Annotated in this window: 42 protein-coding genes, 1 pseudogene and 1 riboswitch (2 of these 44 running past the window's edge); of the genes and pseudogenes, 31 read left to right on the forward strand and 12 right to left on the reverse strand. The window is 39.1% G+C overall.

The window, feature by feature from the left end:
- The 12 genes from IPL24_05405 to IPL24_05460 all read left to right on the forward strand — a co-directional run.
- A protein-coding gene (locus tag IPL24_05405; protein ID MBK8363126.1) for a lamin tail domain-containing protein crosses the window boundary here: on the forward strand, positions 1-6113 show its 3' portion. It extends 3472 nt beyond the left edge of the window; only the last 6113 of its 9585 coding nucleotides appear in the window; its start codon lies off the left edge, out of view; the stop codon is at positions 6111-6113.
- Positions 6077-6610: a hypothetical protein gene (locus IPL24_05410; GenBank protein MBK8363127.1), complete on the forward strand. Its 534-nt coding sequence runs from the start codon at positions 6077-6079 to the stop codon at positions 6608-6610. Before IPL24_05405 ends, IPL24_05410 begins: the two co-directional genes overlap by 37 nt.
- The gene (locus tag IPL24_05415; GenBank protein MBK8363128.1) at positions 6537-6875 is read left to right on the forward strand and encodes a hypothetical protein; all 339 of its coding nucleotides are present in this window, start codon (positions 6537-6539) and stop codon (positions 6873-6875) included. Before IPL24_05410 ends, IPL24_05415 begins: the two co-directional genes overlap by 74 nt.
- Positions 6830-7234, forward strand: coding sequence for a hypothetical protein (locus IPL24_05420; protein ID MBK8363129.1), 405 nt, complete (start codon positions 6830-6832; stop codon positions 7232-7234). Before IPL24_05415 ends, IPL24_05420 begins: the two co-directional genes overlap by 46 nt.
- A gap of 306 nt (positions 7235-7540) precedes the next feature.
- The gene (locus tag IPL24_05425; GenBank protein MBK8363130.1) at positions 7541-9400 is read left to right on the forward strand and encodes a hypothetical protein; all 1860 of its coding nucleotides are present in this window, start codon (positions 7541-7543) and stop codon (positions 9398-9400) included.
- Between the two features lie 91 nt (positions 9401-9491).
- Positions 9492-11894 (forward strand): hypothetical protein, encoded by a 2403-nt coding sequence (locus tag IPL24_05430; protein ID MBK8363131.1) that lies wholly within the window; start codon positions 9492-9494, stop codon positions 11892-11894.
- Positions 11825-13630, forward strand: a complete 1806-nt coding sequence (locus tag IPL24_05435; GenBank protein ID MBK8363132.1) for a hypothetical protein — start codon at positions 11825-11827, stop codon at positions 13628-13630. The genes IPL24_05430 and IPL24_05435 overlap by 70 nt, the downstream gene beginning before the upstream one ends.
- A 62-nt stretch (positions 13631-13692) precedes the next feature.
- A complete protein-coding gene (locus IPL24_05440) occupies positions 13693-14331 on the forward strand; it encodes a hypothetical protein (protein ID MBK8363133.1) in 639 nt (212 codons plus the stop codon).
- Between the two features lie 4 nt (positions 14332-14335).
- Positions 14336-15580 carry a T9SS type A sorting domain-containing protein gene (locus IPL24_05445; GenBank protein ID MBK8363134.1) on the forward strand — a complete coding sequence of 415 codons (1245 nt, stop codon included), beginning with the start codon at positions 14336-14338 and terminating at the stop codon, positions 15578-15580.
- A gap of 327 nt (positions 15581-15907) precedes the next feature.
- Positions 15908-17143 carry a hypothetical protein gene (locus IPL24_05450; protein ID MBK8363135.1) on the forward strand — a complete coding sequence of 412 codons (1236 nt, stop codon included), beginning with the start codon at positions 15908-15910 and terminating at the stop codon, positions 17141-17143.
- Between the two features lie 187 nt (positions 17144-17330).
- Positions 17331-17996, forward strand: a complete 666-nt coding sequence (locus tag IPL24_05455; protein ID MBK8363136.1) for a hypothetical protein — start codon at positions 17331-17333, stop codon at positions 17994-17996.
- Positions 17997-18105: 109 nt separating this feature from the next.
- Positions 18106-18603: a tryptophan-rich sensory protein gene (locus IPL24_05460; GenBank protein ID MBK8363137.1), complete on the forward strand. Its 498-nt coding sequence runs from the start codon at positions 18106-18108 to the stop codon at positions 18601-18603.
- Here IPL24_05460 and IPL24_05465 read toward each other — a convergent pair.
- A complete protein-coding gene (locus IPL24_05465) occupies positions 18581-18769 on the reverse strand; it encodes a hypothetical protein (GenBank protein ID MBK8363138.1) in 189 nt (62 codons plus the stop codon). The two genes, IPL24_05460 and IPL24_05465, sit on opposite strands and share 23 nt — an antisense overlap.
- On the opposite strand from IPL24_05465, the gene IPL24_05470 reads away from it, so the two are divergent.
- Genes IPL24_05470 through IPL24_05490 form a run of 5 tightly spaced genes read left to right on the forward strand, consistent with a single transcriptional unit; the run spans position 18760 to position 22496 of the window.
- Positions 18760-19554: a UbiA prenyltransferase family protein gene (locus tag IPL24_05470; protein ID MBK8363139.1), complete on the forward strand. Its 795-nt coding sequence runs from the start codon at positions 18760-18762 to the stop codon at positions 19552-19554. The genes IPL24_05465 and IPL24_05470 overlap by 10 nt on opposite strands.
- Positions 19555-20709, forward strand: a complete 1155-nt coding sequence (locus IPL24_05475; protein MBK8363140.1) for a type III polyketide synthase — start codon at positions 19555-19557, stop codon at positions 20707-20709.
- On the forward strand, positions 20684-21385 hold the full coding sequence (locus IPL24_05480; GenBank protein MBK8363141.1) for a methyltransferase domain-containing protein: 702 nt from the start codon (positions 20684-20686) through the stop codon (positions 21383-21385). Before IPL24_05475 ends, IPL24_05480 begins: the two co-directional genes overlap by 26 nt.
- A complete protein-coding gene (locus IPL24_05485) occupies positions 21382-21546 on the forward strand; it encodes an FAD-binding protein (GenBank protein MBK8363142.1) in 165 nt (54 codons plus the stop codon). The genes IPL24_05480 and IPL24_05485 overlap by 4 nt, the downstream gene beginning before the upstream one ends.
- Before the next feature lie 35 nt (positions 21547-21581).
- A complete protein-coding gene (locus tag IPL24_05490; GenBank protein MBK8363143.1) occupies positions 21582-22496 on the forward strand; it encodes a hypothetical protein in 915 nt (304 codons plus the stop codon).
- On the opposite strand, the pseudogene IPL24_05495 reads toward IPL24_05490, so the two are convergent.
- From IPL24_05495 to smc, 6 genes and pseudogenes are all read right to left on the reverse strand, one after another.
- Positions 22489-23408: pseudogene (locus IPL24_05495) on the reverse strand (YihY/virulence factor BrkB family protein). The gene IPL24_05490 and the pseudogene IPL24_05495 overlap by 8 nt on opposite strands.
- A gap of 78 nt (positions 23409-23486) precedes the next feature.
- A complete protein-coding gene (locus IPL24_05500; GenBank protein ID MBK8363144.1) occupies positions 23487-24314 on the reverse strand; it encodes an alpha/beta fold hydrolase in 828 nt (275 codons plus the stop codon).
- Positions 24315-24527: 213 nt separating this feature from the next.
- Positions 24528-25271 carry an MCE family protein gene (locus IPL24_05505; GenBank protein ID MBK8363145.1) on the reverse strand — a complete coding sequence of 248 codons (744 nt, stop codon included), beginning with the start codon at positions 25269-25271 and terminating at the stop codon, positions 24528-24530.
- Between the two features lie 27 nt (positions 25272-25298).
- Positions 25299-26078: an ATP-binding cassette domain-containing protein gene (locus tag IPL24_05510; GenBank protein MBK8363146.1), complete on the reverse strand. Its 780-nt coding sequence runs from the start codon at positions 26076-26078 to the stop codon at positions 25299-25301.
- The gene (locus IPL24_05515; GenBank protein ID MBK8363147.1) at positions 26075-26782 is read right to left on the reverse strand and encodes an ABC transporter permease; all 708 of its coding nucleotides are present in this window, start codon (positions 26780-26782) and stop codon (positions 26075-26077) included. The genes IPL24_05510 and IPL24_05515 overlap by 4 nt, the downstream gene beginning before the upstream one ends.
- Positions 26783-27215: 433 nt before the next feature.
- A complete protein-coding gene (gene smc / locus IPL24_05520) occupies positions 27216-30770 on the reverse strand; it encodes a chromosome segregation protein SMC (protein ID MBK8363148.1) in 3555 nt (1184 codons plus the stop codon).
- Positions 30771-31201: 431 nt separating this feature from the next.
- Here smc and IPL24_05525 point away from each other — a divergent pair, with 431 nt between their 5' ends.
- The 7 genes from IPL24_05525 (at position 31202) to IPL24_05555 (ending at position 41332) form a co-directional block, all read left to right on the forward strand.
- Positions 31202-33232 carry a TonB-dependent receptor gene (locus IPL24_05525; protein MBK8363149.1) on the forward strand — a complete coding sequence of 677 codons (2031 nt, stop codon included), beginning with the start codon at positions 31202-31204 and terminating at the stop codon, positions 33230-33232.
- Between the two features lie 23 nt (positions 33233-33255).
- A complete protein-coding gene (locus tag IPL24_05530; GenBank protein ID MBK8363150.1) occupies positions 33256-34914 on the forward strand; it encodes a hypothetical protein in 1659 nt (552 codons plus the stop codon).
- A 22-nt stretch (positions 34915-34936) separates the two neighbouring features.
- Positions 34937-39154 carry a hypothetical protein gene (locus tag IPL24_05535; GenBank protein ID MBK8363151.1) on the forward strand — a complete coding sequence of 1406 codons (4218 nt, stop codon included), beginning with the start codon at positions 34937-34939 and terminating at the stop codon, positions 39152-39154.
- 37 nt (positions 39155-39191) lie between these two features.
- Complete coding sequence (locus IPL24_05540; protein ID MBK8363152.1) at positions 39192-39470, forward strand: hypothetical protein; 279 nt, start codon at positions 39192-39194, stop codon at positions 39468-39470.
- On the forward strand, positions 39452-40261 hold the full coding sequence (locus IPL24_05545) for a PorV/PorQ family protein (protein ID MBK8363153.1): 810 nt from the start codon (positions 39452-39454) through the stop codon (positions 40259-40261). The genes IPL24_05540 and IPL24_05545 overlap by 19 nt, the downstream gene beginning before the upstream one ends.
- Before the next feature lie 98 nt (positions 40262-40359).
- Positions 40360-40830 carry a transcription elongation factor GreA gene (gene greA, locus IPL24_05550; protein ID MBK8363154.1) on the forward strand — a complete coding sequence of 157 codons (471 nt, stop codon included), beginning with the start codon at positions 40360-40362 and terminating at the stop codon, positions 40828-40830.
- A 106-nt stretch (positions 40831-40936) separates the two neighbouring features.
- A complete protein-coding gene (locus tag IPL24_05555) occupies positions 40937-41332 on the forward strand; it encodes an HIT family protein (GenBank protein ID MBK8363155.1) in 396 nt (131 codons plus the stop codon).
- Between the two features lie 70 nt (positions 41333-41402).
- Here the strand turns inward: IPL24_05555 and ruvC are convergent, their stop codons facing one another.
- The gene (gene ruvC / locus IPL24_05560) at positions 41403-41972 is read right to left on the reverse strand and encodes a crossover junction endodeoxyribonuclease RuvC (protein ID MBK8363156.1); all 570 of its coding nucleotides are present in this window, start codon (positions 41970-41972) and stop codon (positions 41403-41405) included.
- 67 nt (positions 41973-42039) lie between these two features.
- On the opposite strand from ruvC, the gene IPL24_05565 reads away from it, so the two are divergent.
- Together IPL24_05565 and IPL24_05570 are read left to right on the forward strand one after the other, a co-directional pair.
- The gene (locus IPL24_05565) at positions 42040-43026 is read left to right on the forward strand and encodes a flippase-like domain-containing protein (protein ID MBK8363157.1); all 987 of its coding nucleotides are present in this window, start codon (positions 42040-42042) and stop codon (positions 43024-43026) included.
- Positions 43023-43973, forward strand: coding sequence for a glycosyltransferase (locus IPL24_05570; GenBank protein MBK8363158.1), 951 nt, complete (start codon positions 43023-43025; stop codon positions 43971-43973). The genes IPL24_05565 and IPL24_05570 overlap by 4 nt, the downstream gene beginning before the upstream one ends.
- A 492-nt stretch (positions 43974-44465) precedes the next feature.
- Here the strand turns inward: IPL24_05570 and IPL24_05575 are convergent, their stop codons facing one another.
- Complete coding sequence (locus tag IPL24_05575; GenBank protein ID MBK8363159.1) at positions 44466-45962, reverse strand: T9SS type A sorting domain-containing protein; 1497 nt, start codon at positions 45960-45962, stop codon at positions 44466-44468.
- A gap of 148 nt (positions 45963-46110) precedes the next feature.
- Here IPL24_05575 and dnaE point away from each other — a divergent pair, with 148 nt between their 5' ends.
- The 3 genes from dnaE to IPL24_05590 all read left to right on the forward strand — a co-directional run bounded on the left by dnaE (position 46111) and on the right by IPL24_05590 (position 51287).
- Positions 46111-49692, forward strand: coding sequence for a DNA polymerase III subunit alpha (gene dnaE / locus IPL24_05580; protein MBK8363160.1), 3582 nt, complete (start codon positions 46111-46113; stop codon positions 49690-49692).
- A 141-nt stretch (positions 49693-49833) separates the two neighbouring features.
- On the forward strand, positions 49834-50154 hold the full coding sequence (gene trxA / locus IPL24_05585; protein ID MBK8363161.1) for a thioredoxin: 321 nt from the start codon (positions 49834-49836) through the stop codon (positions 50152-50154).
- A gap of 215 nt (positions 50155-50369) precedes the next feature.
- On the forward strand, positions 50370-51287 hold the full coding sequence (locus IPL24_05590; GenBank protein ID MBK8363162.1) for a DUF58 domain-containing protein: 918 nt from the start codon (positions 50370-50372) through the stop codon (positions 51285-51287).
- 114 nt (positions 51288-51401) lie between these two features.
- On the opposite strand, the gene IPL24_05595 is transcribed toward IPL24_05590, so the two are convergent.
- Both IPL24_05595 and IPL24_05600 read right to left on the reverse strand, forming a co-directional pair.
- Positions 51402-52442, reverse strand: a complete 1041-nt coding sequence (locus IPL24_05595; protein MBK8363163.1) for a hypothetical protein — start codon at positions 52440-52442, stop codon at positions 51402-51404.
- Positions 52443-52449: 7 nt separating this feature from the next.
- Positions 52450-54360, reverse strand: a complete 1911-nt coding sequence (locus tag IPL24_05600; GenBank protein ID MBK8363164.1) for a TonB-dependent receptor — start codon at positions 54358-54360, stop codon at positions 52450-52452.
- A 93-nt stretch (positions 54361-54453) separates the two neighbouring features.
- Positions 54454-54642: riboswitch (cobalamin riboswitch) on the reverse strand.
- 173 nt (positions 54643-54815) lie between these two features.
- Between IPL24_05600 and mscL the strand changes: the two genes are divergently transcribed.
- A complete protein-coding gene (gene mscL, locus IPL24_05605) occupies positions 54816-55247 on the forward strand; it encodes a large-conductance mechanosensitive channel protein MscL (protein ID MBK8363165.1) in 432 nt (143 codons plus the stop codon).
- A 212-nt stretch (positions 55248-55459) separates the two neighbouring features.
- Positions 55460-56869, forward strand: coding sequence for a hypothetical protein (locus IPL24_05610; protein ID MBK8363166.1), 1410 nt, complete (start codon positions 55460-55462; stop codon positions 56867-56869).
- A gap of 116 nt (positions 56870-56985) precedes the next feature.
- Here IPL24_05610 and IPL24_05615 read toward each other — a convergent pair whose 3' ends face one another.
- Positions 56986-57671 carry the 3' portion of a hypothetical protein gene (locus IPL24_05615; protein ID MBK8363167.1) on the reverse strand. The gene runs 52 nt beyond the window's last position, so the window shows 686 of its 738 coding nt (coding positions 53-738); the start codon falls outside the window, past its right edge; its stop codon occupies positions 56986-56988.

Below are 57671 nucleotides of genomic sequence, written 5' to 3' on the forward strand. Positions count from 1 at the left end.
TTTCAACATCTCCTGCATTACCGCTTACATTCTGCGGATCAGGTTCAGTTACATTCTCTACTTCAGGTATCAATACAGCTCCTGGTATCACTTACCAGTGGTCAAGTTCAGCAGTGTCAGGTGGCCCGTACACTCCAATCAGTGGAGCGACTTCACCGGCTTATGTTGCAACTGTAACTTCAACAGCTTATTATATCCTTACAGTAACTTGTGCAAGTTCTTCTACATCAGCAGATGCAGCAGAAGTACTTGTAACAGTTAATCCGGTTCCTACAGCAGTTATTTGTCCTGCAGGTCCGGTAACATTCTGTTCAGCAACACCAACTGTATTGACAGCATCAACGTCAGCAACAACTCCGGCATACCAATGGTCGTTAAATGGTACAACGGTTTCAGGAGCGACAGCAAGCACATTTACTCCGCTTGCATCTGGTTCATATACTGTTATAGTAACTGAAAACGGATGTGCATTTACTTCTACAGCAGTAGCGGTTACTATTAATGTTACTCCAACAACAACTGCATCTGCTAGTTCTAATAACCTTTGTGGTCCTGGAACTATTGATTTGAATGCTACAACTGCAGTACTTCCTTCTGCTGTAACAACTTATTCATTCGCTGCATCTACTGCAACCTATGTTCCACTTAGTGGTGGTACAGCAAGTACAGCAGTCGGAGATGATGTGTTCGAGGCAAGTGTTCCAATTGGATTTACATTTATGTACAATGGTTCTCCATTTACAACATTCGGTATTACATCGAATGGTGCAATTCAAATGGGTTCAGTTGCAGCTTCTCAGATCACGAATACATTAGCAACAGTTGCTAATATAATCGGACCAATGTGGGAAGACGATAATAGCACTAACGGTGTAATTTCATATTTAACAACCGGAACTGCTCCAAATAGAGTTTGTACAGTTGATTACTTTAACATGTCAATTGGTGGAAGTGGAAGCACAGCCAATCCAGTTTGTAATTTCCAGATCAGAATGCACGAGAATGGTACAATTGAATTCCATTATGGAAACCTTGTAGCAAATACATTATCTGCATCGATTGGTATTACAGGTGCTGTTGGAAGTTATATCAGCGTAACACCTGCCGTAACGCCAACTACATCATCTGCAACTCCTAATAATTCAATTAATAGTGTAGTAGATATTCCAACAGGAACTCTATATACATTCACTCCTCCATCAGCTACATACTCTTGGACATCAGATCCAGCGGGCTTCACTTCTTCGACTCAGAATAATACAGGAGTTGCAGTAAGTGGAACAACAACTTACACAGTTGTTGTGTCAAGTGGAGCAGGATGTACATCAAGTTCAAGTGTTCTTGTTACAGTTGCAGCTCCATTAGTAGTTACTATACCTACAGACGTTTATGTTTGTACTGGTCAGACTTCATCAGTAGCTGCTACAGCAGTTGGTGGTGGTCTTCCTTATACTTATCAGTGGTATGATGTAACTGCTACACCGGTTTCAGGTCAGACAAGCGCAACACTTTCAATTGTGATGTCAGGAACAGCAGATGAAGCTTATTATGTAGAAGTATCAGATGCTTGTGGAAATATTGAAACTTCAGGCTTCGTTACTTTACATGATCAACCATATCCAACAGTTGCCGTTTCGCCTTCAACATCAGGAATCTGTGTTACAGGTTCATCAACGTTGACAGCAAGTGGTGCAACAACATACTCTTGGACACCGGCTGGTTCACTTAACGTGGCTACAGGTGCAACAGTAATTGCATCACCAACAGCAAACACAGTGTATACCGTAACAGGTACAACTAATGGTTGTTCTTCAACTGCAACAGCAACTGTTAATTATGGAACTCCTATAATTGACGCACTTGCTACTGCAACACCTCCTTCAGTATGTGCCGGTGGTACAACTCAATTACAAGGAAGTGGTGTTAGTTTCTATCCTTATCAAGCGATCAAAATCACAGAAGTAACGCTATTTAGTGGTGGAACAGGTCAAACGCCTTCTTATCCAGTACATATCGGAACTGGTGATGCTGATTATGTAGAGCTTACAAACATCTCTTCAACATCTGTCGATATCAGTGGATTTACATTTGCTGATTATTCTAGCAACTCTGCAACAGCGACACATCCATATACATTTGCTTCAGGTACAATTGTACCGGCAGGTGGTGTGGTAGTAGTGAAGATGGGAACAGGAACAGATTCTCCTAGCAACCTATTCTTCTGCACAGGTGGTACAACATCATATAGCTCAGGCGGTTTAGTTGGAATTGTAATCAAATCCGGTTCAATTGTAGCTGATGCTGTTGGCTTAAACAGTGGTTATGTGTTTAACGCAGGTACAGGTGTTACTGCTACTGACTGGACAGGATTTGCATCTTCACCAAGTGGAAATGCAGGTACAGTAAGAACAGCAGCAATTGATAACAATTCCGGTTCAGACTGGGTTGCTTCGTCTGTTACTGCTCAGAGTATCGGAACAAACAACGGTGGATTTACTCCGCTTTCAGGTGGCACGATCACATATAGCTGGTCGCCATCAGCAAGTTTGGATGATCCGAATATTTCAAATCCAATCGCTACACCTCCAACAGGAACGACTGTTTACACAGTTACAATGACAAATCCTGGTGGATGTACAGCTACAGCTACAGTTAGTGTTGATGCAGGTACATTACCTACAGTAACATTAGGCGGTGCTGATGTATGTACTGGTGGTTCAACTACTCTTACTGCAACAGTATTAGGTGGTGGAGCTCCATACACGTATGAATTCGGTGACGGTGTTGGTTTCACACCTCCACAAGCCGGAAATACGTTTGCGATTTCTCCAACAACTACAACATTATATACTGTAGTAGTAACTGATAATTGTGGTAACACAACTTCAGCAACTCATACAATAACTGTTAATCCTATTCCTACAGTTGCTATTACGCCAACTGCTTCAGGATACTGTGTAACAGGTTCTGTAAGTATGACTGCATCAGGTGCTACTACGTACACTTGGTCACCGGCAACGGGATTGAGCGCAACAACAGGAGCTACAGTTACAGCGACTCCAACAGCTTCAACTACTTATACTGTTACAGGTACAAGTTTAGGTTGTTCTGCTACAGCTACTAATACAGTAGAAGTAGGGGTTGCGATTACAAGTATCACTGCGACTGCTACACCAAACAGTATTTGTGTAGGCGGAACATCACAACTGAATTCAGTTGCAACTGCTCCACTTCCTAGCACTGTAAATGTTTATACATTCTCAGCAGGAACAGGTACTACACTTGATCCAATGACAGGTGCTACACAAGTAATTGGTTCAAGTAATGATGATACACCAACAGGTGCTCCGGCTTCAATTGGATTCAACTTCAGCTTCAACGGTACATCATACAATCAGTATTCTGTATCTCCTGACGGATGGATCTTATTAGGTGGTGCAACAGCAACAAGCTCATTTAGCAATGGAGTTGCTCTTACTACTAACATACCGAAGATCTATCCAATTTGGGATGACCTTGCAACAGGAACTGACGGAAACGTACAGACTCTTGTAACAGGAACAGCTCCAAACAGAATCTTCATTGTACAATGGTTTGTAACTATGCCACGTGTATTAGCTGGCCCAGCCAACTCTACATTCCAGGCTTGGTTGTATGAAACATCAAACAAAATCGAATTCCGTTATGGAACGATGGGAAATACAGGTTCAGCATCAGGTGGTTTAACTGCAGGTGCAACTAACTTCCAGAGTTTGACTTTCGCAACAAATACAGCAAGTACTGCTGCAGCGAATGATGGAAATGCTGCATCTCCAAGTGCAGGAACAATCTATACATTCAATGCACCATCACAAGCTATAACTTATAGCTGGTCGCCTTCTGTTGATCTGGATAACGCTTCAATAGCAAATCCAATCGCAACACCAACTGCAACTACAACTTATACAGTTACTGCAAGCACAAATGGTGGTTGTACAGCGAGTGCTACAGTTGAAGTATTAGTAGGTGTTCCGCCATCAGTAACATTGAATGCTTCGCCATTGAATGTTTGTTCAGGTGGTACTACTACTCTTACAGCTACAGTAACAGGTGGTGGAGCTCCATACACATATGAATTCGGTGACGGTGTTGGTTTCACACCACCACAAGCCGGAAATTCATTCGTTGTAACTCCAACTGCTGCTACTACATATACTGTGATCGTAACTGACGCTTGTGGTGCAACTACAAGTGCAACAGTAAACGTAACAGTAGGTGCTGCTCCAACAATAACAGCTACAAGTTCTGCAGGTGGATATTGTAATACAGGTACAGTTACATTAACTGCTGCCGGAGGCGTTACTTATGTATGGTCACCAGCTACAGCTCTTTCTGCAACTACAGGTACTTCAGTAGATGCTTCTCCAACTACAACAACTACTTATACTGTTGTTGGAACGAGTGCAGACGGTTGTACAGCTTCGACTACAATAACAGTAACAGTTTCAACTGTTGCTCCTCCATCACCGGTAGTAACTGGATATTCAATCTGTACAGGAGCTAGTATCCCTACAGGTGAGGGTCTTGTTGCTAACTGTGGTACAGTAACAACAACAACAACAACTCATGCATTCGGTGGTGCTCCGTTCTTAGTAATAGGAACTTACCCGGTTGTAACAACTGTTAGTACACTTACAGTACCGGCATTACCTGCAGGTGCAGTAGTTCAGTCAGCAGTTCTTCGTATGACAGGTGTTCAGGCACTTGCGCCATATTCATGGGCTTCAGATATTCGCCTAGGATTATCAGGTGATTATATTCTTGGTCCTGGATCAATCTCAACTGCGACAGGCCCGGCTAACTTTGCACCGTTTGATATTCCACTTACAGGATATTCTCAAACGTCTGCAGCTACATTTAACCTTATTTTAGGTGACGAACTTGATGACAATGGTACAGGTGACTTAGCAGTATTCAGCTCTGAGATCATTATCACATACACAGTTTCTTCTTCTTCACTTAACTGGTTTACAGCTTCAACAGGCGGTACTTCTATCAGCACTGACCCAACTCTTGATCCAATCGGATTAGCAGGTTCAGGTCTTGCAGATTCAAACACTCCTGGAATCTATACATTCTATGCAGAGTGTAGCAATGGTTTCTGTACTAGCCCACGTGTACCTGTTACACTAAGCATTGGACAGACATTATCAGTTACAGCGGCATCAGACGTAACTTCAACTTGTACAGGTGCATCAGTAGCATTAAGTTCTACAGTAGTAGGTGGTGGTCAGCCATACACTTATTCTTGGAGCGATGGTACTAACGTAATCGGTACAACAGCTTCATTGAGCACAGTGATCGCAGGAAATACTACATACACAGTTACAGTAACTGATGATTGTGGTGCTACTGCTTCAAGTTCAGTGAGCGTAACTACATTACCTTCACCAACAGTTGGTGTTACACCTACATCTGCTGCATTCTGTGCAGTTCCTGCAGGCGGTTCAGTAGTTCTTACTGCAAACGGTGCTGTATCATATGAATGGTCGCCGATCACAGGATTGAACAATTCAACGATCAATCCGGTAACAGCTTCTCCGACTACAACTACGATCTATACAGTAGTAGGAACAGCAGCTAACGGTTGTACAGCTTCGGCTACAACAACTGTAACAGTTGGTCTTCCTGTAAATGCTTCTGCAACGGCAACTCCAACAAACATCTGTTCAGGTGCAACTTCACAGTTGCAGGCATCGGGTGCTTCAGTTGGTTCAGCACTTCTATTCACAGAAGTAGTATTGTTCAGAACTGGTACAGGTGCAACTCCAACTTATCCGGCAGCTATTACAGGTGCTGACTTAGTTGAGATCACTAACATTTCAACAGCTTCTGTTGATGTGAGCGGTTATCAGTTCTTCGATTATACTTCTGCTTCAACTACTGCAAATCACGCTTATACATTCCTTCCAGGAACTATTATCCCTGCAGGTGGTGTGTTAACGTTAAATCTTGGTACAGGAACAGATTCACCGGTAGACCTATATTTCAATACAGGTGGTACGAATGATTCTTACTCTTCAGGTACAAACCTGGGTTGGTACTTAAATCAGGTTCTCAGATTATCGATGTAGTAGCAACGAATACTTATTCATTCAATGCTGGTACTGGTGTAACTGCGGCTGACTGGACAACAAATGCTCCATCTGCAAGTGGTTTTGCCGGAACAAGAAGAGTTGTTTCAATTGATAATAACGTAGGTGGCGACTGGTTACAGTCTAATACAACAACTAACGTAATGAACGTTGGAACAAACAATGGTGGATTTGTATCACCTGCAGTTCCTTCATTCACTTATAGCTGGTCTCCGGCTACTGACTTGTCAAGTACAACAATTGCGAATCCGGTTGCAGGTCCATTAACTGGCCCGGCTACGGTTACTTATACAGTTACAGTTACTGAAGCAGGTGGATGTACTTCTACTGCAACAGCAACGATCAATGTTGGTCAACCACTTAGCGTTACTGCCGCTTCAAGTAACAATAACTTCTGTCAGAATGGTACAGCAACCAATACACTTAACAGCTCCGATCACAGGTGGTGGTTCTCCATACACTTATTCTTGGAGTGATGGTACTAGCGTTGTTGGTACAACTTCACCATTATCAGTTATAGCTCCGGTTGGAACAACAACATACACAGTAACAGTTACTGATGCATGTTTGAATACAGCTACTGCAACTGTTGCAGTTGTTGCTAATGTTGTTCCGGTTGTTACAGTTTCAGGAAACGCTCCGGTTTGTGGAAGTGGTTCATTGACACTTACAGCTTCAGGCGCTACAAGCTATGCTTGGTCACCTGCAACTGGTCTGAATTTTACAATACAGCAACAGTAATTTCAACTCCGACTGCTTCTATTACTTATACAGTAGTAGGAACGATTGGAACTTGTACAGCTTCTACAACAGTACCGGTTATTCTTTATCCTGCTACAACTGTAACAGCAACTGCTGATGTAACAACAGGTTGTTCTCCATTGAGTACAACATTGCATGCAGTAAGTACTTCATCATGGAGCTCCAGTCTTTATAGCTTCTCGGGTTCACCCGGTACATTTACACCGATCACAGGAACTACAGTTACTTTAGCAACAGGTGATGATGGTCACACTGGTAACCTTCCTATTGGTTTCTCATTCGCTTATAATGGTACTACATTTACTGTATTCCGGTATCTCCTAACAATGGATCATTAGAAATGGGTCAAACCGGTTAAGCTTCTCGAATTCTTCGCAACTATTAATACGTGCAAGTGATCGGTCCAATCTGGGATGATAATAACCTGGCAACTGGAACGATCTCAATACCTACTTAGGAACATCCCAAATACATTAACAGTTCAGTGGAAGGAATGCATGCAATTGGGAATAGGGTTCTACAACCAACCCAACAATTGATATCCAGGTTAAGCTTAAATCAGAATGGCTAAATCAAGTTTATATATGGTCCAACACTTACTGCGCTAATCTGCGCCAACTGCTTCAATTGGTCTATCAGGAGCTGTGGGTAACTTTATTAGTGTTACTCCTGCAACGCCAGCAAGTTCTTCTACTGCAAGTATCGTAACAGCAAACAATTCAATTGCTTCTGCTACAGATATTCCAACAGGAACTATCTACACATTTACACCTCCTGCATTACGTTACTCTTGGAGTCCTACAACAAACTTGACAGGTTCTACAACTGCTGATCCTACAATTACAGGATTGACATCTACAACTACTTACACTGTTACAGCAACAGGTGCGGGTGGATGTACAGGAACTGCTACTGTTACGTTAACTGTTCAACCAACAGTTGCAGATCCAACAGTAACAGCTACACCTTCAGGAACAGTTTGTCCTGGAACATCAGTATTACTTGATGCAGGTGCTGGTTATACTAACTACTTATGGTCTAATGGTGCTACAACTCAGACAACAACAGTTACTCCTTCAGCAACTACAACTTACACTGTAATTGTGGATAATGGACCGAGTTCATGTTCAGCGTCTGGTTCTATAACAGTAAATACATTTACTGTTGCTACAGCTTCAATTGTTGATCCGGGTCCATTCTGTACTCCAGGTTCAGCTACATTGAGCGTAACACCATCATTCAGCTCATATCTATGGTCAACTACAGCAACAACTCCAACGATCTCAATTTCGACTGGTGGATTGTACTCAGTAACAGTTACTGATGCTAACGGTTGTTCTCAGACTGCAAGCTTTACAGCAGTTTCTAATCCATTCCCTCCAACAGCTGTCATTACCTCTTCAGGTGGATATAGCCTATGTTGGGATGGAGTAACTCCTGCAAGTATTACACTTACGGCAGACATCACAGGTGCAGATCCTGGATCAACGATCCAATGGTTTGATGAAAACTTCAGTACGACTCCGTCAATCACATTGACATCTACATCTACTGACTTCGTTAACATCTCGAATCCATTAGTATTGTTATTCAATGTTACATCTCCTGCCGGTTGTGTTACAACTTCAAACGTTGTTTCAGTAGCGAATGATATTACTCCGATCATCACTTCACTTTCTGCAACTACAGGTTGTAACGGTGATGTGATCACAATCACGGGTAGTGCATTCACAGGTGAATTGTTCACTGGACCTTCAGCTATATTGTTCAATGGTACTCCTGCGCCATCATTTACTTTCGTAGATGATAACACGATCACTGTAACAGTTCCTGCGGGAGCTACAACAGGTCCGATCACAGTAGTATCAGGTGCAGGTAACTGTACAGCAGTTAGCGGAACATTCACAGTTGCTTGTGGATCTCCAATGACGATCAACCTTACTGCTTACTTACAAGGTTACTACTTAGGTGCAGGTACTATGCAACCGGTTTTAGCAAATCAATTTGTACCGGGAGCTACAGGTGCTGAAACGGATACTATCACAGTTGAGATCTATGATGCTTCAACATTCTTACTTGCTGGTTCAGCAAAAGCGGTGTTGATGACAGATGGTTCTGCAACGGCTGTTGTTTATGGTTCTGATGGTCAATATTACATTGCTATCCGTCACCGTAACAGCATCCTTACTTGGTCATCAGTTGATATCGCTCTTGCAACAGCAACTCCTGCTTCGTATGACTTCAGTTCATCTCTTGCCAATGTATTCTCTGGCTGGATGGCTGATGACTTTAGCGAAGGTATCTACTCAATCTTCACGGGTGATATTAACCAGGATGAATTCGTTGATGCAGCAGATTTCCCTCAATATGATAACGATAATGCAGCGGGTGCTTGTTGTGATTATTATGTAACAGACTTGAATGGCGACGGCTTCGTAGATGCTGCTGACTTCCCGTCTTATGATAACAATAACTCGGCTGGGGTATTCTCAATCCATCCATAAACAGTTTAGAGGTGATAGAGCGGCCCAGCTCTGTCACCTCTATTCTTTTATCATCTAAAAAGAAACTAACAATTAACTAAACAAACAATACATGAAAACAATTACGCATCAACTCACCAGAGGGGTCTTCATGACCTTGCTCGTCTTCCTGACGGCCCTGGGGACAAGTAGTGGACAGAGTTATTCTATGTCTACTGACAATTGTACGATAACACCGAACGTAATTACGTTCGACGTTATGATGACGAATAGCGGACCTGCAGACATGCACATCAACTCCACGGTTATTCGAATGAATCATGGTACTGCTTTATTACCAACAGCAGGTGTAAACACAGTAAGTTTTTCTTATGTAAATGACGGACAGTCGGTAATGCCACTTTCTTTTCCGCCAAATGCTTCACCAACTTTCAGTTATACAGCTGCTTCAAGACAGTGGCAGGTATCAACCGGTACTTCTATTTATCTGAATGGAAGTTGTACTGCTCCTTTGGTTTTACCTGGACAAACAGTTAAAATTGGCCGTTTTGCTTTAACACTTAGCAATTCTTTAATGAATACTTTCAACCCAGGAGCTCAGGCTCAGCTGACGTTTCACTCAACAGCAACAATGGTTGTTTATTTGAACTGTAATACGGTAACATCATTGGCACCTTCGCTTACAAAAACGCTGATTGCTCCATGTGCCTTAACAGTACCTTCTTCATGTGCTATAACAGCATCTATTCAATCTCAAATTGACGTATTGTGTTTCGGTGGAACAGGATCAGCTACAGCAACATCTACGGGTGGTGTTGAGCCGGTTACTTATTCTTGGAATACAACTCCGGTTCAATCTACAGCTACAGCTTCAAACTTAGCTCCGGGAACTTATGTAGTAACTGCAACAGGCGCTAATGCTTGTACAGCTACAGCTTCAGTAACGATTGCAGGCCCTTCAGCAGAATTAGTTGCTTCAGGTGTTCAGGGTGCTCCGATTCTTTGTAATGGTGGTTCTTCTTCAGTAACAGTTTCTGCAACAGGTGGTACTCCTCCTTATTCAGGAACAGGAAACTTCCCTGTAACTGCAGGACCATATGCATTCACAGTAACAGATGCTAACGGATGTACAGCAGTTGCTTCTGGTTCAATTAGTGAGCCAAGTGCTCTTACTTCATCTGCAAGTACAACTCCAACAACAACTCCTGCGGGATCTGATGGAACTGCAACAGTATCAGTAAACGGTGGAACTCCTCCATATACTATTACTTGGGATTCTTCACCGGCTCAATCAGGTGCTTCTGCAACTGGTCTGGCTGCTGGTACTTATACAGCTTCTGTAGTTGATGCTAACGGTTGTACATCAACTGGATCTGCAACAGTAACTTCTCCAACATGTGCATTAGTAGCTTCATCTTCTCAAGGTGCTGCTATTCTTTGTTTCGGTGGAACAACAACAGTAACTGTTTCTCAAACAGGTGGTGTTGAACCGGTATCAGGAACAGGAACATTCACAGTAGGAGCAGGAACATATACTTATACAGTAACTGATAATATCGGATGTACTTCTTCTACTACAATTACAGTATCTGAGCCTTCTCAGTTAGTAGCATCTTCTTCTGCAACAGCAATTGCTTGTTTCGGTGGATCATCTTCAGTAACAGTATCTGCAACAGGTGGAACAGCTCCTTATACAGGAACAGGTTCATTCTCTGAAGTAGCAGGAACTTATACTTATACAGTAACTGACGGTAACGGTTGTACAGCTTCAACTTCAGTAACAATCACTGAGCCAACTCAGTTAGTTGCTTCTTCATCTGCAACAGCTATCCTTTGTAACGGTGGTTCTTCAACAGTAACAGTATCTGCAACAGGTGGAACTGCTCCTTATACAGGAACAGGTGATTTCACTGCAAGTGCAGGAAATTATACTTACACAGTAACAGATGCTAACGGTTGTACAGCTACAACATCAGTGACAATCACTGAGCCGGCTGTTCTTTTAGCTTCAGCAACTTCAACAAATGCATCTTGCCCAACTTGTACTGATGGAACAGTTTCTGTTTCTTCAGTAACAGGTGGAACAGCTCCATACACATACACAGACCTTACTAACTTAGGTTCTGGTACATATTGTATCACAGTAACAGATGCTAACGGATGTACAGCTCAGGCTTGTGCAACTGTAGGTGCTGCTGCTTGTACAATCACTGCTTCATCTGTTCAAGGTGCTGCAATCCTTTGTTTCGGTGGAACAACAACAGTAACTGTATCTCAAACAGGTGGTGCTGAACCGGTAACAGGAACAGGAACATTCACAGTAGGTGCAGGAACTTATACTTATACAGTAACTGACGTTAACGGATGTTCAGCTCAAACTACTATCACAGTATCTGAGCCTTCTCAGTTAGTAGCTCTTCTTCGCAACAGCAATCGCTTGTTTCGGTGGATCTCAACAGTAACAGTATCTGCAACAGGTGGAACGCTCCTTACAGGAACAGGTATTCCGAAGTAGCAGGAACTTATACTTACACAGTAACTGACGCTAACGGTTGTTCAGCTACAACTACAATCACTATCACTGAGCCTTCTGCAGTTGTTGCTTCGTCTTCAGCTACAGCGATTGCTTGTAACGGTGGAACATCAACAGTAACAGTTTCTGCAACCGGTGGAACAGCTCCTTACACAGGAACAGGTCCATTCACTGAAACAGCAGGAACTTATACTTACACAGTAACTGATGCTAACGGTTGTACAGCTACAACAACGATCACTATCACTGAGCCTTCAGTTTTAGTTGCATCTTCTTCAGCTACAGCAATCGCTTGTAACGGTGGTTCTTCATCAGTAACAGTATCTGCAACAGGTGGAACAGCTCCATATTCAGGAACAGGTTCATTCTCTGAAGTAGCAGGAACTTATACTTACACAGTAACTGACGCTAACGGTTGTACAGCTACAACTACGATCACTATCACTGAGCCATCTGCAGTTGTTGCTTCGTCTTCAGCTACAGCAATCCTTTGTAACGGTGGTTCTTCAACAGTAACAGTATCTGCAACAGGTGGAACTGCTCCTTACACAGGAACAGGTACATTCACTGAAGTAGCAGGAACTTATACTTACACAGTAACTGACGCTAACGGTTGTTCAGCTACAACTACAATCACTATCACTGAGCCTACTGCAGTTGTTGCTTCGTCTTCAGCTACAGCAATCCTTTGTAACGGTGGTTCTTCAACAGTAACAGTATCTGCAACAGGTGGAACAGCTCCTTACACAGGAACAGGTTCATTCTCTGAAGTAGCAGGAACTTATACTTACACAGTAACTGACGCTAACGGTTGTTCAGCTACAACTACAATCACTATCACTGAGCCTACTGCAGTTGTTGCTTCGTCTTCAGCTACAGCTATCGCTTGTTTCGGTGGTTCTTCAACAGTAACAGTATCTGCAACAGGTGGAACTGCTCCTTACTCAGGAACAGGAACATTCACTGAAGTAGCAGGAACTTATACTTACACAGTAACTGATGCTAACGGTTGTTCAACTACAACTACAATCACAATTACACAGCCTGCTGCTTCTGTAGTTGCTTCTGCAACACAAGATGCTGCTATCCTTTGTAACGGTGGTTCAACTACAGTAACGGTATCTGCAACAGGTGGAACTACTCCATATTCAGGAACAGGAACATTCACAGTAGGTGCAGGAACATATAACTACACAGTAACAGATGCTAACGGTTGTTCTTCTTCAGCTACTATCACAGTATCTGAGCCTACAGCAGTTGTTGCTTCTTCATCAGCTACAGCGATCCTTTGTAACGGTGGATCATCTACAGTAACAGTATCTGCAACAGGTGGAACTGCTCCTTACACAGGAACAGGAAACTTCTCTGAAGTAGCAGGAACTTATACTTACACAGTAACTGACGCTAACGGTTGTTCATCTACAACTACAATCACTATCACTGAGCCTTCTGCAGTTGTTGCTTCGTCTTCAGCTACAGCAATTCTTTGTAACGGTGGTTCTTCAACAGTAACAGTATCTGCAACAGGCGGAACAGCTCCTTATACAGGAACTGGTTCATTCTCTGAAGTAGCAGGAACTTATACTTACACAGTTACTGACGCTAACGGTTGTTCAGCTACAACTTCAATCACTATCACTGAGCCTAATCAATTAGTAGCTTCTGCATCAGCCAAAGGACAATTGTATGTTTTGGTGGTTCAACTTCAGTTGACGTAACTGCAACAGGTGGTACATCTCCATATTCTGGAACTGGTTCATTCAACCAATTCGCAGGTACATTGACTTACACAGTAACTGACGCTAACGGATGTACTTCTTCAGCTTCAGTAACATTGACTCAACCAACAAAAGTTGAAGGAACAACAACAACAACTCCTTCTTCATGTGCTGGTACTGATGGTACAGCTACTGTAACTGCTACAGGCGGTACAGGTGCTTACACATACTTGTGGTCAAATGGTGAGACTTCTGCTACAGCAACAGGTCTTGCAATCGGAACTTACACAGTAACTATTACTGATGCAACCGGTTGTACAGGTTCTGCTTCAGCTACAGTAGGTGGTTCAGGTGGTTCTCCTTCAACTCCAGGTTCAATCAGTGGTCCTGCAGGTGCTTGTCGTAACACATCTGGTATCGTGTATTCAGTAGCTGCGGTTCCTGGTGCATCATCTTATGTTTGGACATTGCCTACAGGTGCAACAGGTTCATCTACTACAAACAGTATCACAGTAGCGTTTAACTCTACTTATGCTGGTGGATTCATCTGTGTTGCTGCCGTAAATACTTGCGGAACATCAATGACATCTTGTATGAACATCCCGGTTATCACAGTTTATCCAGGCGTTCCTGCTCCAATTTCAGGTCCGGTTGAAGCTTGTGGTCCTGGAACTTATACTTATTCAACAACCTGGTGCTAACGCATTGAGCTATACTTGGACTGTAACAGGTACAGGAGTAGCAATTGTTAGTGGTCAGGGAACAAACACAGTTCAGGTAAGTGTACCGGCTGGCTTCGGTCAAGGTTCAGTACAGGTTCGTGGTGTTAACTGTAACGGTATCTCTGCTGTTCGTGGTATGACAATCACAGGAACTCCAACACACTCTAATACAGTGTCTGGTCCTAACTTCGTTTGTGCTAACGGTACAGCTACATATTCAATGGCTACTGTAACAGGTGCTACTTCACATGTTTGGTCTGTAACTGGTGATGCAACAGTTGTATCTCAGTCTACAGTTGGTGCAACAACTACAGCAACGATTGCCTTCGGTCCATCTTGGACAACAGGAAATGTGTCAATTACTGCATCTAATTCTTGTGGTTCTTATGCTCGTACATTCGCTGTTCGTTCAACTCCAACTCAACCGGGTGGTATCACAGGTCCAGGATCTGGTCTATGTGGATTAACAGGAGTTACATATTCAATTGCAGCAGTAACAGGAGCAACAGGTTACTCATGGTCAGTTCCAGCTGGTGTGAACATCGTTTCAACAGCACCAAACGGATTGTCTATCGTTGTTGACTTCACACCTGCCTTCACTTCTAACTCAGCAAACATTTGCGTAAGCGCAACGAATGCTTGTGGTACAGGTCCGGCTCGTTGTTTCACTGTAACATCTCGTCCAGCTGCTCCGGTAGTAACTGGTCCTACTTCAGTTTGTAAAACACAATCTGCTGTTGTTTACTCTGTTGTTCCGGTAGCAAGTGCGACTTCATACTTATGGTCAGTAACAGGTGGTGCTTCAATCGCTCCATCAGGAACAAGTGCAACAGTTAACTTCAACACAGCTTTGACATCTTCAGCAGTTGTTCGTGCAAACGCAAACAACGCTTGTGGTGCTTCTCAGCCAGGTCAGAGAAATGTATCAGTTAACCTATTCTGCCGTACTGCAGCAGATAACGTTTCAGGTGTTAGTACAGAAGTTGGTGCATATCCAAACCCAACATCAGGTAAAGCAACTGTTTCTTTCTTTGCAGCTACTGAGTCTAAATACATTGTAAAAGTAACTGACATGATCGGTAACACACTGATCAGTGATGTTGTTAACGCAACAGCAGATTACAATACAACGGAAATCGACCTTACAGGTGTAGCTAAAGGTATGTACATGGTTAGCGTAACAGCTAATGATGGTACTACTGAAACTCTTCGCCTTGTAGTAGAATAATCTTAACCAGAGTTTTTAAAAAAGCGGTAAGCACTTGTGCTTACCGCTTTTTTTTTGTCCTTAATTTTCCTGATTTTCTACCCTTTTATGTGCCTTTTCTGCAGAATCTGCTGGAAAAATGTAACTTGTTTTGAGTGAATTCCAGGTACAAATTCGCAAAATTGAAGTATTTCGTGAGGAGGTAGGATTAAAAACAGGAATTCTGAAATGGCTGTGAAATAATATGTAAAATTTCAAATTTTTTGAAAAAGACTTGTAATGGTGACAAAAAAAGTCTATTTTAGTGAAGCGGAAATAGTGCATTTCCAGTCAATCAAAACACGTAACATGAAAATTAAATTACTAGTTGTACTTGCATTCATTGTGCAATCATTCGCAGTGAAAGCTGTTGATCCAAGCGCGTCATTTTACATTGATCGTCCAATGTATATTTCTCCAAACGTTTATGAATTTGATGTCATGGTCAAAGCAAGTGGAGTAACTTCTACTTTTGACCTGAGAACTTTTCAAGCCGGTATCTATGTGAATTCTTCATGGGTGAACGGTGGAACATTAACACTATCAACTGCGCCTGGTTATTCTGAACTTGCATCGCCTTCATACAATGGAGCATATCAATGGAATTCTACAGACAAACTGATCAACTGTTCAGTGAACTATAATGTAAAGCCAAGTCCTACAACTTGTATTTCAACCCTGGTAGATGTAAATCCATTACGTGTTACAAGAATTCGTGCTACGAATACTGTAAATTACGGATGTGCTACTCCGGATATGAAATTCAATTACGTGGCAAATAATTCTCCACTACGTCTGAGAACTTCTTTCTCGTGGAGAGAAACAGGTTGCACAACAAACTATGAATTGTTTTATCCCGGAAGAACTTACAATGGTGTTGCAAAATTCAATGATGAAACATATTCAACATCTGATGCAGATTCAAGATCTACTGTCAGAGCAGCTGTAAACATTGGAAATTGTTTTCCTTTGCTTGAGTTAACAATGATGCTTGAAGGTTATTATGCCGGAAGTTCAACAATGCAATCAGTGTTATTGAATCAGGCTGTGAAAAGCGTTTCGTATCTGCAGACTGATTCTGTAACTATTGAACTACGTCCGGAAGCAAATCCGGCTACAGTTTATGCTTCCATTCGTGGTGTTGTTATGACGGATGGTAAGATCACTTGCGCTTTACCGGCAGGTGCAGCAGGACAATCTTTTTATGTCGCTGTTTATCACAGAAACACTGTTCAGTCATGGAGTAATGCTATTTTAATTAATCCAACTTTCACTACATACGATTTTACATCAGGTCAGTCGCAAACATTTGCTGATAATGCATCGATGGTAGATATAGGAGTATATGCATTCTATACAGGTGATTTAAATCAGGATGAATTTGTTGATGCTGGAGATTTTCCATTATTTGATTTTGATAATTCAGAAGGTCTCTTCGGCGACTATTATGCAACTGATATGAATGGCGATGGATTTGTTGATGCCGGTGATTTTCCATTTTATGATCAGAATAACAATTTAGGTGTATTTTCACTGCACCCATGATCTGAAATTTTCACTTTGGAAGGCGGTTGAAATAAGCTGGCAATTTACAGGGTGATATGATATATTTAAAAGGGAGTCTACGGACTCCCTTTTTTTATTGACGATAATACCTATGTAGTTAAGTGTAATTGGCATATTTTTTTAGAGATCAGTATAATACACAGAATGGCTTTAAAACCCTCATGCAATGACTCGCGCTGTTATACTTCTGATTCTCTGCCTTGGTCTAATAAACAATAAGGCTTTCTCACAGGCCACTGCAATAGCCCCTGTGAAGGTTTCAGGTTCAAGATTCACTACTGTTGAATTACGTGGGAGAATGAACACGCTCTTGCAGGAAAACAGTTTCTGGTCCAGAAACCTGATGCTATGTATAATCGATACTTTGCCAGGGAAAGATCAGGCAATGTGGAGACTTATAAAAAATCAGGAAGAGATCAGTGGAATTTTTAAAGATTTTTTCGGAGTAGAAGCAGGTGATAATCTGACAGAATTATTTTACTCTGATCTGAATTTTCAGCTGGAAGTAATTTCTGCCTCTGTAACCGATAGTATTCTCGCTAAAGAAGCAAAACAACGATGGAATATGAGTGCGGGAAAAATTGCTGACTATCTACATCAATTGAATCCAAAGTGGATGCTGAAAGATTTGAAAGCTCTCATGAATCTTCAGGTAGATTTGACTTATGAAACCCTTAAGCAGAGAATAGTAAGAGAGTATGATCTGGAAGTAATTGCATTTGACAAAATGATCAGCAATGGAAATAAAATATCAAATATGTTTTCACAAGGTATAATATACGATCATCCCCAAAAATTTTCAGACCTGACCACCAAAGTAGCTGTTAAGTGAATTTTCGTAATTCCTAATTCGAATTCTGCTTTATAAGATAGGGCATTCTCGAATTAAGAATTTCGATTTACTAATTTCGATTTATAAATTACAATTCCCGAATTACAAAATGAATAGTCAAAAAAAGTCGTCTTTTATCTTCAAAATAGTTGTAGCTATACTCATTTGTGAATTGACAGGCATCATAAGTTCTATTATTTCAATGCCTTCAATGTATCCGTGGTTCAGCGAAATTCAAAAACCTTCATGGAACCCGCCGTCAACTATTTTTGCTCCTGTGTGGACAACTCTTTATCTTCTGATGGGAATTTCATTGGCATTAGTATGGAAAAAAGATGTTGGCACAGGACAGGAAGAAGCAAAGCAAAATGCTATGCTGTGGTTTGCACTGCAGTTATTCCTTAATTTTTGGTGGTCAATCGTGTTCTTTAAATTTCATTCCTTGTCGATTTCATTAGTAGTCATAGTATTGATGGTCGTTTCAATAATTATAACCATTTTCAAATTTGCTCCATTTTCAAAAGTTGCTTCCTGGTTATTGATTCCGTATATTTCATGGGTCTGTTTTGCAAGTATTCTGAATTTTACGATCTGGCAATTGAATTAATTTGAGCAGGGAGATCCGGATCAGGAATATAAAGTTTACGATAGTTTATGCTGACATAACACATATTAAATTCCGGATCTGATGTTTTCCAAACCGCTTTATAATACAATTCAACTTCTGCGGTTTCCGTTTTCTTTATTCTTGTTGCCGATATCATTGTTTTCATTCTACTATATCCGACCACAACCTGATCTGAGATTTTGGCTTGTGATCTTCATATGGCATATCCTTGTTTTTCCTTCCAGTAATGGTTATAATAGCTTTAATGACCGGGATGAAGGGCCAATAGGAGGGCTTAAATCGCCACCTAAGCCGACTAAGTCGTTACTTTTTGTTTCAAATGTCTTGGACCTGACTGCAGTTGTTTTGGCAATGATGATCAACCCGGCTTTCTGCGTATTTGTACTGATTTACATAATAGCCTCACGATTATACAGTAACCGAAGGATCCGATTGAAAAAGTATCCCATAACAGGATTTCTCATCGTTTTTATTCTTCAGGGAGCGTGGATTTTTATCGCAAATTTCTTTGCTTTTGATTCGTCGGCTATGATTTCGGAGCGTCCGGTTCTTTATTCAGCAATAGCGGCATCGTTTTTTATTGGTACTGTATATCCATTGACACAGATCTATCAGCATGAATCTGATGCAAAAGATGGCGTTAATACATTAAGTATGGTATTAGGTAAACGCGGCACATTTGTGTTTTCGGCAATTATGTTTTTCCTTTCAACTGTCTTTGTCTATCTGACATTTAACAATGATACTTCAATGGAAAATTTCATTTTGTTTAATCTGATCATGATGCCTGCAACAGTCTATTTTCTCTTCTGGGCATTCAGGTCTTTCAGGGAAAACAGGCATGTGAATTTCAAGAACACGATGACCATGCTTGTACTTTCTTCTGTATTAAACAATGTATTTTTTATAATTCTGTTAATTAAAAAGTAAATGCCTTACATCCTCGACATAGCCACTGCTGTTCCTGAATATTCTGTCAGTAAAAATGAATTGGTGGAATTTTATTCTGATTCACTTGAAAAGAATTCTGCTGACCCTATTCGTAAAAAATTACGGATCATCAGTGAAAAAACACGGATTGAGAATCGGTACAGTTGTATTCCTGATTTTAACGGAAAGAAAGCTGAACTATTTGTTGATGGAGTAATGAACCCTTCAGTTGAGAAACGCCTTGAAATATTCAATGTGAAATCAGTTGCATTGGGAAAAACCGTTATCGAAAAAATTTTCAGGCAGACTGAAGTTAAGCCCGGACAGGTCACACATTTTATTACTGTTACTTGTACAGGAATTTCTGCGCCCGGACTTGAATTTTTATTAGCTGAAGATCTGGGCTTACTGCATACTGAAAAGCTGGGAATAAATTATCTTGGATGTTATGCAGCACTTAAGGCGCTGAAACATGCGCAGTACATTGCTAAAGCAGAACCGGAAGCATGTGTTTTAATTGTATGTGTTGAATTGTGTTCATTGCATTTCGTTCCTTCCGTAGAGGATGAGGATGTACTTGCAAATCTTCTTTTTGCAGATGGAGCTGCTGCTACCATTGTTTGTGGCGATCAGTTTAAACAGGAAAAGAAGTTGCCGGTACTTCACATTGATGATATCGGATCAGCATATATTCCGGGGACTATGGATCTTATGACCTGGAATGTTTCTTCTAATGCTTTCAGAATGTATCTGAGCAAACACATTGTTGATGCTATTGGTTCATCCATCGAACCTGTTGTTAAATCATTTCTGAAATGCGATCCGGAAGAAATTGATCTTTGGGCAATACATCCGGGAGGAGTGAGAATAGTTGATGCTGTGCAGCAAAGTCTTTCTTTGTCGGATGTCGCTGTCCGGGATTCACTTAATGTCCTTTATCAATATGGAAACATGTCGTCACCAACAATATTATTTATTCTGAATGAAATGCTTTTGAAAATCAGAGATGAAAGTTCCGGTATAAGCAGAAAGATCTTTACATGTGCATTTGGCCCGGGCTTAAATATTGAAATGCTCAAACTTTCTTCAACTTTACCGGAAGTCACAAGTAAAAACAGAAAAAGCATCAATGAGCTTTCGTCATCGGTCCGATAAGAAGGAGATCCTGGATAATGAAATGATTGAGACTTCAGAACTGGATCTTAATCTGAAGGAATTGAATACCATAAATAAATTACTTGGTGGTTACAATGCAACTTTAGCAGGATTAAAAACCGTTTTCAGTAAAACAGACAAGCATGTTATAAATGTTCTGGACATTGGATTTGGAGGTGGTGATTCTATCATGGTGATGGCTGAATTTGCAAAAGATCAAAAGCGAAATGTTTTCTTTTATGGAGTTGATCTGAAACCAGAGTGTGTTGCTTATGCGACGAAAAACCTGTCGGCGCTCATTAATAAAATCTTGATCTGCGATGATTACCGCAATCTTTCAGGTGAATTTCTTGATAAAATAGATGTAATTCATTGCAGTTTGTTTCTTCATCATTTGAACGATGAAGAAATTGCAGCATTGTTTAAGTTTGCATTTCAAAATAAGTGTACCCTTCTGATAAACGATCTTCACCGGAACCCATTTGCATATTACAGCATAAAACTTCTGACCGGATTCTTTTCACGATCAAGATTGGTCAAAAATGATGCTCCGTTGTCTGTGTTGAGAGGTTTCAAAAAAGATGAACTGAAAAAATTTGTCAACGATTCCGGATACACTGACTTTTCTGTAAAATGGATCTGGGCTTTCAGGTATTTAATTTATGCCGGCAAATGAAATATGATGTTGCAATAATTGGCGGTGGATTGGCAGGACTTGCACTTGCCAATGATCTTGCAATGCGAGGACGGAAAGTAGTTGTTTTTGAAAAGGTAATTATCCCAGACACAAAGTATGTGGTGAATACATTTCAATGGAATCGCATTCGTATCTGTTGAAACTTTGTCCGGTATTAAACTCGATGAAATTGCCAGTGATAAAAAAATTTCTGCTTACAACTACCGGAGGTTCCGAATTTAAAACCGAACTTGATCTTGGCGGGTTTGGAATAAGCAGATATGTGCTTGAGAATTTGTTGTACACAAAAGCATTGGAAGCCGGAGTGAATGTAGTTGTCAATTCTAAGGTGTCTGCAGTTGTCAGGTCGGGAGTTGAGCAAGGAATGATTAAAACAGCAACCGGAGATTTCAATGCAAAACTTATCTGCAATTCTACCGGCAGGAAATCAAATTTTGAAGTGAAGTCTGTTGACCGTCAGCAAGCCGGGATCAATTATGTTGGGGTAAAGTATCATGTAAAAACAGAAAGAGATTCAGCCCAGATTGGGATTCATAATTTTCCCGGCGGTTATTGCGGGATTTCAGAAATTGAAGATGGAAAATCCTGTTTATGTTACATAGTAAATTCCAAAAAATTACTTCAGGCAGGAAATTCAATTTCTGAAATGGAGAAAAAGTTTTTGTTCCGGAATAAAAACCTTGAAAAAATATTTCAGTCGGCAGAATTTGTTTTTGAAATTCCGGTAACGATCAGTGGAATTAATTTTAAAATAAAGAAATCGGCAGATGATGGAATTTTTTATCTGGGAGACTCAGCAGGAAGTATTTCACCGGTCACCGGCAATGGCATGAGTATGGCTCTTCGTTCAGCAAATTTTCTTGCAGGAGAATTTGATAATTATTTTCAAAATACGATCACTGTGACGGAGTTGACTGATCGTTATAGAAATTTCTGGCGCAATCAATTTGAAAGCCGGATAAAATTCAGCAGATATCTTCAGAAATTTTCTGAATATCCTTTTAACAAAGGTGTAATTGCGCTCTTCAAAACTGTTCCGTCACTTGCAGCTAAGGTGATCAGGCTGACGCATGGAAACCATTTTAGTTAGCTTCGATTTCTTCTTCTTTTACTTTTAGGATCAGGACAGAGTAGTCATTTGGAATGATCTTCATTCCGTGTTTGTGCGCATACACTTTGGTAAATTCAGCACCGAAGTAAAGTATGATGGCAGAATAATAAACCCAGATCAGAATCAGAATTATTGATCCGGCTGCACCATAAATATCATCCTGGGCAGAGTTTCCAAGATAGGCACCGATTGCAAATTTTCCTATCATAAATAAAAAGGCTGTGAATCCTGCACCTATTACACTGTCTTTCCACGCAATTTTTCCATCCGGAAGTGTTTTGAAAATTACAGTAAAGAGTAAGGTGATAATCAGAAAAACCAAAAGTAAATTCATTGTGTAAAAAAGGTAGATCATGTCGACGGGAAATATTTTTTCCAGTCTGTTATTGAGCACATCCATCAGAGAGTTTACGATTAGTCCAACCATCAGTAAGAACCCTACTGATCCGATCATTGAAAAAGACATCAGTCTGTTCTTAAGAAATTTGACAAGGCCTCTTTTTGGTTTAGCTTGATTCCCCATATATAATTTATTGAATCCTGAATTTCCACAAATACTCCGGAAGCACCGATAAGAAGAATAACTGCGCTGAGTATTGTTGCAAAAGTACTTGCATGCGAAAGCTTGACATTTTTAATTGTCTCCTGGATCTGTAATGCAGCAGCATTGCCAACCAGGCCATTGATCTGTCCAAAAATTTCACCTCTTACGGCTTCTGCTCCGAAGAAGAACCCGCTCAGGCTTATTATGATGATAAGAAGAGGTGGAAGTGAAAATACAGTGTAGTAGGAGAGAGCTGCGGCAAGTTTTATTCCATTGTCGTCAATAAATTCATTGAAAGTTTCTTTGAGAACATGACCGGTCCCTTTCAGGGCCTTTATAAGTTTCATTGGTTTCATAAGAATGATGCAATAAATATAATGCTTCCTGTTTGTTTAAAAAATTAGAAATGAAGAAAAAAATCTTCCTTAGAATCGTGCAAGTGTTTTTGTAATGAATTTTCCCATTGCATGATTGAAGTCGTCAGGGTTTTCCAGATTGGATAAATGACCTGCATTTTCAATGATCACAACGGATGAGTTCTTTATGGATGTATTCAGAAATTCAGCTTTTGCAGGCGGAGTGATCGAATCTTCCTTGCCACAAATGATAAGAGTGAAATTGGAAATTTCTTTTAAGAAAACGCATGCGTCGTTACGTGTTGCCAAGGCACTTAATGTTGATGTGATAGATTCCGGTGGAGTAGAAGTGATAACGGTTCTGATCTTTTCTACAAGTTCTGTATTGGTGTCCAGGGTCTTTTTGCAGAAAAGATTTTTGACCGATGCATCAGCATATTCTTCTGTTCCATCGGTGTTTATTTTTTCAATACTCTGATATCGTTTTTCTTTTGATTCCGGAGTGTCAGCATTGCACTGAGTATCGGCAAGGATCAATCCTTCAAATCGTTCCGGATAACGGTGAACGGCATTCATTAAAATATATCCGCCCATTGACAATCCGCAAACAATTGCTTTCGGGATTTCCAGAGCATCCATCAATCCAATAAGATCATCAGCATATTGAACAATACTCGCATCATCATCGCCCAACTCAGATTTACCGAATCCTCTTACATCATAAGTGATCACCCTGTGCCGTTCTCTTAAAAATTCTACCTGTGGTTGCCAAGTATCCTTATTAAACGGAAACCCATGAATGAATAAAATCGGTATAGCACTATCACCCGAATCATTATAACATACCCTGACGTTATTGACTTTAATGTAAATGTCGGTTCCTCTGATTAGTTCCATTTTTTTGTTGTAATTAGTAATTAGCACCACTTACTTTTCTGCGAATATAACCATGAAATATAATGATTAACTCCAATCTTTTTATCAAATTAATTTTTTCATTCCACTTCATTCCACTTCATTCCACTTCATTCCACTTCATTCCACTTCATTCCACTTCATTCCACTTCATTCCACTTCATTCCACTTCATTCCACTTCATTCCACTTCATTTCATTTTTCATTCTTCTTCCTTTCCTCCAATTCCTTCTTCCTTTCCTCCGCTTCCTTCTTCTTCCGTTCAGCTTCTCTTGCTTTCTTGTTAAAATAGCCTCTCAACAAAAAGTTATGTTTGGCAGCTTCCATATTTTGATTCAGGCCCTGACTACTTTTCTTCAGGTTAAGCATTGTTTGATTGAAATTTTCGGCAATCGTTGAATCCTGAATTAATCTGCCTAAGGTACCTTGTCCACTGTTTATTTTCATCATAATCTCTGCTAAAGATTCTGAAATTATTTCAGCATTTCCGGCAGTTACTTCCAGACTAGCCATGATTGCATCGGTTTCAACCGGCTCGATAGAACCAAGTTCCTGACCCTCAATAGCAGGACCTGCACTTGCACTTCCCTGTGTAATGATAAGCAATCTATCGCCAATTAATCCTTCTGAACCGATTGCAACTTCACAATCTTCTTTCAGGAATTGTTTGACTTCCTGACGGATGATCATATCCACTTTTACTGTAGAGTCATTTATGATCTTGATATTATCGACTGTTCCAACATTTATTCCTGAAAACCGAACGTTATTTCCGACTTGCAATCCGCTTACATTGTAGAATGTGGAAGTCAGGTTAAAGACCGGATTGAATAGATTTTTTTGTCTGCCGATAATAAAAACAGCAATGATGAACAACAATAATCCACCCATGATAAATAGACCGAGACGGATTTTAAATTTTTGAGAATGTGCTTCCATAATTTATTTCGATTTTCTTTTTTTAAGTTAGTTGAAGAAGGATTTGATTAATTTATCGTCGGATGAAGTGAATTCTTCCGGACTTCCTTCTTTGTAAATTGTTCCGTCGTTTAGCATTACGATACGGTCAGCTGTGTTCAATGCACATTTAATGTCGTGAGTAATGATAATGGACGATGTTTTGTATTTTTCTTTTACTTCGTTGATAAGAACACTGATCTCATCTGAGGTAACCGGGTCGAGTCCGGTAGTTGGCTCATCGTAGAGCATGATCTGCGGATCTACAATGATCGTTCGGGCCAGACTGATTCGTTTCCGCATTCCACCTGATAATTGCGAAGGCATTTTGTTTAATGCGTCAGCAAGTCCGACATTCTCTAATACTTCCAGAACTTTTGCATCGATCTGCTTTTCATCGAGATCTTTTTTAATTCTTCGTAATGGAAATTCAAGATTTTGTTTTACAGTCATTGAATCGTATAAGGCTCCGCTTTGAAAGAGAAATCCGATCTTCTTTCTGATTTCAGCCAGACTTTTTTTATCTATTTCAAGCACGTTTTTCCCAAACACATTTATTTCACCGCTGTCTGAGGAAAGTAATCCAACGATAAGTTTTATGAGCACAGATTTTCCTGTCCCTGATTTACCCAGCACAACAAGATTCTCACCTGTTTTCAATTTCAGTGAAACATCTTTCAATACTTCTTGTGGGCCAAAAGACTTTTTCAGATTTTTGATTTCAATAGCTGTGTCATTCGAACTCACCGGAGATTCTTCTTGATTCATATTTTTTTCTTCTGTTTTCATGACATCATTATATCAGTAATTTGTACTGCAATGACATCTACAACAATTACAAGCAATGACGATAATACGACAGCTGAATTTGCGGCAAGTCCAACACTTTCAGTTCCGCGACCGGCATTGTATCCTTTATAACATCCGACAATTCCGATCACTGCACCAAAGAAGAATGATTTTACAACAGCTGGGAGGAAATCAATAAACTCAACATTTGCAAAAGCCTGATTGAAGAAAAGTAATATCGTTACATCACCTTTAATATTTGCACCCAGCCAACTCCCGAATATTCCGAGTATATCGGCATAAAGAATAAGGATTGGGATCATAAGTGTTGCAGCAAGTACTCTTGTTACAACCAGGAAGCGCATAGGATTCGTTGATGATACTTCCATCGCTTCGATCTGTTCAGTTACTTTCATGGAACCAAGTTCAGCACCCATACCTGAACCAATTTTTCCGGCGCAGATAAGAGCTGTGATCACCGGCCCCATTTCTCTGATGAGGGAAATAGCAACCATTCCGGGAAGCATTGACACTGCACCAAAATCTACAAGTACAGGCCTTGATTGAATGGTTAATACAAGTCCCATGATCAGACCTGTAATAGAAACAAGCGCCAATGATTTATTTCCAATCTGAAAGCATTGACTCATGAATTCTTTGAACTCAAATTGACGCGAGAATGTCGCTTTTACAATTTGTGACATAAACAGAAAAGCATCAGCAACATCGGAAAGAAATCCGCCAGCTTTTTCAATTTGAACTTTTTTAATTTTAGCTGTGATCATATGGTGGGGAATATTGTATACAATTATCTCTTGAAATGAATGTTTACTGAGTACTCAAATGGACATATTGTCCAAATCAATGGGCTTTAGACTTGGCAGTAGACTCTGTTGTTTTAACTTGGCAATATCTAAGCCATGAAAAAATAAAGAGAGAAAATAAAATTGTGTGACGAATCCTGAAAAATATACATGCTAAATGCTAAAGAAAAAACAGGCAGTAGTGAATGGAAAAAATTTAACACAGAGAAAGAGGAGAAAAAAAGGGAGAAATAAAGATCTTTATTTTCTCCCTTTTTTTCTCCTCTTTCTCTGTGTTAAAAAATTATTTATTGAAAAGTAAGTTAGTAGCAAATTAAGCCATCTCTGTCAGATCAACAGGAACTACCTGCGTCACACCCTGCTCAACCATAGTAATTCCATACATAATGTCTGTAGCAGCCATTGTACGTTTATTATGGGTGATGATGATGAACTGAGACTCTTGTGAGAACTTGCGGATGATGTTATTGAACTTGTCAATATTCATATCATCCAAAGGAGCATCAACCTCATCGAAGATACAGAACGGTGCCGGTTTCAATAGATAGATTCCAAAGAGAAGGGCAGTAGCAGTAAGAGTTTTTTCTCCTCCTGAAAGCTGACTGATCGACAACGGACGTTTTCCTTTTGGTTTTGCAATGATCTGTACATCACTTTCTGTCGGATTCGATGGATCCATCAATACCAGATCGCAATCATCGTCCTGAGTAAATAATGAACGGAATACTTTAATAAAGTTTTCACGGATCATTGTAAAGGCATTCATAAAATTCTCTTTCGCTGTGATCTCAATTTCTTCAATTGTTTTCAACAACGATTCTTTTGCACGGGCAAGATCATCTTTTTGAGTAATGATGAAAGTATGACGCTCGCTGATCTCCGTGTAGGCTTCTATTGCCATCGGATTGATCGGTCCGTAATTGTCAAGCTGGCCTTTTTGCTTATTTACTTTTTCACGTAATTCATCTTCATTGTATTCCGGATTCGGATCTTTTTCAATGATCTCATTGATGTCGATGTTGAATTCAACACTCAAACGTTCCTTCAATGAATTCAAAGAGATCTTCAATTCCATCGTCTTGTCTTTTATCGCAGTGCCAAGTTGATCACATTGCTCTCTCTGATGACGGATATTTCTGATCTTCGTTTCAAGTTCGTCGATTGCTCCTCTTGATTTGAAATATTCAGCTTCAATTGCAGCTACAGACTGATCAAGAACTTCTTTCTCTTCATACAATCCGATCAATTGAGCATCGAAATCAGTTGAAGTGTCAAGTAATTCTTTTATTCTCAGCTGTACATTCTCAACTTCTTCAGTATTGGTAACAATGTTTTTATTCAATGTTTCCTGAAGTCCGGTCTTGTAAGCGTGATCACGGATAATATTTGCGATCTTATTCTGCTGCTGGATCACAACGATGTGATGCTGATTGTAACCGGTACTCTGACCATTCATAGTTTCAGTCAGCGTATTGAATTCTGCCTGAAGGTTGGTGAGTTGTCCGGAAATATCATCGTGTTGTAAACGCAATTGCAACAAATGCTCCTGGAAGCTTAAGTTGTTTTGCTGAAGTGTATCATCAATTGCATGCAATTGCATGTACAAGCCTTCAACTATTTTTTTATTGTTCTCAACTGATGTAAATAAATGTTCAGCTTTATTCTTCAATGAAGAGAATTCATGCGTAGCTTTATTTACTTCCTGATTGAGACGGTTTTTTTCTGAAGTAAGTCTCTCTTTAGTTTGCTTTGAATGCTGAAGTTTAGATTGAACTTCGTCTCGCGAAGTTTTTGTTTTCTCCAGTTCTCCGGAAAGAGTTGTTATTTCCTTAGAAAGATTTTCCAGGTGCTTAGCACGACCGATTCTTTTTCCGTCGAATAATCCGACAGATCCACCTGATAATGCATGACGTGTTCTGCAGAATTTACCATTTTTGGAAATGAACGACATTCCTGAATTATCCTGCTGAAGGAACGGAGTGTTTTCCTGATTTTCTGTAACTACATATACATTACGTAATAAGTAATTACACAGATCCTGATATTTGTCTTCAACATCTATGATACTTAATGCAGGTATACAATCCTGAATAGAGTCAGGATTATTAACAGGAGTGCCTTCGAAATTTTTCAGGATAAAGAAATTCGCACGGCCTTTTGATGCTTCGCTTAGAAGATTAACTGCTTTACTTGCTTCTTCGATATTTTCGATAACGAAGTAGTTCATATAAGGATCGAGATAATTTTCGATCGCTGATTTATATTCAGCCTGACAATTCAGGATCTCAGAGAAAAGAGGAGCGCGGTTTGTGAAGGAAGAATTCTTACGCAGATAACGTAGTGATTCAGGATAGCCTTCTAAGTTCTCAAGTAAACTTTTTGTAAGGTTGAATTCGTTTTGTTTGGCATCAAGTTTACGGCCTTCGGAAATTACTTCTTCAGTATATTTCTTCAGTTCTTCATCGAGGCGGATAATATCATGAGCAAGATTTTCTTCACCTTCAAGTAAACTGTTCAATGCTTTTTCCTTTTCTTCTTTCAAAGAACGGGAAGACTCAGCTTTACTATGAAGCTCATCGTGTTCAGTTTGCTTATCGGTAGTGTCAGAAGAAAGTCTGTCTATCTCTTTTTGCAATGAATCTTTTTTCGTCTGTGTAATCGCCAGACTTTTTTCAGACTCATGCATAGAAACCTGAATACCCTGAGCTTCAGAAGTCATGCGATGGATATCGCTTTTCATCTGATCATGACTACTGCGGGTAATATCAAGCGCAGCTTTTAATTCAGTGAGCTGATTTTGCAATTGCTCAAGTGCAGCTTCTTCATTAAAGCGATCTTCTTCGATTTGCTTTAACTGATCTTGTGTTGCTATTAAATTTGCCTTGTCATTTGAAAGCTGGTTAGAAAGTGATGCTTCCTTATCTTTCAGATGAGTAAGTTTTTCATTGCTTACTTTTTTATCGTTTTCATATTGTCTGATGAAAGAGATCTTATCATTCAATACTTTTTGTGATTCCGATAATTCTTTTTCACGGTCAAGAGCAACAAGTTTTACGTGCTGAAGTTCGGCTTCGTTCGTGTCAAGTTGTGTATCGTAAGCGATCTTATCTTCCTGTTGCTTAGTTTCCTGCGCCTGAAGATCATCAAAGGTTTGCTTGCTTCCTGAGATTGTAAATAAAGCCAACTCAGTTGAAAGTTCTTTGTAAAGTTCTTTCAGTTTATAATAGCGTTCAGTTTTCTTCGCCTGAGATTCGAGTTGTTTCATGTTTCTCTCGATCTCGAATAAAAGATCGTCAACACGTTTCAGATCGTTATCAGTATCTTCCAGTTTCTGAAGCGTTTGTTTTTTCCGGATCTTATATTTGGAGATCCCGGCTGCTTCTTCAAGAAGATTCTTTATTGCGTTATGTTTATCATTGAGGATCTCATCGACCATTTTCAATTCAATGATGGCATAGCTATCCGAACCGACCCCAGTATCTAAGAAAAGATCTGTAATGTCTTTCAGTCGACATGTTACATTATTAAGCAGGTATTCACTTTCGCCTGTTCTATATAAGCGTCGGGTGATTGTTACCGTACTATATTCTGTAGGAAGAATATTCTTTGTGTTTTCAAACGACAAAGAAACTTCAGCAAGACTTGCAGGTTTACGATTTTTATTTCCGTTGAAAATGATGTTTTCCATTTTTTCCGAGCGGAGCATACGGGTTTTTTGTTCACCCAATACCCAACGGATAGAATCGACAACATTCGATTTTCCACTACCATTTGGACCGACAATAGACGTAACACCTTTATCAAAGTGTATCGTGACTTTGTCTCCGAAGCTTTTAAAGCCTTTAATTTCTAAACTGGTTAAGCGCATAAAAAATATTTTATTCTTTCAATGACGCGCAAAAATAACTTATTTACTCAGCAACGCCAGTATTGTTAATAACTCAGGTTTTCTGTGGAGAACCTGCATCTTAATGTTTCCTGAGAAACTACACCTTCATGTTTAAGAAATATGGTGACAAGCATGTGACACACAATTTATGAAAAGTCTTGATATTTCGAGCAAATTAGAAAAGGGGACTTCATAAATTTGGTTGTTATGATTAAATGAATAAATTGCGACCAAATTGCGAAAAGTCAAGACATTTTAACATTTGAATTTTTGGAGGACCGCTGAAAGGTCTAAGAAATTCCTGCTGATCAGAGTGTTAGACGTTCACAAATTAGTTTTGGTTTTAAGTATTCAATTTATACTTTTACCACCCACATTAACGAAAAATTAACAAAATTCAAACATAGACTATGGGACGAAAGTTATACCTATCACTAGTCGTACTTATTTTACTCGGAATTAATTCATCGGCACAGACCGGTGAGATTCGTGGTAAGATTACGGAATCCGGTACCTCTGAGGGAGCGCCATTTGCGACTGTAACTGCTAAAATGAATAATTCTATTGTTCAAGGTGCTGTAACGGATATCGATGGAAATTATGTAATCAAACCGTTGAATCCGGGTAGGTATGATATTGAGGTTACTTCAGTTGGGTATCAGCCTGCAAAACAAACTGGAATTCTGGTTTCAGTTGATAAAATCACTTTCATTAATCTTAGTATTGGAAAAGGTATTGAGATCAAAGAATTTGTTATAACTGAATATGTAATTCCTTTGATTGATCCGGGTAATCCTGCTACAACAACTACTATTGATAAGGAACAAATAAAGCAAGCTCCGACTCGTGATGTAAATTCATTAGCATCTGCAGGTGCAGGTGTATTCCAGAAAGAAGAAGGCGGCGCATTGAATATCCGGGGTTCCCGTTCTGATGGTACTGCTTATTATGTTGATGGTATTAAAGTTCGTGGTGGAGTAGGTTTGCCACAAAAAGGTACTGAACAGATCACAGTAATCACCGGTGGTGTTCCAGCTCAATATGGAGATGCAACCGGTGGTATCATTTCTGTTACAACACGTGGCCCATCTAAAGAATGGAGTGGTGGAGTTGAATTGGCAACTTCTGAATTTTTAGATGATTTCGGTTATAACCTTGCTTCATTCGATATCTCAGGTCCACTTTACTCTTCAAAAGATACAACAAAAAAATCTGATCAGGCAATTGCCGGCTTCTTTATTGCCGGTGAATATCAATATGACAAAGATCCAACTCCTCCGGGAATTGATGTATATAAAGTCAATGATGAGCTGTTAGCTGATGTTCGTCTTAAACCTTTGGTACGTTCTCCACAAGGAACAAATTACATTCACCGTTCGAATTATTTTACAATGTCGGACTTGACTAAGCAAAGTTACCGTGAGAATGTGGCTGCAGATGCATTTCGTCTGAATGCAAAATTAGATGTTCGTCCTGCGAAAAATGTAACACTTACTTTTGGAGGTTCAATAGAGCGTTCTGATAAAAGTGATTATACTGACATTTATTCATTAATGAATTATGATGAGAATGGACAGACGATCAATACAAACTGGAGAGTATTTGGAAAAATTACTCAACGTTTCAACTCTGATTCGAAAGAGAATTCAACTTCAGTTTTGAAAAATGCTTTTTATTCTGTTCAGGTTGATTATTCAAATGATTACACAGTTATTCAGAGTAAAACTCACAAAGACAGGATTTTTGACTACGGTTATGTTGGGAAGTTTGAAACATCTTCAGTTCCTTTTTATGGGACTTTCACAAGAGATTCAACTGTTGCAGGTGGAGATAGTCTGGTATTATTTCAGACAGCCAACCTTGATACCAACGTTGTGTTTACTCCGGGGACGCAAAATCCATACACATCAAACTACACATCTCAGTACTATGAGTTAACTGATCCATTTGGAACAGCAGGATATCAATCTACACTTGGAGACATTCTTCTTAATGGAGGACTTTTGAATGGTGATAATAGAAGTGGATTGGATGTATACGGAATCTGGTCTACACCGGGTCGTGTTCGTACAAGTTATTCACTTGAAAATAACAGTCAGATCCGTGTAAGTACAAATGGTTCAGTGGATATTAAAAATCACAATATTGTACTAGGTCTTGAATACGAACAAAGAACAGATAAAGGATACTCAATTACTCCTAACTCACTTTGGGGATTGATGCGTTTGCTGGCAAATCAAAGATTAATTGGTGGTGATCCAAATACTGCATATTATTCAACGCTTACTTCAGGTAATAGTGCAGTTACATTTGTCAATTATTCACAAGCACTTTACAGTCCTTTAACTGACGATGATGGAAACATCGTTAAAGGATTTTATGAAAACATGCGTGATGCCCTTGAGTTTCATACACAGATACTGTTCAGACAGATGCTATAGAACCATCACGATTTAACATTAATATGTTCACTGCCGATGAATTATTAAACAATGGAAGTGGTCTTATTAACTATTATGGTTATGATTTTAAGGGAAATGAAGAGAATTCCAATGCATGGAATCTGAATAATTTTTATTCTGATAAAGAAGATGGTGTGAATATCCGGAGAATCGATGCATTCAGACCAACATATATTGCAGGTTACATTCAGGACAGGTTTACGTTTGATGATGTTATCTTCAACATTGGTGTACGTGTCGATCGTTTTGATGCAAATCAATATGCATTGAAAGATGCTTACTCATTATATGAGATCAGAAGTGCATCAGATGATAAAGTAGCAGCCCTTACTAATGTTCCGGGAAATATTGGAAGTGATTATGCTGTATATGTGAACAATTCAGAAAACCCGACAAAAGTATTAGGTTACAGAGATGGAAGCCAATGGTACAATGCTGAAGGTGTTGGTATCACAGATCTTGAGCCGTTGTTAGAAACATCAACAGGTGGAATTCAGCCATTCGTATCAAACTACAGTGATTTCAAAGGCAATAGAGTAAATACAAATGCCTTTAAAGACTATGAGCCGCAAGTGAATGTAATGCCACGTATTGCCTTCTCATTCCCAATTTCGGATGAAGCATATTTTGCCGCTCACTATGATATCTTAACTCAACGTCCTCAAAATGGAGATCTGATCCGTTTTAACCCAATCTACTATCTGAACTGGTCACAAGGGCTTGGTGGTACATTCAGTAATCCTGATCTTAAACCGGAAACAACAACTGATTATGAAATTTCATTCCAGCAAAAAATTTCCAAGAGTTCAGCATTTACACTTTCTGCATTCTATAAAGAAATCAGAGACATGGTTCAGATCATTAATCTTGACTATGCATATCCTGTAAAATATAGTACGTATGGTAACATCGACTTTGGAACAGTAAAGGGGTTGTCATTTGCATATGATCTTCGTCGTACAAGTAATGTACGTATGAATATAAGCTACACGCTACAGTTTGCGGATGGTACTGGGTCAGATGCAAATACAAGTTCAGGAATTCTTTCACAGGCGGGACAAACAAATCTTCGTGAGATCAAACCATTGAGTTTTGACCAACGTCACACATTTGTTACCTCATTCGATTTCCGATATGGCTCAGGTAAGAATTATACAGGTCCGGTTTGGTTCAATAAACAAGTGTTTTCAGATGCAGGTTTAAATCTTGTATTCCGTGCGGGTTCAGGAACACCTTATACTCGTAAATCAAATATCACTCCGACAGCGGATTTCACAACAACGGCAAACAGCCGTTCTGTGATTGCCGGTCAGATCAATGGTTCACGTTATCCTTGGCAGTTCAAGATCGATGCTAAAATTGACAAGAACTTTACAATCAGAACAGGTAAGAAAGCAAATGGTGAGTCACGTAAAGAAGTTTATGCAAACGTTTACTTACAAGTATTGAATGTATTGAATACACTTAACGTTTCCACTGTTTATGCAGCAACAGGAAGTCCAAGTGATGATGGTTATATTACTTCTCCTACTGCTCAGAATTCAATTGAAAGTAAAGCAAGTCCACAAGCCTACATCGATCTTTATCGCTTAGCGGTAAATAACCCTGGCAATTACAGTCAGCCAAGACGTATTCACCTAGGTGTACAGTTTAATTTTTAATCAGACAAATCACTCTTAACAAATGAAAAGATATATATATACAGCGATTTTATTTCTGAGTATTTCGGGAGTTGTAATTGCAAAAGAAAATGTCAATTCGACTCACCGCGGTTCCGGACCGGCAGGAGGTAATCAGACCTTTGCAGGTTGTGAGCCGTCGAAGTCGAGGGCTGATCTTAACATAAATAACGTCCGTACTCCAATCTGGATCAACGGTGATATGTGGTGGGATCTTGACGGTAATGCTCTTTATGAAATTCCTGTTGGTTCAGGAAAACATTCATTGTTTGCAGGAGCGATCTGGATCGGTGGACTTGAAGCAGGATCAAACAACCTGAAAGTTGCAGCACAAACATACCGTCAGTCAGGAAGTGATTTCTGGCCGGGTCCAATTGATGTGGCATCTGTTTCAATTACTCCTGAGAAATGCCTAGCCTATGATCAGCACTGGAATATTTCGCTTTCTGAAGTAAAGAATTTCCATTTAGAGTATCAGATCAAAGGCGACCTTTCTTATCCTGTACCTGAAAATGTAAAGAACTGGCCGGGAAATGGAATCGGTGAGAATTTTGTTCTTGCACCGTTCTTCGATGCTGATGGTGATGGTGTTTACATTTATGAAAATGGTGATTACCCGAAATATAACATCGATGGTAATTTAGATAATTGCGATAAGAGTTTACTAAAAGGTGATCAAACGATCTGGTGGGTATTTAATGATGTTGGTAACATTCACAATGAAACCAATAGCCAGTTTCCTGTAGGAGTTGAAATTCAAGCTCAGGCTTTTGCTTTCAATACAGGCGATGAGATCAATAACATGACTTTCTATCGTTACAAGATCATTAATCGTGCAACGACAGATCTGAACGAAACGTACTTCGGTGCGTGGGTAGATCCTGATCTGGGTAACTACCTTGATGATTATGTTGGTTGTGATGTAGAAAGAGGACTTGGATACTGTTACAATGGTCGTGCAATAGATGAAGGTGCATTGGGTTATGGTTCAAATCCACCGGCAGTAGGTGTGGATTTCTTTGAAGGACCATTGGCTGATACCTCTGATCTAAAGGATAATGACCGGGATGGCGAAGTCGATGAAATTGGAGAACAAATCATCATGTCTAAATTCGTTTACTACAATAATGATGGAACAGATAATGGTAACCCTGATAATGCTCAGCATTATTATAACTATTTGAGAGGTATCTGGAAAGACGGATCTCCAATGGTATACGGGGGTGATGGATTTTTATCAGGCGGTGTTGAATGTGATTTCATGTTCCCGGGAACTTCTGATCCTGATTGGGTGGGAACGGATTCAGTTGCTCAATTCATCTGGACTGAAACAACTCCGGACGGACCGAACTCTACTCCAAATACACCTGCAGACAGACGTTTTCTTCAGTCAGCCGGACCATTTACATTAAAACCGGGTAATGTCAATTATATTACAACAGGAGCGGTTTGGGCTCGTACTTCATCAGGTGGACCTGAAGCTTCAGTTCGTTTATTGAAACTCGCTGATGCGAAAGCTCAGAATTTGTTTGAATCTTGTTTCAGAGTTATTGATGGACCAAGTGCTCCGAGTATTAAAATACGTGAACTTGATAAAGAATTGGTTCTTTCTATCATCAATGAAGAAGGATCAAACAATCGTAAAGAAGATTACAAAGAGAAAGACATCAATATTCCTATAGAACCAAATGCAATCTTCCGCTTTGAAGGTTACAAAGTGTTTCAGGTAATAGATCCATCTGTTTCTGTAAACGATTTAAAAAATGCTGATAAATCACGTTTGATATTTCAGTGTGATGTAAAGAATGGCATTGCTCAGATTGTAAATAAAGTATTTGATGGTAACCTGAGTGCTTTCGTTCCGTCTGAAGAAGTTTATGGGGAAGACAATGGATTACGCCATACATTTAAAGTTACAACAGATGCATTTGCAACCGGTGATCCAAGATTAGTGAATCACAAAACATATTATTTCTTCGCTATTGCCTATGCTTATGATGCAGTAGCTGATGTTCAGAATCCATTTGAAGATAGTCTTGTCGGAATTTATGGCCAGCCATATGTTCAAAGTCGTCAGAATGCAAAAGGAGAAAAGATAGAGATCTTTACCGGTATTCCTCACATTTCAACTCCGGAAGAAAGTGGTTTAGTATTAGGAGCAGAGTATGTCGATGGTCCTGAGATAACGTGTTATACAGGATTTGGAAACGGATATATTACAGGTTCTGTTCGTGGAACACTTGATATTAAACAAAGTCAGATCGATGCTATCATTTTCAATCAATCAACTCCTCAAAATAAAATTCAAACTCCTACATACGTTGGAGGACATGGCCCGGTAGATATCCGCGTTTATGATCCCTTCAAGATCGATGGTGGTGATTTCGAATTATGGTTGTCAGATACGATCACAAGAATTCCATTTACAGGTGATATCGATGGAAGTTCATATACAATTAGAAATGTTGCAAGTATCAACGGACTGCAAATTGGTCACTTCCTGAATTCAAGTAATGATTTCTTCCCTCAGGGAACACAGATCACAGGATTCTCCGGTATCGGACCATATGACATATTTTTGTCAAGTCCGGTCAATGCAGATACATCTTATCATGCCAATGCCGAAATTGTTGCCGGTGCAAGATGGTTCCTGAAAAATGTACAGTCAGGAAAAATTGATACTGCATTGAAATCTCTTGAATTCCCATATGATCAATTATTCCCTGAATACGGATTCTCAATTAGTATGAATCAGGTGAAAAACACCGGTGAAGTAGTCACTGATGGAAATGGATACATTGAAGTAACAAAAGTGTATGAAAATCCTAACAATCGCTGGTTATCCGGTATTGGTGATGAGAATACCTTTGAACCATTAAACTGGATCATATCCGGTAAAGATCCCGCAGCCGATTATATCGACGTTGATCCTAGCGATTTTTACTCAAAAGCTCTTGGTGGAGCATGGGCACCTTTCCGTCTTACGAATGCATCAACTTCTACAACTAACTCAGTTGGTAAAGTTACTCCGGCACCATCGGCTGCAATCTATCAAGGTAAGTCAGCTCCATTCTATGATAAAATGGAATATTTGTCAAACGTTGATTTAGTTTTGACAAATGATAAATCAAAATGGACGCGCTGTGTTGTATTTGAAATGGCTCTTGATTCTGCCGGTGCAGAAGGAAGTCAATTACACGGTTTAATTCGTAAGCATCCTTCATTGGATAAAGATTATTCTTCAGCTAATGCCACGGATTCCGGTTATAGCTGGTTTCCGGGTTATGCAATGGATTTTGAAACAGGAGAGCGTTTGAATATTGCTTTTGGTGAAGACAGTCGTTACCCTCAGGAGAATGGAAATGATATGATCTGGAATCCGACATCAAATATAGGTTCATTTGATAATGCAGGAAACTTCAATCTGCAGGCAGGTGGTAAACATTATATTTATATTTTCGGAAATAAAAGTTCTTATTCAGATACAATTGCGGCATCGCCACAAAATCTTATAACTACTCCGATCTATCCGGGAGATACTTCTTATTGGGGACCTGCTTATGATATGGGTGCACATATTCATAGCAATTTGTGGCCGATCAATGCATCAAACCTGACAGCTAATAATAGAAAACTAGTCAAAAAGATCTGGAAAGATTGTATGTGGGTTGGTGCTCCGTTATTAACACCCGGTCAGGCATTGCTTGATAATGATGTGAAAATACGGTTTAGAGTTACAAAACCTTATCGCTCATATGTGTCAGGTGCAGATCCTGCATTAAACAATAATCTTCCATTCTATAAATTCACAACAGCTAATCTGAAACCTCAGGTTCAGCAGACTGAAGTAGCGAAGAATGCATTGAATCTGATCAATGTTGTACCGAATCCTTATTATGCATACTCTTCTTATGAGATCAATCAGATCGATAACAGAGTGAAGATCGTAAACCTGCCTTCTAAGTGTGTAATATCAATCTACACTCCTGGTGGAGCATTGGTTCGTAAGTTCAACCGAAACGTTGGTCAAAACAACAGTGCTGGTAGTTCATATGGAATCGATCTGAATCTGGATTCATCACTTGATTGGGATCTTAAGAATTCTAAAGGAGTTCCAATCGCCAGTGGTATTTACATCGTTCATATCGCAGCAGAAGGAATTGGCGAAAGAACTATAAAATGGTTCGGAGTTATTCGTCCGATTGATCTTGATACATTCTAATTATTACTTAACAAAGCCACAGAAAAACCAGTCATATATGAAATCTGTAAATAAATTAAAGTTGGTCAGTCTCGCTCTTGCAATTGTTGCAATGGCAGGGAGCACTGTAAAGGCCGGAAATCCGGACCGTATCGGTCAGGCCGGAGCAACTGAGCTATTGATCAACCCATGGGCAAGATCTTCCGGTTGGGGTGGAGCAAACAGTGGGGCGGCAGAAGGACTTGAAGCTCAATTCCTGAATGTTGCCGGTATTGCACATACTAAAAAACGGAAGTTCTCTTCAGTCATACAAACTATCTGCAAGGATCAGGCATAACATTAAATTCTTTTGGTATCGCTCAGAAAATGGGCGAAAGCGCTGTCCTTGGACTCAGCATTATGTCAATGGCATTTGGTGAAGTTGATATCACAACAGTCGATCTTCCTGAACCTAGTCTTGGAACTTACTCTCCGCAATATATCAATATTGGTATCTCGTATGCAAAAACGTTTTCGAACTCTATCTATGGCGGACTAACACTTCGTATCATCGATGAGAGTATCTCTAACGTGAGTGCCGGAGGTATTGCAATTGATGCCGGTATTCAGTATGTAACAGGAAACAACGAAGAGAAGAATAACATTCGTTTTGGAATCGCATTGAAAAATGTTGGAACACCACTTCAGTTTGGTGGTGACGGACTTTCTACCCGTGTAGATGCACCGAATACCAACAATGTTTATCAGTTAACTGTTGAACAACGCACAGAGGGTTTTGAAATGCCGTCTTTGATCAATATTGGTCTTGCTTATGATTTCATCATGGCTAAAGAACATGTACTTACTCTTGCCGGAAATTTTACTTCCAACTCATTCACAAACGATCAGTTTACAGGCGGACTTCAGTATTCATTCAAAAAATTATTTTCACTTCGTGGTGGATTCACTTATGAAGACAATTTATTTGATGATGATTTGCGTACAACTGTGTATTCAGGGCCTTCTGCAGGATTAACAGTAGACGTTCCAATGGGATCAAGTGGTAAAAAGTTTGGAATTGATTATTCTTACCGTGCTACTCAACCTTGGGATGGCATCCATAGCTTTGGATTCCGCTTTATTTTGTAAAAAGAAATTTTAGTATATTTGTGCAAATAAACAAGACTCCCTCACCGGAGTCTTGTTTTTTTACTTTAAATCAGAATAGAACAATAAAAAACGTTAGTATGTCATTACAATATTTTACAGCTGAAGGATTAAAGAAATTACAGGACGAATTAAATCAGCTTAAGACAGTAGAACGTCCAAGTATCTCTAAACAAATTGCAGAAGCGCGCGATAAAGGTGATCTGTCTGAAAATGCCGAATACGATGCAGCCAAAGATGCTCAAGGCTTACTTGAATTGAAAATTTCGAAACTTGAAGAAGTAGTTTCTAATGCACGTATTTTAGATGAAAGCAAAGTAGATATTTCACGGGCTTTGGTCTTGTCAAAAGTAAAGATCCGCAATAAAGCAAATAACTCGGAGATGACTTATCTGCTTGTAGCAGAAAACGAAGCCGACCTTAAACTCGGAAAAATTTCAGTTACCTCTCCGATCGGAAAAGGATTGCTGGGAAAAAAAGTTGGCGAAGTCGCAGAGATCGCTGTACCATCAGGTAAGCTGGAGTTTGAGATAATCGATATTACCAGATAATTGATTTCGGATTTCGGATTGGTGTTGGCGCTTAGTTGTGTTCTGTATTCAAGGCTGTGATTTTAATCCGAAATTCGCATTCCGAAATTTTTTAAATAGAAATCCAATGGCATCAATATTCACTCGTATCATTAGTGGTGAAATTCCTTCCTACAAAATAGCGGAGGACGAAAACTATTTCGCTTTTCTTGATATTAGTCCTCTTGCAAAGGGGCATACTTTGGTAGTGCCGAAAAAAGAGACCGATTATATTTTTGATATTTCTGCTGAAGAACATGCAGGTCTATGGAAGTTTGCCCAAAAAGTTGCGAAGGCAATCGGAAAAGCTGTTCCATGCAAAAGAGTAGGAGTTGCAGTCATTGGCTTAGAAGTCCCTCATGCTCATATCCATCTTATTCCAATGAACAAAGTCAGCGATATGAATTTCGCAAGTCCGAAGCTTTCGTTTTCTGCGGAGGTGATGGAGGAGGTTGCAATCAGTATAAGATCAGCTATTATTTAGTTCAAAGTTCAAAGTTCAAAGTTAGCTTCGTAGGTGACTACGAAGCCAACTTTGAACTTTGAACTTTGAACTACTTAGAAACTCTCCCCGGATTAGCCGAAACAAACGCCTTCCAGCTCCCGCCTTTTTTAGCATTCCCTGCGGAGGCAGCTTTTCCCTGAAAATGGTGACATACGGCTGCGGCAAGTCCATCAGTGGCGTCAAGGTATTTCGGAGTCTCTTCGTAGCTTAAAAGCGTCTGTAGCATGGCTGCGACCTGTTCTTTGGAGGAATTGCCATTGCCGGTGATGCTTTGCTTGATCTTCTTGGGCGAATACTCAAAAATCGGTATAGAACGGGACAGTCCGGCTGCCATTGCCACGCCCTGTGCCCGGCCTAACTTTAACATTGATTGCACATTCTTCCCGAAAAATGGAGCTTCAATGGCCAGCTCATCGGGGTGATATCCATCAATAAGAGTAATCGTTTTTTCAAAAATGGATCGTAGTTTTAAAAAATGGTCATCCATTTTTTCCAGTGATATGATGCCAAGTGCTACAAGTTTTATCTGCGAACCTGTAACGCTGATAATTCCATAACCCATTATATTTGTTCCGGGATCTATACCTAAAATTATTTTTTCCTGCTTTGGCAATTTGATTGTGTACGAATAGTTTTTAGATGCCAATTCTCAACAAATACTTTCCTTATACTTGTTGAATTCTTCTATGGAACAAAGAAAGTCAAATATTTCCATTTACGGGTGGCGTGCATTCAAATTACTCATTGCAGTTATTGCATTCTGGTTTGTTTATAAAAAGATTTCTGAACAAAAGGATTCTGAAGCATATTTCCTGCAATTGAAAGAAGCATTAGGTCAGTCAAATACGATGATTTCTTTGATACTCGTATTGATCCTCATGTTCTTCAACTGGCTCACTGAAGCTTTAAAGTGGAAACTCATGATTGCCAGAATTGAAAAGATCTCTCTTTTCCGGTCGCTGGAAGCGGTGTGTTCGGGTTTAACGATCAGTATTTTTACTCCTAACCGGATCGGAGAATATGCTGGCCGCGTTTTTCACCTGGAGAAAGCAAATAAAATTCAGGCAACACTTATTACTGTTGTCGAGAATGTAAGTCAGTTGATCGCAACATTGCTGATCGGTTCAATTGCTTCCATTTATTATTTTTCTGTATTTTCTGAACTGTCTTTCTCATTGAGTTTTCTTTTCATCACGATCCTGCTCACGGTTTCCTTTATTTCATTACTGGGATTTTTCAATATCCGATTTCTTGAGAATGTACTTTTAAGATTTCGCTTTTTGAAAAAGTGGCAATCTACATTTCATGTATTGTCTGAATACAGCATGAGCGAACTCCTGAAAGTTTTTAGTCTTGCTGTTCTGCGTTATTTTATTTTTGTCATGCAATTCTATATCCTCATCCGGATCTATGGCGGCGACACTGCATTCGTGCCTTCTGTAATAATGATTGCAATGACCTATCTTGTTATTACGATCGTGCCCAGTATTGCGTTGGTAGAATTTGGTATAAGAGGTGCAGCAGCATCTTATTTTTTTTCCGCGATCACTCTGGATATTTTGCCGGTACTGAATGCTGTGTTTTCACTCTGGCTGATAAATCTTGCTATCCCTGCGCTTGCCGGTGCAATTTTTATGCTGAACTTTAGGATCGGAAAAACGCGATCGGAATGATTGTTTCTTTAGTCTTACTGGTAATTACAATAATTTATTCTGCCTTTATTTTCTGGTGTATGAAAGGCTGGAAAAAAAACGCCGGCCATGGTAAACGATCGAATATCAGTTTGCGAACGATTGATGTCATTATTGCAATCAGAAACGAAGAGCGTACTATTCTTCGTTTGCTCGAACAACTTTCTGTACAAAGTTATGTGAAAAGTAATTTTAAAATTGTTGTTGTAGATGATCATTCGACTGACAACAGTGTCGCAATTGTAAATAATTTTTTTAAGTCTCATTCTGATATCAACGGCATACTATTGAATGCAGAAGGCACAGGAAAAAAAGCTGCAATGGCTCAGGCGATCAGGCAATCGGAAGCAGAATTCATTCTCACCACTGATGGTGATTGTATAGTTGGAGAAAACTGGATTCGTTCTATGTGCGAGCCGTTTTCTGATCCTGAAATTTCATTTGTAGCCGGACCTGTTTTATTGACAGGCGGCAGTGGACTGATTTCAATTCTGCAGCGGATGGAAATGATCGGTCTGACAGGAATTGCAGGAGCTTCAATTTTAAACCATCGTGCAATGATGTGCAATGGAGCAAATCTATGTTTTAGAAAAAGTGCGTACGATAAAGTACAGGGCTATACAGGTTCTGCATTTGCATCCGGTGATGATACGCAGTTGATGCGGAAATTTCATTCGGAGAATCCGAAGCAATTGACTTTTGTAAAATCAGTTTCTGCAATAGTGAAAAGTCATTCAGAACAAAAGCATTGGTTCATTCTGGCAGCAACGTCGTCGGTGGGCAACGAAAATTCCGTTTACGCTTTCGTTCTTTACTGTTTTTATTGCTGTTGTTTCGTGGTTTGTTCATGCAGGTTTGTTAGCAGGATTGATAGCATCTTTTTTCTATCCGAAGCTAAAGTTGATTTTTATTTCAGCCATCCTCATTAAGATTAGTGTAGAATTATTTTTCCTGAAAAAAGTAGGAAGAGATCTTGGACAGAAAACATTTTCTCCACTTATTATTTTGATCCAGCCGTATTATTGGTTGTATATTACTTTAGTTGGGCTTGCTGTTCCCTTTGCGACTTATAAGTGGAAAGGGCGGAGGGTGAGATAGGATTCAAAGTATTTAAGGTACAATAAAATTCCAAATTCTTTCTCCCGCAGATCCCGCAGATGAAGGCGCAGATAAGGGCGCAGATAGTGTTCGTCGAAATTATACCAGGTCGTTTTTCTTGCAATAGCAGTGAATAATTGGAACACAAGATCTGCGATTTTATCTGCGCCTTCATCTGCGGGATCTGCGGGAAAAAACATACAGTATTTTAATTTCGCAAAGATCTTTATGTCCTTTCTTCGTATTCCGCAGAAAAAATTTTCTTCCAAATGGACCAAATGTTGAAACGAACTCAAAGGTTGCTGTAAATTGAATTGGAAGTATTATTGAACTAACATTTTAATAACATCACTTTTGCTTTCATTATAAAGTTTTACAAAATACATCCCTTTTGGATAATTTTCAAGATCAAGATCGTAGGGTAACATTAAATTTTGAATGCTGGCTGATATTTGTCCATTTATATTGAAAATATGCAAAGTAACTTTTTCTTTGGCGCTTCCATAAATTATACTTTTTCCGTTCGAAGGATTCGGAACAAGCGTATATGTTCTTTCGTTTATAGTTTCTTTTATTGATGTTGAACTACATTCATTGCTAAAGATACTTCCCTTTGAACCTGAATACATATAAGTAGAAAAAGGAGGGTATAAAAAATTATTACTTCCAGGAAAATTAATAATTGTAAAGACAGAGCTGACACTAGTATGGTGGATGCCAACTGAATCAGGATGGCTATTACAGATTGTGTTACAGGTAGAATCAATTTTAATTAACATTGTAGATAGATTTAATCCTGTGCCAATAGTACTACTCAATAGAAAAGTGTTGTTGGCACATTCAATCAGATCAGTATAATAATAGTTGGGCCAATTAACGCCAGTAAAAGTTGTACAAAATTGAACCTGCCTTGTTGAATCAAGTTTTAAAACTGAAATTGAATCCGAGATTAAAGTCATTACTAAAGAACCATCAGATAAAATATCGACATCTGATATTTTATTATTCTGAAAGTAATTTCCATTGATAATGGTTCCATTAGTATCAATTTCAAGTAGAACTGAAGGGTCGCTCGATGCTGTTTCTGTTTTTATAAATATTGATGATCCATGAAATCCTATTATTTTATCCAGGTTTTTGCTGGAAAATTCATTTTTCCAAAGTAAAGTTCCGTCAGCGTCGAGTTTAAGTAAATATGGGCCTTGACTGACAGCATACAGATCACCATTTTGATCTTCTTGTATGTCTCCAACAATTGATGACATTAATTCTCTGTTCCAGATGATATTTCCATTCTGATCGAGCTTAATGACTTGGAGGAAATCACGGCCATTGGTTGAACTTATTATTTTATCCGCATACAATATAACGAAAGCTGAATCCCTAGTCTGAATTATAGTTGCAAGATTTGCCGAGTATGAGCATCCATAATTTCGTTGTAATGTAATTGCTCCAGTGGAATCAAGTTTAATAAAAACGACTTCGCTTCCAGCATATGATCCGATTAAAGCACATCCTCCGTCAAATGTTGGGGTCAGTATTTTTGCATTAACTACTGCAGAGCCGGTTTCAATTCCAAGCTGATCAATCTTTACAGAGAATAATGTATCATCATTCTGGTCGAATTTAATTGCAAACATTGAATATGGATAATTTACTCCAGTTTTTCCGTAGATAAAATAACTCCCATTATGACCTTTACTGGAACCAGTTAGAATGGTTTTGGCAGAATCAAAATTAAACGTCTTGATAAATGTTTGTTGTTGTCCACTAGAAAATAGTGCATTAAAAAGCAGGAAAATCAAAAAGATAGTTTTCATTTTTTTTATAGGTCTATATTGTAAAAAGCCATAAATCTCAGGAATTCAATTGAGAAATCCAGATGTAAATTAGCTTAAATTGTTGAAAACTCAAGCCGGAAAACCGATTTTAAAATGGCTATCTTTATCTCCCAATTTTAAATGAAAAATGCCTTCTTTTAGCCATCTCCACGTCCATACACAATTCTCTTTACTGGACGGTGCTGCCGATATTTCTGATCTGTACAAAAAAGCGGTAGCAGATAAAATGCCCGCTATTGCAATCACTGATCATGGAAACATGTTCGGTGCTTTTAAATTTGTTGCAGAAGCTTCGAAGTTTAATAAAGATGGAACTGTCATAAAACCAATCGTTGGTTGTGAATTTTATGTTGTAGAAGAACGGCACAAAAGGCAATTTACCAAAGAAGATAAAGACAAGCGTTTTCATCAGTTATTTCTTGCAAAGAATGCTGAGGGTTATAAGAACCTTGTAAAAATGTGTTCACTCGGATACATTGAAGGTTTGTATGGAAAATATCCGCGGATAGATAAAGAACTGGTACTTAAATATCACAAAGGCTTAATAGCAACAACGTGCTGTCTTGGCGCTTCTGTGCCGCAAACAATTTTGAAAAATGGGGAAGCTGCAGGTGAGAAAGAATTTAAATGGTGGCTTGATCTGTTTGGCGACGATTATTACGTTGAATTACAACGACACGATATTCCTGAACAAAATAAAGTGAACGAAGTGCTTTTGCGCTTCGCAGAAAAATACAATGTGCATGTGATTGCTTCCAATGATTCGCATTACGTAGATCAGGAAGATTACAATGCACACGACATTTTACTTTGTATCAATACCGGTGAAAAGCAAAGCACAGAGAAGCTGAAAGATTTTTCTGATGATGATGGTTTCAGCAAAGGAAAACGATTTGCATTTTACAATGATCAGTTCTATTTCAAGACGACTGATGAAATGGGAAAATTGTTTTCGGACATTCCCCAGGCAATTGATAATACCAATCGCATAGTAGACAAGATCGATCCGCTAAAACTGAAGCAGGATATTCTTCTGCCGCATTTCAAAATACCGGAAGGCTTTACTACACAGGATGAATACTTAAAACATATAACTTATCTCGGAGCAAAAGAGCGATACAAAGACCTCACTCCGGAAATAGAAGAACGGATCAACTTCGAATTGTTTACCATTCAGACAATGGGATTCGCCGGATATTTTATAATCGTTTCTGATTTCATTCAGGCAGGAAGAGATCTAGGTGTGTTGATCGGTCCGGGTCGTGGTTCAGCAGCAGGTTCAGCAGTTGCATATTGCATTGGGATTACAAACATCGATCCGATAAAGTACAATTTACTATTCGAGCGTTTCCTTAATCCGGATCGTAAGAGCATGCCCGATATTGATACTGACTTCGATGATGTCGGTCGTCAGAAGGTGATAGATTACGTTGTAAACAAGTACGGAAAGAATCAGGTTGCGCAGATCATTACCTATGGTACGATGGCTGCGAAGATGAGTATCAAGGATGTTGCACGTGTTATGGATCTGCCATTAGCGGAGGCAAATACACTTGCCAAACTTGTACCTGAAAGACCGGGAATAGAATTGAATCGGGTTATCCTCGCACCAATTGATGGTGAGAAAAGTCTGAAGACAAAAGAAAATTTAAGCAGTGAAGAAATAGAGGATTGTAAGAAACTCAGAACGATCTATGCAGGAACGGATCTATCTGCAAAAGTTTTGAAGGAAGCAGTCATTCTTGAAGGCTCTGTCCGGAATACAGGAATTCATGCGGCAGGAATTATCATTGCTCCAATGGATCTTACTGATATTATCCCTGTGTCTACATCCAAGGAAACACAGTTACTCATCACTCAGTACGATGGAAAAGTGATCGAAGATGCCGGAGTTATCAAGATGGACTTTCTTGGATTGAAAACTCTTACCATTATCCGTGATGCATTGATATTGATCGAAGCAAATCACGGAGTAAAAATTGTAATAGATGAAATTCCTCTCGATGATCAGAAAACATTAGAATTATATCAGCGTGCAGAAACAAACGGAACATTCCAGTTTGAGTCGGCAGGTATGCAAAAATATTTACGTGAATTAAAAGCCGATAAATTTGAGGATCTCATTGCAATGAATGCATTGTATCGTCCGGGTCCGCTTGAATATATTCCGAATTTCATTGCGCGTAAGAATGGAAGAGAAGCTGTAAGCTATGATCTTCCCGAAATGGAAGAGTATCTGAAAGAAAGCTATGGTATTACAGTATATCAGGAGCAGGTAATGTTGCTTTCGCAAAAACTTGCAGGATTTACAAAAGGTGATGCTGATACATTGCGAAAAGCAATGGGTAAAAAACAACTCGACGTCCTGAATAAAATGAAGTCGAAGTTTGTTGAAGGATGTGAAAAAAATGGTCACGATAAGAAAGTTTGCGAAAAGATCTGGGTGGATTGGGAAGCGTTTGCATCTTATGCTTTCAATAAATCCCATTCAACTTGTTACGCTTTCGTTGCTTTTCAGACTGCATATTTAAAAGCACATTATCCGGCTGAGTACATGGCCTCAGTCCTTACTCACAATTTAAGTAACATCGATAAGATCACATTCTTCATGGAAGAATGCAGACGTATGGGTGTTCCTGTACTGGGTCCGGATGTGAATGAAAGTATTTATAATTTCGGCGTAAATAAAAGCGGACAGATTCGTTTCGGATTAGGTGCGATCAAAGGAGTAGGCGAAGCAGCTGTTCAGTCTATCATCGACGAAAGAGATGCAAATGGTCCTTACAAAAATATTTTCGACTTAGTTCGCAGAGTGAATTTGAGAGCGGCAAGCAGAAAAACATTTGAGAACCTTGCTTACGGTGGTGCATTTGATTCATTCACTGAAATGCATCGCGGACATTTCTTTGCAGAAGATAAAGATTACAATACATTCCTCGAAAGAATTCTCCGCTATGGAAATAGTATTCAGGAGGCAAAAAATTCTTCACAGCACTCATTATTTGGAGAAAGCAGTGGAGTAGAAATGCCAGAACCGGTTATCCCTAATACAGAAGTATGGCCAAGTCTTGTCCGGTTGAAATTTGAAAAGGAAGTAATTGGATTTTATATTTCCGGACATCCGCTGGATCTTTACAAAATTGAAATGCGTAAACTTCAGAAGATAAAAGATCTGAAGGATGTAGAAAAGAATAAAGGAAAAGAATTGACCCTAGGCGCCATGATCACCAGTGTGAATCATCGCTTAAGTAAAAACGGAAAGCCCTTTGGTAGTTTTACAATTGAAGATTATGAAGAAGGACATGAACTGGTTCTTTTTGGAGAAGATTATCTGAAGTTCAAAATGTGGCTGAATGTGGGCGAATTCCTCTTTATTAAAGGGAAGCTACAGGACCGGTATATGCAGCCCGGAAATACTGAATTTAAGATCAGTAATATTCAGCTTCTGGCAGACATGCGCGAAAAGATCCTGAAAAATCTGACCGTTAAGGTTCCGATAAACCAGGTCAATAACGAATGGATAAATAGTATTGTGAACATCCTTAAAAACGATACTCAGCATAAAGAAGGCACTTGTACGCTTAAATTCAAGGTTTATGATCCGGCAGACCCAAGTCTGAATATCGACTTGCCGAGTAAAAAATATCGCATTAATCCTCAGAACGAACTGATCGATTCATTGGAAAAATTGGCAGAACTGGAATATTAGCGTCATCATTAGACTATATTGCAGTCCTGTCCGTTAGCAGTAATAGATAGTCTGTCTAAGTGGCAGGGAATCACAAACGGCTTAGAATTTGCAAAGCCTGCTGTACAAAAGTAAATTTAAACAGTATAAAGAAAGTAAATTATGGCAATCGAAATCACAGATTCGAATTTTGAAGAAATGGTCTTAAAGTCTGATAAACCGGTACTGGTAGACTTCTGGGCAGAATGGTGTGGACCATGCAGAATGGTCGGCCCGATCGTAGAAGAATTAGCAAAAGAGTATGATGGAAAGGCAGTTATTGGAAAAGTAAATGTCGACAACAATCCGAATATCTCTATGAACTATGGAATCCGAAACATTCCGACGTTATTGATCTTTAAAAACGGAGAGATCGTAGACAAACAAGTTGGTGCAGTTCCAAAATCAATTTTAGCAAATAAACTGAATGCTCAGTTAGTATAAATAAAATTCAATCTTAAAAGCAAGCCGGGTCATGTGCCCGGCTTCTTTTTTGTAAAAATTAAACACAAGGGCACTAAGTTCACAATAAGAACACGGAATTCTTAGTGGTCTTGTTGTGAACTTAGTGCACTTTGTGTTAAAAAAGAATTACTTCTTCACAATTTAAACTAAGAAAAAAAGTTGTTAGAAATAACCCTGTTTAACTATATTTGAATATGCCCATCACCCAACACGAAATCCAGCAACTCGGTCACCTCGAACTACTCGCACGTCAGGTAGTAGAAGGTTTTATTACCGGTTTACATAAAAGTCCCTTTCATGGATTCTCAGTAGAGTTTGCTGAACATCGCATTTACAATAAAGGCGAATCTACAAAGCATATCGACTGGCGATTATTTGGTCGCACCGATAAATTGTTTGTGAAGAGATATGAAGAGGAAACAAATTTGCGTTGTCAGCTGATCATCGACAATTCATCATCTATGCATTTTCCCGAAGACGGAAAGGTGCAGAGTAAAATAAATTTTTCCGTTCATGCAGCGGCAGCGATTGCTTATATGTTGAGAATGCAGCGTGATGCTGTCGGACTCAGTATTTTTTCTGATAAAATAGAGATCAATACACAGGCACGTTCAAGTTCTGTCCATCACAAAATGCTTTTTTCAGAAATGGAAAAACGTATTGCTGATACAAAGATCCAGACAGGTACTAAAACCATGGGTACTCAAGCCTTACACGAAATTGCAGAAACTATTCACAAGCGTTCTCTGGTAATCATTTTCAGTGACATGATGGATACTAACAACAATAAAGAAGAACTTTTCAGTGCATTGCAACATTTGAAACATAACAAACATGAAGTCGTTCTTTTCCATGTAACAGATAAAAAAACGGAAGAAGATTTTAAATTTGAAAACCGTCCATATCTTTTCGTTGATGTAGAAAGTGGTGAAGAAGTAAAAGTTCACTCCAACGAGATCCGCGACACTTACATCAATTCAATGAAAGAATTCAAACACGATCTCAAACTCCGGTGCGCACAATATCGTATCGACTTCGTCGAAGCAGATATCAACGAAGGCTATAGAAATGTTTTGTTGCCGTATTTGTTGAAGAGGGAGAAGATGGCTTGATTCATTAAGTTCAAAGTTCAAGGTTCAAAGTTTAAAGTTGGCTTCGTAGGCACCTACGAAGCCAACTTTGAACTTTGAACTTTGAACTTTGAACCTTGAACTTTGACCTCAGACCTAATTATTCAAAAACAAAAACTCCCCCGGTATAATCCCCGTAGGTAAACTATTCAGCAATGTACCCGCCGGATCGTATCTGTAAATTCTCCCGGCTTGCTGGTAGTCGATAACATCAGAAACATATAACACACGACTTACTCTATCGAATGCCATTCCGTAGAAACTTTTTCCTGCAGCATCAACAAATGAAGAAGTTGGTAGAGACGAATCTGTAATCTGCATTTTATAAACATTTAAATTCAAAAAATATAGTTCATCGTTTGTTTCATTGATAATCAATCGTGTTGGAAAGTCGCCTGCAGGAAATGCCTGGGAAAATTCTATCATCTTTGTTGCAGGATCTATTCTGTGCAGACTGCCCGGAGCACTTGTCAAATAATCGCCACCGCAGAGAACCCAGAGCTTGTTGTTCATGTCCAGTTGCAGTGAATTTCCACCCGGACCGATTAATATGCTGTCTTCCAGAATATCAGTTGTTGGTTCTATGATGTACAAGTATGAAGTTGAAAGATTGGTAACATAAACTTTTCCATTATAAAGAAAAAGGTCTTCTGTTGAACCATTCAGCTGGATATTTCCTGTGATTAAATTCGATGAAAGATCAACAATTGAAATTCCGTTAGCATAAAGATCGGTAACATATGCTTTGCCGGGAGAAGCTTCTATCATAAAACGCGGAGAATTAAATCCCGTGATAGTAGCAGATTTTTTCATAGTAGTTGCTTCAACAACTTCGATTTTTGAAGAATTATTGACTACTATGTAGATCTTGTTATTTATTTTGGTCATGCTCTGACCTACATCTCCGAGATCTTCATCATTAGCAATTTTATAAACATCCTGAATAGTTTCTGCTTCGGTCCCATTAGTATAGGAGATAGTCGCATTGCCATCGGTAAATGTTCCTTCATTACAAATGTAAATTCCGTTGACTTCGGCAGTGAAACTCGTTGTTGGAGTAGGTTCGTCGATCGTGTCTTTTTTGCAGGAGAATGATGCCAGTGATACAATAGCGAAAAGTGTAATTTTTAATTTCATGATAGTGTTATTTTTTTTGTATGTATGTAATATTTATTCCGAAAGAATAATTTCTTAGTGGTTCCGGCCGGTTCAAAACTGATTGATAATCGGTATCAAAAAGATTGTCGACTCTGATAAACATTGAAAGTATTGTGTTTTGAATTTTCAGCTTTTGATCTAATTGTACTGAAGCTTTGTTATATGCATCTAAGTAATGCAGATTGTCTGTAGATGAAAACCGGATGCCGGTATAGTTTTGGTTGAATGTGAAAACAGAGTTTTTATAACTAACAGATATGACTCCGCCAACTTTATGTAATGGAACGTAGATCAATTGCTTTCCAACAGAAGCGTCAAAGGCCAGTTCAGAAGAAGTTGTTTCTGAAATTGTATATCCATAAAAAACACTGAAACGAAATCCGATTTTCCGGAATTTCTTTTTGAAAAGTAAATTGCTTTCTGTTCCGTACGAATGAACATTTTTTATGTTTGAGGGTGTCCAGAGAATACCATGTGGAGCCCATGCGATCCAATTGTTAACCTCTTTGTCAAATGCAGTCATCTGAATTGAAAATGCATTTGAATCGTTTGAATTTTTTACAACGAGTTGGCGGATATTCAGATCAATAGTTCCTTCATAAGAATATCCGGTTTCAGGAAGTAAATTCAGGTTTCCACCCGGTTGCCAGAAAAGGTCATTGACTTGTGGATTTCGGTAAACTGTGCCATAGTTCCCAAGGATATTAATGTAATTCGTAATTTTATAGTTCACACCTGCAGAGAATACAACCGGTGGGTTTTGAAATTCATTGACTTCTTTTCGGGAAGAAAGTGAAACGCTGAGGTTTTTGTATTTTAAATTATATCCAAGAAATGCTGCCTTGCGAATTACATCTGCTTGCTTTTTAAATTCTGTCGCATTTGCATTTATCATTGTAAAATTCAGGCCTGCTTGAAAGCTATGGATGTTGTTTATAGAAAACGAATATTCCGGTTCAGAAATAAAAGTTTTGCATAGCGAAACCGATGGTTCATTCAATGAAGAGTCGTTGTAGTATAATTCTTCATTAGAGTATGCGTTTCTGAAAACGAATTTTCCGTGCTTTGCAGACTTTGTAAAAATGAGATTATATCTGAAATTTTTGTCAGTCTGAACAGCCTCGGAAATCGATTCAGTTAAGACCGGAGCAATGTTTCTATCGGCAAACTGATACCAGAAATTAAAACTCAGATCAGTTCTTGAATTGAAAATATAACTGTTTTCTGCAATTATTCCTCTTCCTTTCGCTTCGGCATGAACTTGTTTTTTCAGTTGATCGTTATGATGAAATGAAAATTCATTTTTCTCATCGGTAAAGAAAAGTTTTACAGATGAATTGAAATTCTTTATTGAAAATTTACTTTCGGCATAATTTGCAAAGCCTGATGCTGTGCTATACCTGCTTCCGATTTTAATAGAATTATTGTTTACGAAAATATTACTATTACCCAACTGGATCGTTCCGCTGATAGCACCACTTCCCCAAAGTGATGAAGATCCGCCATATTGAATTGAAATATCATCAAACAAAAATGTGGGTAACAGATTAAAATCCATTACGCCATTCATAGGATTGGCGATAGAGAATCCTTTCCATAGCACTGCTGTATGGTATGCACTTCCACCTCTTAATGATACACTTGACAGTGCACCAGGACCATAATTTTTTACAAGAGCCGGGGAATAGTCAGTTAAATAATTACCAAGTGTCTGATCAATATGGATCATCTTAAGCAATGAATCCGGACGTTCTGTTTTTAATCCCGACTGCTGAATGTCTGATCGTACTGCGCTGATAATTACAGCGCGTAATTGAAGAGCTGTTGTATCATCCTGTGCGAATAGCAGCAGAGGAGAGAAATAAAATAAAATTAAAATGACTTTTTTGATAAGCATTGATCCCAATGGGAATGAACAAAAACAATGCAGCAGCGACGCAGATAACAGTTATGGGCTGTATCAAACGACATGAGCTTCTTTTCGCGAAAGCATTGTCTATTACAAAGTGGCAGGTCTCCTGGCTTACTCTTCCGGCAACCTTCCCATATCTGAAATGATACAGTGGTATATAGCCGGTAATGTTTGAGTTTTACAGTTGCGCGTCAGCCCGTGATTTTCACACGGTTCCCTATTAATTCATTTCTTAATTGAAATGAAACCAATCTGTGTTCAAAGAACCGGGACAAATGTACAATTATCTTGGATAAATCCTAGTGTCATTATTTACCTCAAAAAATGGGGAATTATGATAATAATTTATCATTTTTGCTTTTGCGTAATGAATATGGAGTAAATGAAAATCTAACTCTGTATCATTTTATTAATTTATTGTTCCACAAAAAAAACACACTATGTCATTCACATCAGAGTTCCGTGATTTCATTTCTAAAGGAAATGTAGTCGATCTTGCAGTCGGTGTTGTTATCGGAGGTGCCTTCGGTAAGATCATTGATTCATTAGTAAACGATATTTTAATGCCACCATTAGGATTGATAATCGGCGGTGTTGATTTTAAAGATCTGAAAATTGCTATTCAGGCAGCTTCAGTTGATGCTGCGGGCAAAGTTATTCCGGCGGTTACTATCAATTACGGAATGTTTATTCAGGCTGCTATTACTTTTCTCCTTATTGCTCTTGCAGTATTCATGTTCGTTGTTAAGCCAATGAATGCTATGCGTAAACGTGCAGAGAAAAATGCTGCACCCGCTGCTCCTGCAGGACCGCCGCCACCAACGAAAGATCAGGCGTTGTTGACAGAGATACGGGATCTTTTGAAGAAGTAATTGTCGCTTCCTGAAAGGTTGTACTTTTAATTGATTAGGTCAAGGGTCAAAGGTCAAGGGTTAAACTGCGAAAGTAGTTTGACCTTTGACCCTTGACCCTTGACCATTTTACACAATGTCTTACACTTTTACATTCACATGTAAGGTTTCTCTCTGTTTTAAAGCATCCCGACTTCGTAAAGTTGTTCTTTAGCTTCTGCAAACGCACGCAAATGAGAACAACGCTACTTTTCTTAGCATTATTAGTTTCTAAGGTTTCTTTTAGTCAGGACATGCTTGGAGTGTCGAATGGAAATTATGCCGGTAACTCGGGAATGGCCATGAATCCGACAGCAATGTTGCTGATGCCTTATAAATGGGAACTTCAGATACTAAGTTTTAATTTATCAGTCGACAATAATTTTGTCGGTATGCCCAAACGGAAAATTTTAGGCGGAACGGAGTCGATGAATAATGAGCCGTATGGCGGATTGAATTTCTATACTAACAGTCGTGATAAAGCCGCCAATATGCACTTTGCTTTAGGATTGCCGGCAATAATTTTCCGTTTCAAAGACATGGCAATTGGTGCACATATGACGATCAGAAATGATCTGAGTGTTCACAATGTTTCTTCTGATCTGGCAATTCTTGCATACAAGGGAATGGATTACAAATCAATTCAGGGAAGAAATATTGCAGTCGATGGAATGAGAATCGGTGATCTGACATTCATCGAAACTGCAGTTTCATTTGGTAAACAATTAAGTAAAAGTGAATCAAGAAAATGGCTGGCTGCAGGATCGTTAAAGTATATCACAGCCTTTCAGGGTTCATATGCCGGAATTGATGATGCAAATCTGCGCGTAGAAAATGACACAACAATTTATATTACTAAAATTAAAGGTAGCATCGATTATTCATACATAGAAGATCCGGCTGATCTTTTAAAATTCAGATGCACAGGAATTGGTTTTGATCTCGGCACTCAATATGTTTCAAATCCATTCACGCAAAAATATTCCAATGGTCGTCCGATCCCAATGAAGAAATACGATTACAGAGTAGGAGTATCGTTGATGGATCTGGGTTTTGTCCGGTTTGGAAGAAATGCACATGCAATGGATTTTAATACCGATGCTTTGAATTTCGATAATGTACCAAATACACAGATTAATGGAACTGCCGGTGTAGATTCGTTGATCTATGCCACTGCAATGAATGGAACAGCAATCAAGAACAGTTTTGTTATGTCACTTCCTACCGGATTAAGCATTCAATTCGACAGGTGTCTGAAACCACGTTGGTATTTAAATATGACAGCGATTCAAAGAGTGCCAATGCCTATGGCAAGAGTTGATCGTCCTAATATGCTTGGTGCAACAATCCGTTATGAAACACCGTTTTTTGAAGTTGGATTTCCCTACAGCTTTTATGATTATTATCGTCACCGGTTAGGATTGGCAATGCGGTATCACATCTTTTATATCGGGACAGACAGAATGGGCACATTTATCAGTGATCGGTTTGCCGGAGATGATATAACAGGAGTCGATCTTTATTTTGGTTTTAAATTAACGAGTATAGATTTTAAGCGCAAGTCGAAGCCGCATTCGCATGTTGGATGTGCAGCGTACTACTAAGATTTCCGCTAAATGTATAATTGCAAATCGAAGCCAAATTTCGCAATCTGCACTCAATAATATTTAAAATATTTTGGATTTGGGTATATTGCATAGTTCAATATATTCAGATTGTACTAGTATTCATCTTTAAGTTCGCTTAATTCTAACGTCAATGGAAGTTTGTAAAATTTGTCACCTAACAATTCAGTGATATGTGATTTTTTTGGATTTAACACAATCAGATTATTCTTTACTGTAACGTTGTCAACCAGCGAATAAATATCTTCGTATGAATTTAAATTTATACTTCCTTGTTTTTTTGCATTTGTCTTTTTGTCAAAGTACTTAATTAGAATACAGGAAGGTTTTAGGTTTGGTTTTATTTGATAACTTAAGTCCACTTTATATGCTTTCGTATCTTTAGTTTTGAAATAAATCTCAATTTCCTGATTGTATTTTTCTATTAAGGTTTCAACCTCGATTATTTTTTTAGTCTTTATATTATCTGCCTGGAATAAAAAATACAAAACATTAAATGCAGCTTTAATCCATTTATCCTTATTAAATTCGCTTAATGAATTAAAGTCCGATGGTTGGATTCCGTAATGAACGGATTTTAATCGTATATCATATTCTGTTTTTTGTATTTCAATGGCATTGTCTGACAAAGTTGGAGACAAATAAAGGTAAAGGTGATCAAACACTCCTGAAATAAAATTTAATTCATTTAATTTCCGTGCAATCCTTTCTCCAATGTGTTTTGTATCGGGAGTATTTTTAAAGACGTTTCCGAGAGTGCCGTCGTACTGCCCGGTATAGT

It is taken from the genome of Bacteroidota bacterium (genome assembly GCA_016711505.1).
Classification (GTDB): domain Bacteria; phylum Bacteroidota; class Bacteroidia; order AKYH767-A; family 2013-40CM-41-45; genus JADKIH01.

Excerpts from the sequence above, each read along its gene's own strand:
- IPL24_05415 (MBK8363128.1), top strand. The coding sequence starts at position 6,537 with ATGGTACAGCAACCAATACACTTAACAGCTCCGATCACAGGTGGTGGT.
- IPL24_05430 (MBK8363131.1), top strand. The coding sequence starts at position 9,492 with ATGAAAACAATTACGCATCAACTCACCAGAGGGGTCTTCATGACCTTG.
- IPL24_05450 (MBK8363135.1), top strand. The coding sequence starts at position 15,908 with ATGAAAATTAAATTACTAGTTGTACTTGCATTCATTGTGCAATCATTC.
- IPL24_05455 (MBK8363136.1), top strand. The coding sequence starts at position 17,331 with ATGACTCGCGCTGTTATACTTCTGATTCTCTGCCTTGGTCTAATAAAC.
- IPL24_05460 (MBK8363137.1), top strand. The coding sequence starts at position 18,106 with ATGAATAGTCAAAAAAAGTCGTCTTTTATCTTCAAAATAGTTGTAGCT.
- IPL24_05465 (MBK8363138.1), bottom strand. The coding sequence starts at position 18,769 with ATGAAAACAATGATATCGGCAACAAGAATAAAGAAAACGGAAACCGCA.
- IPL24_05475 (MBK8363140.1), top strand. The coding sequence starts at position 19,555 with ATGCCTTACATCCTCGACATAGCCACTGCTGTTCCTGAATATTCTGTC.
- IPL24_05480 (MBK8363141.1), top strand. The coding sequence starts at position 20,684 with ATGAGCTTTCGTCATCGGTCCGATAAGAAGGAGATCCTGGATAATGAA.
- IPL24_05485 (MBK8363142.1), top strand. The coding sequence starts at position 21,382 with ATGAAATATGATGTTGCAATAATTGGCGGTGGATTGGCAGGACTTGCA.
- IPL24_05500 (MBK8363144.1), bottom strand. The coding sequence starts at position 24,314 with ATGGAACTAATCAGAGGAACCGACATTTACATTAAAGTCAATAACGTC.
- IPL24_05505 (MBK8363145.1), bottom strand. The coding sequence starts at position 25,271 with ATGGAAGCACATTCTCAAAAATTTAAAATCCGTCTCGGTCTATTTATC.
- IPL24_05510 (MBK8363146.1), bottom strand. The coding sequence starts at position 26,078 with ATGAAAACAGAAGAAAAAAATATGAATCAAGAAGAATCTCCGGTGAGT.
- IPL24_05515 (MBK8363147.1), bottom strand. The coding sequence starts at position 26,782 with ATGTCACAAATTGTAAAAGCGACATTCTCGCGTCAATTTGAGTTCAAA.
- smc (MBK8363148.1), bottom strand. The coding sequence starts at position 30,770 with ATGCGCTTAACCAGTTTAGAAATTAAAGGCTTTAAAAGCTTCGGAGAC.
- IPL24_05525 (MBK8363149.1), top strand. The coding sequence starts at position 31,202 with ATGGGACGAAAGTTATACCTATCACTAGTCGTACTTATTTTACTCGGA.
- IPL24_05530 (MBK8363150.1), top strand. The coding sequence starts at position 33,256 with ATGTTCACTGCCGATGAATTATTAAACAATGGAAGTGGTCTTATTAAC.
- IPL24_05535 (MBK8363151.1), top strand. The coding sequence starts at position 34,937 with ATGAAAAGATATATATATACAGCGATTTTATTTCTGAGTATTTCGGGA.
- IPL24_05540 (MBK8363152.1), top strand. The coding sequence starts at position 39,192 with ATGAAATCTGTAAATAAATTAAAGTTGGTCAGTCTCGCTCTTGCAATT.
- greA (MBK8363154.1), top strand. The coding sequence starts at position 40,360 with ATGTCATTACAATATTTTACAGCTGAAGGATTAAAGAAATTACAGGAC.
- IPL24_05555 (MBK8363155.1), top strand. The coding sequence starts at position 40,937 with ATGGCATCAATATTCACTCGTATCATTAGTGGTGAAATTCCTTCCTAC.
- IPL24_05565 (MBK8363157.1), top strand. The coding sequence starts at position 42,040 with ATGGAACAAAGAAAGTCAAATATTTCCATTTACGGGTGGCGTGCATTC.
- IPL24_05570 (MBK8363158.1), top strand. The coding sequence starts at position 43,023 with ATGATTGTTTCTTTAGTCTTACTGGTAATTACAATAATTTATTCTGCC.
- IPL24_05575 (MBK8363159.1), bottom strand. The coding sequence starts at position 45,962 with ATGAAAACTATCTTTTTGATTTTCCTGCTTTTTAATGCACTATTTTCT.
- dnaE (MBK8363160.1), top strand. The coding sequence starts at position 46,111 with ATGCCTTCTTTTAGCCATCTCCACGTCCATACACAATTCTCTTTACTG.
- trxA (MBK8363161.1), top strand. The coding sequence starts at position 49,834 with ATGGCAATCGAAATCACAGATTCGAATTTTGAAGAAATGGTCTTAAAG.
- IPL24_05590 (MBK8363162.1), top strand. The coding sequence starts at position 50,370 with ATGCCCATCACCCAACACGAAATCCAGCAACTCGGTCACCTCGAACTA.
- IPL24_05595 (MBK8363163.1), bottom strand. The coding sequence starts at position 52,442 with ATGAAATTAAAAATTACACTTTTCGCTATTGTATCACTGGCATCATTC.
- IPL24_05600 (MBK8363164.1), bottom strand. The coding sequence starts at position 54,360 with ATGCTTATCAAAAAAGTCATTTTAATTTTATTTTATTTCTCTCCTCTG.
- mscL (MBK8363165.1), top strand. The coding sequence starts at position 54,816 with ATGTCATTCACATCAGAGTTCCGTGATTTCATTTCTAAAGGAAATGTA.
- IPL24_05610 (MBK8363166.1), top strand. The coding sequence starts at position 55,460 with ATGAGAACAACGCTACTTTTCTTAGCATTATTAGTTTCTAAGGTTTCT.